Source organism: Halomonas sp. TP35 (genome assembly GCF_052375975.1).
Classification (GTDB): domain Bacteria; phylum Pseudomonadota; class Gammaproteobacteria; order Pseudomonadales; family Halomonadaceae; genus Vreelandella; species Vreelandella citrativorans.
Map to the genome: position 1 here is coordinate 113,587 of NZ_JBQSUZ010000005.1, position 57,671 is coordinate 171,257.

General features: G+C 54.6%; 50 protein-coding genes and 1 pseudogene (1 of these 51 running past the window's edge). 19 read left to right on the forward strand and 32 right to left on the reverse strand.

What is annotated here, in order from left to right; translation table 11 throughout:
- The 4 genes in view from cobW to ACT3RU_RS08390 are tightly spaced (each overlapping or abutting the next) and all read right to left on the reverse strand, a layout consistent with a single transcriptional unit that may run on beyond the window.
- Positions 1–458, reverse strand: partial view of a cobalamin biosynthesis protein CobW gene (gene cobW / locus ACT3RU_RS08375; protein ID WP_483392656.1) — the 5' portion only. 643 nt of this gene lie to the left of the window's left edge; the window shows 458 of its 1,101 coding nt (coding positions 1–458); it begins with the start codon at positions 456–458; its stop codon lies off the left edge, out of view.
- Entirely contained in the window at positions 445–1,833 is a 1,389-nt protein-coding gene (locus ACT3RU_RS08380; RefSeq protein WP_192527664.1) for a cobyrinic acid a,c-diamide synthase CobB, read from the reverse strand. The genes cobW and ACT3RU_RS08380 overlap by 14 nt, the downstream gene beginning before the upstream one ends.
- Positions 1,833–2,426, reverse strand: coding sequence for a cob(I)yrinic acid a,c-diamide adenosyltransferase (gene cobO / locus ACT3RU_RS08385; RefSeq protein WP_192527665.1), 594 nt, complete (start codon positions 2,424–2,426; stop codon positions 1,833–1,835). The genes ACT3RU_RS08380 and cobO overlap by 1 nt, the downstream gene beginning before the upstream one ends.
- The gene (locus ACT3RU_RS08390; protein WP_225733830.1) at positions 2,423–4,135 is read right to left on the reverse strand and encodes an AAA family ATPase; all 1,713 of its coding nucleotides are present in this window, start codon (positions 4,133–4,135) and stop codon (positions 2,423–2,425) included. The genes cobO and ACT3RU_RS08390 overlap by 4 nt, the downstream gene beginning before the upstream one ends.
- A 391-nt stretch (positions 4,136–4,526) precedes the next feature.
- On the opposite strand from ACT3RU_RS08390, the gene ACT3RU_RS08395 reads away from it, so the two are divergent.
- A complete protein-coding gene (locus ACT3RU_RS08395; RefSeq protein WP_192527667.1) occupies positions 4,527–5,597 on the forward strand; it encodes a FecCD family ABC transporter permease in 1,071 nt (356 codons plus the stop codon).
- Entirely contained in the window at positions 5,594–6,358 is a 765-nt protein-coding gene (locus ACT3RU_RS08400; protein WP_192527668.1) for an ABC transporter ATP-binding protein, read from the forward strand. The genes ACT3RU_RS08395 and ACT3RU_RS08400 overlap by 4 nt, the downstream gene beginning before the upstream one ends.
- A 75-nt stretch (positions 6,359–6,433) precedes the next feature.
- On the opposite strand, the gene ACT3RU_RS08405 is transcribed toward ACT3RU_RS08400, so the two are convergent.
- Entirely contained in the window at positions 6,434–7,045 is a 612-nt protein-coding gene (locus ACT3RU_RS08405; RefSeq protein ID WP_192527669.1) for a Yip1 family protein, read from the reverse strand.
- A gap of 279 nt (positions 7,046–7,324) precedes the next feature.
- Here ACT3RU_RS08405 and ACT3RU_RS08410 point away from each other — a divergent pair, with 279 nt between their 5' ends.
- Positions 7,325–8,215 (forward strand): NAD-dependent epimerase/dehydratase family protein, encoded by an 891-nt coding sequence (locus ACT3RU_RS08410; RefSeq protein WP_192527670.1) that lies wholly within the window; start codon positions 7,325–7,327, stop codon positions 8,213–8,215.
- Between the two features lie 178 nt (positions 8,216–8,393).
- On the opposite strand, the pseudogene ACT3RU_RS08415 reads toward ACT3RU_RS08410, so the two are convergent.
- The 13 genes and pseudogenes from ACT3RU_RS08415 to cobT all read right to left on the reverse strand — a co-directional run bounded on the left by ACT3RU_RS08415 (position 8,394) and on the right by cobT (position 20,893).
- Positions 8,394–9,535: pseudogene (locus ACT3RU_RS08415) on the reverse strand (integrase core domain-containing protein).
- A gap of 78 nt (positions 9,536–9,613) precedes the next feature.
- Positions 9,614–11,407 carry a T6SS phospholipase effector Tle1-like catalytic domain-containing protein gene (locus tag ACT3RU_RS08420; RefSeq protein ID WP_192527671.1) on the reverse strand — a complete coding sequence of 598 codons (1,794 nt, stop codon included), beginning with the start codon at positions 11,405–11,407 and terminating at the stop codon, positions 9,614–9,616.
- Complete coding sequence (locus ACT3RU_RS08425) at positions 11,400–11,888, reverse strand: DUF3304 domain-containing protein (protein WP_192527672.1); 489 nt, start codon at positions 11,886–11,888, stop codon at positions 11,400–11,402. The genes ACT3RU_RS08420 and ACT3RU_RS08425 overlap by 8 nt, the downstream gene beginning before the upstream one ends.
- 62 nt (positions 11,889–11,950) lie before the next feature.
- Positions 11,951–12,388 (reverse strand): DUF3304 domain-containing protein, encoded by a 438-nt coding sequence (locus tag ACT3RU_RS08430; RefSeq protein WP_192527673.1) that lies wholly within the window; start codon positions 12,386–12,388, stop codon positions 11,951–11,953.
- Positions 12,385–13,245: a DUF4123 domain-containing protein gene (locus ACT3RU_RS08435; protein WP_192527674.1), complete on the reverse strand. Its 861-nt coding sequence runs from the start codon at positions 13,243–13,245 to the stop codon at positions 12,385–12,387. Before ACT3RU_RS08435 ends, ACT3RU_RS08430 begins: the two co-directional genes overlap by 4 nt.
- Complete coding sequence (locus tag ACT3RU_RS08440) at positions 13,242–15,341, reverse strand: type VI secretion system Vgr family protein (protein ID WP_192527675.1); 2,100 nt, start codon at positions 15,339–15,341, stop codon at positions 13,242–13,244. The genes ACT3RU_RS08435 and ACT3RU_RS08440 overlap by 4 nt, the downstream gene beginning before the upstream one ends.
- Before the next feature lie 162 nt (positions 15,342–15,503).
- Positions 15,504–15,938, reverse strand: coding sequence for a bifunctional adenosylcobinamide kinase/adenosylcobinamide-phosphate guanylyltransferase (locus ACT3RU_RS08445; RefSeq protein ID WP_192527676.1), 435 nt, complete (start codon positions 15,936–15,938; stop codon positions 15,504–15,506).
- Positions 15,890–16,543, reverse strand: coding sequence for a histidine phosphatase family protein (locus tag ACT3RU_RS08450; protein ID WP_192527677.1), 654 nt, complete (start codon positions 16,541–16,543; stop codon positions 15,890–15,892). Before ACT3RU_RS08450 ends, ACT3RU_RS08445 begins: the two co-directional genes overlap by 49 nt.
- Positions 16,480–17,250 (reverse strand): adenosylcobinamide-GDP ribazoletransferase, encoded by a 771-nt coding sequence (gene cobS / locus ACT3RU_RS08455; RefSeq protein ID WP_192527678.1) that lies wholly within the window; start codon positions 17,248–17,250, stop codon positions 16,480–16,482. The genes ACT3RU_RS08450 and cobS overlap by 64 nt, the downstream gene beginning before the upstream one ends.
- Positions 17,247–17,783: a bifunctional adenosylcobinamide kinase/adenosylcobinamide-phosphate guanylyltransferase gene (locus ACT3RU_RS08460; RefSeq protein WP_192527679.1), complete on the reverse strand. Its 537-nt coding sequence runs from the start codon at positions 17,781–17,783 to the stop codon at positions 17,247–17,249. The genes cobS and ACT3RU_RS08460 overlap by 4 nt, the downstream gene beginning before the upstream one ends.
- Positions 17,767–18,888: a threonine-phosphate decarboxylase CobD gene (cobD, locus tag ACT3RU_RS08465; protein WP_318779696.1), complete on the reverse strand. Its 1,122-nt coding sequence runs from the start codon at positions 18,886–18,888 to the stop codon at positions 17,767–17,769. The genes ACT3RU_RS08460 and cobD overlap by 17 nt, the downstream gene beginning before the upstream one ends.
- Entirely contained in the window at positions 18,885–19,850 is a 966-nt protein-coding gene (cbiB, locus tag ACT3RU_RS08470) for an adenosylcobinamide-phosphate synthase CbiB (protein ID WP_192527681.1), read from the reverse strand. The genes cobD and cbiB overlap by 4 nt, the downstream gene beginning before the upstream one ends.
- The gene (gene cobT / locus ACT3RU_RS08475) at positions 19,847–20,893 is read right to left on the reverse strand and encodes a nicotinate-nucleotide--dimethylbenzimidazole phosphoribosyltransferase (RefSeq protein ID WP_192527682.1); all 1,047 of its coding nucleotides are present in this window, start codon (positions 20,891–20,893) and stop codon (positions 19,847–19,849) included. The genes cbiB and cobT overlap by 4 nt, the downstream gene beginning before the upstream one ends.
- Before the next feature lie 417 nt (positions 20,894–21,310).
- Between cobT and edd the strand changes: the two genes are divergently transcribed.
- The 8 genes from edd (at position 21,311) to ACT3RU_RS08515 (ending at position 29,791) form a co-directional block, all read left to right on the forward strand.
- Complete coding sequence (edd, locus tag ACT3RU_RS08480) at positions 21,311–23,203, forward strand: phosphogluconate dehydratase (RefSeq protein ID WP_192527683.1); 1,893 nt, start codon at positions 21,311–21,313, stop codon at positions 23,201–23,203.
- On the forward strand, positions 23,200–24,168 hold the full coding sequence (gene glk, locus ACT3RU_RS08485; RefSeq protein ID WP_192527684.1) for a glucokinase: 969 nt from the start codon (positions 23,200–23,202) through the stop codon (positions 24,166–24,168). Before edd ends, glk begins: the two co-directional genes overlap by 4 nt.
- A gap of 41 nt (positions 24,169–24,209) precedes the next feature.
- Positions 24,210–25,172, forward strand: coding sequence for a carbohydrate kinase family protein (locus tag ACT3RU_RS08490; protein ID WP_192527685.1), 963 nt, complete (start codon positions 24,210–24,212; stop codon positions 25,170–25,172).
- Between the two features lie 153 nt (positions 25,173–25,325).
- Positions 25,326–26,042, forward strand: a complete 717-nt coding sequence (locus ACT3RU_RS08495; RefSeq protein ID WP_192527686.1) for a FadR/GntR family transcriptional regulator — start codon at positions 25,326–25,328, stop codon at positions 26,040–26,042.
- A 69-nt stretch (positions 26,043–26,111) separates the two neighbouring features.
- Positions 26,112–27,260 (forward strand): galactonate dehydratase, encoded by a 1,149-nt coding sequence (gene dgoD / locus ACT3RU_RS08500; RefSeq protein ID WP_192527687.1) that lies wholly within the window; start codon positions 26,112–26,114, stop codon positions 27,258–27,260.
- Positions 27,261–27,309: 49 nt separating this feature from the next.
- The gene (locus ACT3RU_RS08505; protein WP_192527688.1) at positions 27,310–28,302 is read left to right on the forward strand and encodes a 2-dehydro-3-deoxygalactonokinase; all 993 of its coding nucleotides are present in this window, start codon (positions 27,310–27,312) and stop codon (positions 28,300–28,302) included.
- On the forward strand, positions 28,299–28,907 hold the full coding sequence (locus ACT3RU_RS08510) for a 2-dehydro-3-deoxy-6-phosphogalactonate aldolase (RefSeq protein WP_192527689.1): 609 nt from the start codon (positions 28,299–28,301) through the stop codon (positions 28,905–28,907). The genes ACT3RU_RS08505 and ACT3RU_RS08510 overlap by 4 nt, the downstream gene beginning before the upstream one ends.
- Entirely contained in the window at positions 28,907–29,791 is an 885-nt protein-coding gene (locus tag ACT3RU_RS08515; protein ID WP_192527690.1) for an SMP-30/gluconolactonase/LRE family protein, read from the forward strand. The genes ACT3RU_RS08510 and ACT3RU_RS08515 overlap by 1 nt, the downstream gene beginning before the upstream one ends.
- 124 nt (positions 29,792–29,915) lie before the next feature.
- Here the strand turns inward: ACT3RU_RS08515 and ACT3RU_RS08520 are convergent, their stop codons facing one another.
- The 5 genes from ACT3RU_RS08520 to gap all read right to left on the reverse strand — a co-directional run bounded on the left by ACT3RU_RS08520 (position 29,916) and on the right by gap (position 36,197).
- On the reverse strand, positions 29,916–31,511 hold the full coding sequence (locus tag ACT3RU_RS08520) for a solute:sodium symporter family transporter (RefSeq protein ID WP_192527691.1): 1,596 nt from the start codon (positions 31,509–31,511) through the stop codon (positions 29,916–29,918).
- 281 nt (positions 31,512–31,792) lie between these two features.
- Entirely contained in the window at positions 31,793–32,455 is a 663-nt protein-coding gene (locus ACT3RU_RS08525) for a bifunctional 4-hydroxy-2-oxoglutarate aldolase/2-dehydro-3-deoxy-phosphogluconate aldolase (RefSeq protein WP_172118281.1), read from the reverse strand.
- A gap of 34 nt (positions 32,456–32,489) precedes the next feature.
- Positions 32,490–33,155 carry a 6-phosphogluconolactonase gene (pgl, locus tag ACT3RU_RS08530; RefSeq protein WP_087106158.1) on the reverse strand — a complete coding sequence of 222 codons (666 nt, stop codon included), beginning with the start codon at positions 33,153–33,155 and terminating at the stop codon, positions 32,490–32,492.
- 1 nt (position 33,156) lies between these two features.
- Entirely contained in the window at positions 33,157–34,662 is a 1,506-nt protein-coding gene (zwf, locus tag ACT3RU_RS08535) for a glucose-6-phosphate dehydrogenase (RefSeq protein WP_087106160.1), read from the reverse strand.
- Between the two features lie 530 nt (positions 34,663–35,192).
- Positions 35,193–36,197 carry a type I glyceraldehyde-3-phosphate dehydrogenase gene (gene gap / locus ACT3RU_RS08540; protein WP_192527692.1) on the reverse strand — a complete coding sequence of 335 codons (1,005 nt, stop codon included), beginning with the start codon at positions 36,195–36,197 and terminating at the stop codon, positions 35,193–35,195.
- Between the two features lie 258 nt (positions 36,198–36,455).
- On the opposite strand from gap, the gene pyk reads away from it, so the two are divergent.
- Together pyk and ACT3RU_RS08550 are read left to right on the forward strand one after the other, a co-directional pair.
- Entirely contained in the window at positions 36,456–37,934 is a 1,479-nt protein-coding gene (gene pyk, locus ACT3RU_RS08545) for a pyruvate kinase (protein WP_192527693.1), read from the forward strand.
- Between the two features lie 3 nt (positions 37,935–37,937).
- A complete protein-coding gene (locus ACT3RU_RS08550) occupies positions 37,938–38,411 on the forward strand; it encodes a methylglyoxal synthase (protein WP_192527694.1) in 474 nt (157 codons plus the stop codon).
- 18 nt (positions 38,412–38,429) lie between these two features.
- Here the strand turns inward: ACT3RU_RS08550 and cra are convergent, their stop codons facing one another.
- Entirely contained in the window at positions 38,430–39,410 is a 981-nt protein-coding gene (cra, locus tag ACT3RU_RS08555; protein WP_192527695.1) for a catabolite repressor/activator, read from the reverse strand.
- A 208-nt stretch (positions 39,411–39,618) separates the two neighbouring features.
- On the opposite strand from cra, the gene ptsP reads away from it, so the two are divergent.
- The 4 genes from ptsP to pgi all read left to right on the forward strand — a co-directional run bounded on the left by ptsP (position 39,619) and on the right by pgi (position 47,096).
- On the forward strand, positions 39,619–42,513 hold the full coding sequence (gene ptsP / locus ACT3RU_RS08560) for a phosphoenolpyruvate--protein phosphotransferase (RefSeq protein ID WP_483392657.1): 2,895 nt from the start codon (positions 39,619–39,621) through the stop codon (positions 42,511–42,513).
- Entirely contained in the window at positions 42,513–43,481 is a 969-nt protein-coding gene (pfkB, locus tag ACT3RU_RS08565) for a 1-phosphofructokinase (RefSeq protein WP_192527697.1), read from the forward strand. Before ptsP ends, pfkB begins: the two co-directional genes overlap by 1 nt.
- Complete coding sequence (locus ACT3RU_RS08570) at positions 43,478–45,217, forward strand: PTS fructose-like transporter subunit IIB (protein ID WP_192527698.1); 1,740 nt, start codon at positions 43,478–43,480, stop codon at positions 45,215–45,217. Before pfkB ends, ACT3RU_RS08570 begins: the two co-directional genes overlap by 4 nt.
- Before the next feature lie 214 nt (positions 45,218–45,431).
- Complete coding sequence (gene pgi / locus ACT3RU_RS08575; RefSeq protein ID WP_192527699.1) at positions 45,432–47,096, forward strand: glucose-6-phosphate isomerase; 1,665 nt, start codon at positions 45,432–45,434, stop codon at positions 47,094–47,096.
- A 104-nt stretch (positions 47,097–47,200) separates the two neighbouring features.
- Here the strand turns inward: pgi and ACT3RU_RS08580 are convergent, their stop codons facing one another.
- Together ACT3RU_RS08580 and ACT3RU_RS08585 are read right to left on the reverse strand one after the other, a co-directional pair.
- Positions 47,201–47,689 carry a GNAT family N-acetyltransferase gene (locus tag ACT3RU_RS08580; protein WP_192527700.1) on the reverse strand — a complete coding sequence of 163 codons (489 nt, stop codon included), beginning with the start codon at positions 47,687–47,689 and terminating at the stop codon, positions 47,201–47,203.
- 50 nt (positions 47,690–47,739) lie between these two features.
- A complete protein-coding gene (locus tag ACT3RU_RS08585) occupies positions 47,740–48,309 on the reverse strand; it encodes a putative glycolipid-binding domain-containing protein (RefSeq protein WP_192527701.1) in 570 nt (189 codons plus the stop codon).
- Positions 48,310–48,431: 122 nt separating this feature from the next.
- Between ACT3RU_RS08585 and ACT3RU_RS08590 the strand changes: the two genes are divergently transcribed.
- Entirely contained in the window at positions 48,432–49,349 is a 918-nt protein-coding gene (locus ACT3RU_RS08590) for a hypothetical protein (RefSeq protein ID WP_192527702.1), read from the forward strand.
- A gap of 144 nt (positions 49,350–49,493) precedes the next feature.
- Here the strand turns inward: ACT3RU_RS08590 and ACT3RU_RS08595 are convergent, their stop codons facing one another.
- From ACT3RU_RS08595 to ACT3RU_RS08610, 4 genes are all read right to left on the reverse strand, one after another.
- Positions 49,494–50,057 (reverse strand): cysteine hydrolase family protein, encoded by a 564-nt coding sequence (locus ACT3RU_RS08595; RefSeq protein ID WP_225733825.1) that lies wholly within the window; start codon positions 50,055–50,057, stop codon positions 49,494–49,496.
- A gap of 91 nt (positions 50,058–50,148) precedes the next feature.
- A complete protein-coding gene (locus ACT3RU_RS08600) occupies positions 50,149–50,595 on the reverse strand; it encodes a hypothetical protein (RefSeq protein ID WP_087111559.1) in 447 nt (148 codons plus the stop codon).
- Positions 50,596–50,744: 149 nt separating this feature from the next.
- Positions 50,745–51,206: a hypothetical protein gene (locus ACT3RU_RS08605; RefSeq protein WP_087111561.1), complete on the reverse strand. Its 462-nt coding sequence runs from the start codon at positions 51,204–51,206 to the stop codon at positions 50,745–50,747.
- A 120-nt stretch (positions 51,207–51,326) separates the two neighbouring features.
- Complete coding sequence (locus ACT3RU_RS08610; RefSeq protein ID WP_192527703.1) at positions 51,327–52,766, reverse strand: alkaline phosphatase; 1,440 nt, start codon at positions 52,764–52,766, stop codon at positions 51,327–51,329.
- A 235-nt stretch (positions 52,767–53,001) separates the two neighbouring features.
- Here ACT3RU_RS08610 and ACT3RU_RS08615 point away from each other — a divergent pair, with 235 nt between their 5' ends.
- Positions 53,002–54,087, forward strand: coding sequence for a PA0069 family radical SAM protein (locus ACT3RU_RS08615; RefSeq protein WP_192527704.1), 1,086 nt, complete (start codon positions 53,002–53,004; stop codon positions 54,085–54,087).
- Positions 54,088–54,240: 153 nt separating this feature from the next.
- Here the strand turns inward: ACT3RU_RS08615 and gadC are convergent, their stop codons facing one another.
- Both gadC and ACT3RU_RS08625 read right to left on the reverse strand, forming a co-directional pair.
- Positions 54,241–55,779 carry a glutamate/gamma-aminobutyrate antiporter gene (gene gadC / locus ACT3RU_RS08620; RefSeq protein ID WP_192527705.1) on the reverse strand — a complete coding sequence of 513 codons (1,539 nt, stop codon included), beginning with the start codon at positions 55,777–55,779 and terminating at the stop codon, positions 54,241–54,243.
- 97 nt (positions 55,780–55,876) lie between these two features.
- The gene (locus ACT3RU_RS08625) at positions 55,877–57,274 is read right to left on the reverse strand and encodes a glutamate decarboxylase (RefSeq protein WP_192527706.1); all 1,398 of its coding nucleotides are present in this window, start codon (positions 57,272–57,274) and stop codon (positions 55,877–55,879) included.
- Between the last annotated feature and the right edge of the window lie 397 nt (positions 57,275–57,671).

The following is a 57,671-nucleotide window of genomic DNA, read 5'->3' on the forward strand; positions in this document are numbered from 1 at the left end:
TTGGCAAACCGGCCAGCGGCTACGGCAGGCCCGTCGATCACGGTGATAATGGCATCTACGGTGCAGTGCTGGCGGACTTCCGGCCAGTTAAACGCCTGTACCAGCGGCTTGGGCAAGGCCAGACCGCTGGTTTCGATCAGGATATGGTCGATATCATCACGCCGCGCCATCAGCTTTTTCATCACCGGCAAAAACTCTTCTTCTACCGTGCAGCAGATACAGCCATTAGCCAGCTCATAAATACTGCCGTCTTCACCAGAGTCAACTTGCTCGCCTTCCTCACAATCCAACGCACAGCTACGCAGCAGACTTGAGTCGATATCCTGCTCGCCAAACTCATTAACGATCACGGCAATCCGCTTACCGGTAATCTGACGCAAAATATTGGCAAGCAACGTGGTCTTGCCGCTACCTAGAAAGCCAGTTACAACCGTGGCGGGAATTTTATTTAACTGCATGCGAGGATTCCTTAATGTGGGGGCTTGCGGCCGTGGCCTGCACTGTATCGTTGCCAGGACCGTGGCTAAAAAGATGCGCTACCGCCGCAGGATTATTCGGGAAAAACAGGTGTAAGTAGGTGGCGGTTAGGCGCCCGGCACGATAGATCGGCTCGCCCGGCGCCGGGTGGCGCTGGCGGCGCCCGTAAGCCATTGGCTCAGGCGTTTGCTCGGCCATCGAGCGGTGATGCGCATGGCCGCGAACCGGCCCTTCAGGCAGTTCAGCGGTCTGCATGCCCTGACAGCCGCGACGCCCGCGCATGGCACCGTGCCCCGGCAGTAAACCGAGCATGGCGTGAGTGTTCTCAGCATAGTCAGTTAGCGTTTCCAGGCTATACAGCATGCCACCACACTCGGCGAGAATGGGTTTGCCCGCGCTGAAGAAACCTTTAATGGCATCGCGCATGGCGGTGTTCGCCGCAAGCGACTGCGCATGAAGCTCCGGGTAGCCGCCGGGTAACCAAAGGGCATCGCACTCGGGCAGTTCAGTATCGCTCAGCGGCGAGAAAAAGCGCACCTGCGCGCCCATCTGCGCCAGCAGGTCCAGGTTGGCCTGATAGATAAAGCTGAACGCCGCATCGCGGGCTACGCCTACCGTCTGCCCAGCCAGTGCTTGCGGCACAGCAGGAAGCGCCTCAGTAGAAGCACTAAAGCTGACCGGCGAAAGCGTGGCGAGCGCGTCCAGCAGCCCTGCGGCTTCCAACGCCTGCGCGGCGGCTTCAAAGCGAATTTCCAGATCGTCGCGGATCTCTTCTGCCTGCACCAGGCCCAGATGACGCTCGGGAAGTGCCAATTCAGGGTCACGTGGTACAGCAGCCAGAAACGGTATGGCTTCCGGCAGCGCGTCTTCAATCAGCTCACGGTGGCGCTGTGAGCCGCAGTTATTGGCAATCAGCCCGGCAAAATGGATATCGTCACGAAAGCCAGCCAGCCCTGTTACCAATGCAGCGGCAGTTTGGGCCATGCCTTTAACATCCATCACGATGGCCATGGGAATGCCAAACAGCGCGGCTAAATCGGCGCTGGAAGGATCGCCGTCAAACAGGCCCATGGCGCCTTCCACCAGAATCAAATCGGCTTCAACAGCGGCTTCATAAAAGCGTTGGCGGCAGTAGGCTTCACCTGCCATCCATAAATCGAGCTGGTCCACCGGCTGGCCGGAGGCCTGGGCAAGAATTTGCGGGTCCAGGTAGTCCGGGCCGGTTTTAAATACTCGGACGACTTTTCCTTGGTTGCGCAGCAGCCGCGCAAGCCCCGCGGTTACCGTGGTTTTACCTTGGCCTGAGGCGGGTGCCGAGATAAACAGCGCGGGGCAGCTGGCAGAAGATGTACTCATCAGTACTCGATCCCCGCCTGAGCTTTGACGCCGCCGCGAAACGCGTGGCGCTCATCCTGCACGGTGCTGATGGTGTCGGCAATTTCCTGAAGTGGCTGGGCCATGGTGCGCCCGGTAATAATCACATTCTGATGCGCTGGGCGGCGTTTGAGTGCCTCTACCACCGGCACCGGGTCCAGATAGCCGTACTTGAACATGTAGCTCATTTCGTCCAGCACGATGATGTTGTAGGCCGGGTCTTCCAACAGGCCCTTGGCGATTTCCCAGGCAGCTTCAGCGGCTTGGATATCGCGCTCGCGGTCTTGGGTTTCCCAGGTAAAGCCCTGGCCCATGATGTGCCAGTCAAGCCTTGGGTGGTCACGAAAGAACAGGTATTCGCCGGTTTCACGCCGCCCTTTAATGAACTGAATGACCGCGCCTTTCTGACCGTGCCCCAGCGAGCGCGCCAATGTACCGAGCGCCGAGCTGCTTTTACCCTTGCCGTTGCCTTTGAGCAGGATTAGCACCCCGCGTTCATCAATAGCGCGGCTGATGCGCTCATCGACCACCTCTTTTTTGCGCTGCATTCGGTTTTGGTGGTTGCTATCGCTCATGCTAACTCCTGGGTGGGCATGGCCCAATAGTGGGCGCCCAGCTGCTGGGCAAGGCGCGCGGCCTGGCCACGTTTTACAAATGAGTATTCGGTATCCATCACCACGCAGTCTCCCAGTTTTGGCAGGTCTGCAACGGATTCACGGGTGCGTCCGTCGGTGATCAAGTAAGTGCGTATATGCAGGCCAGGCTCACGGCGCTGCCACTGGCGAATCAACGTTCCTGCCTCCTCTACCACTTTACGCAGCGGCGTACCGCCCCCGCCATCGGCACTGTTCAGCGTCGCTTCCAGGCTTTTGGGGGCGCGTTGGCGGGTGAATAACGCTGTCACCGCATCGTTGCCAAAGCCCAATACGGCCATCTGCTCGCGAGCGTTGTACGCCTGGCGAGTCAGGCTATCGACCCAGCCCTTGGCTTGGCCCAACAAGCGCTTACCCAACGTTGAGCCGGAGGTGTCCAGCAGTACCAAATGCAGCACCGGCTGCCCGGTGCGCGCTTTTTGATAACGCAACTGCCGCCAGGGCCATTGGCCGCGATTGGCGATCAGCGTAGCAAACCAGTCTGGCCGCGAGGTCAGCGCAGCCCTGGTTCGCCCTTGGCCCGCTTCATCGCCCTTGCGCCTACCGCCCAGAGATAGCGGCTGCTTAGCCACAGGCCGGTGGGAAGAAGGAGCCAAGCGTAGCGCAGGGAGATCAAGCGGCTGGCTATCCCGCATATTCTGCGCCACGGGCGGCATGGCGCCCCACTGCCCTTGCTCGCCTGAGCCATTAGCAGACGACTGACCGCCAGAAGGCTTTTCATTTGGCGTGGACGAAGGCGGTGGAGAAGACGGCGGCGTTGGTGCTTCACGCGTACGCCGATGGGCCAGTACCCAAGGCTCAACGGTATCGACATCGTCCTGGGTGATCGTATCGCTTCCCCGCCAGGCGGCATGGGCCTGGGCGGCGCGGTGCCAGGTAACATCGGCACGCAGGCCTTCAACGCCTGCCTCTTCACAGCGCTTGGCGATGTGCGCGTAAACCCAGTCAGGTGCGGTAACGGCAGCAAGCGTGCGGCGCGCCTGCTCGATACGTTCACGCAGGGCTGACTGCTCATCAGCGTAGTCGGCGATAAAGCGCTCGGGGTCACGGTCAAAAGCATCGCGCTGCTGCACGATGGCGATGCGTTCTTCGATACGGATGGAGGCTGGCTGTTCCAGGCAGAGTCCAAAGCGGTCGAGCAACTGCGGGCGCAGCTCGCCTTCATCCGGATTCATGGTGCCAATCAGGCTAAAACGTGCCGCGTGGGAGTGACTGATACCGTCGCGCTCAACGATATTAACCCCACTTGCGGCCACATCCAGCAGCAGGTCAACCAACGTGTCGGCGAGCAGATTGACTTCATCGACGTACAAAACGCCGCCATGGGCTTTGGCCAACAGCCCTTCGTGAAAGGTGGCTTCGCGCTCGCTCAATACCTTTTGCAGGTCCAGGCTGCCGGTCAGGCGGTCTTCACTGGCACCCAGCGGCAGCGTGACAAACGGCGACTTGCCGCCCTTTTCAGACTCGGGTAGCAGCGCGGCCAGCGCGCGGGCGAGGGTCGACTTTGCGCTGCCGCGCGGGCCGCTAATCAGCACCCCGCCAATGCGCGGGTTGATCACGTTCAGAAGCAACGCTTTTTTAAGCGATGCCTGGCCGACGACGGCGGTAAAGGGAAACTCAACCACAGGCATCACCATGGGCAGAAGGAGCATTAACTTGATTTAACAAGAAGATATTGAGCGATTAAGCGCCAGAAATGCGCTTAAAGCGCCTACTTTTCAAGCGGGTAAAATTAATACATTAAGCGACGCATGGACACTGCAACACACGTGAAAGTTATTCATCACTGACAAGAGAATAACGATAGAGCCAAACGCCGATAAAATGACTACAATAACCGCGCATTATAGAGGATGGCACCAGGGTGTAGCCACCTCCCCGCTTAAGCAAGTCATCAATCGCAAAGGTTTTTCGTGCTTTATCGTCACGTCTTCGGCAGTCTGTCGAGTTTTATATCCATCGGCACCCGGAACACCATCCCATGAAGCCCTTCCCTGCCCTACCTGCTACCTCCTTTACGCTATGAAAGCGGTTGCCATACAAAGTACCCAAGCACCGCGCGCTCAGGCGCACTGGTTTTGGCTTGCCCCCCTGGTATTGCTGGTAGCACTGCTCGCCGGTACGGCAATTGGTGAAACCTCGATTCCTGTGGATACGATTCTCAAGGTATTGGCCAATCATCTTCTGGGCGCTAACTACGCCGTTGATCGTATTGATGCGGGTATTATCTGGAACTATCGCTTAAGCCGCGCCATTGTGGCTGCGTGTTGCGGCGCCGCGCTGGCACTGGCCGGGGTGGTGCTCCAGGCGTTGCTGCGTAACCCCTTGGCGGACCCGTACTTGATGGGTATTTCTGCCGGCGCCTCAACCGGTGCCGTAGCCGTTACCGTAGCGGGGCTTGGTGCGGGTGCTTTCACTTTATCTGCTGGGGCGTTTGCTGGAGCAGTACTTGCCTTTGGGCTGGTGGTACTGCTTGCCCATGCAGCCAGCAGCGGGACTGGCGGTGGGCGCAGCACCCAAGCCGCCGGGGCCATTATTCTGGCGGGCATTGCAGGCTCTCAACTGTTTAACGCGCTGACCGCCTTCATCATTACCAAGTCGGCCAGCGCCGAGCAGGCCCGCGGCATCCTGTTCTGGCTACTGGGCAATCTTTCCGGTGTGCGCTGGGGTGATGTCGTTATCGCTTTCCCTGCAGCCCTGGGCGGCTTGCTGATTTGCCTTTGGCACCGCCGCGCACTGGATGCCTTTACCTTCGGCGCCGACAGCGCGGCGTCCATGGGCATCGCCGTTCGCCCAACCCGAGGGCTTTTAATTATTGCGGTAGCGCTAGTGACAGCCATTATGGTGTCGATGGTGGGCGCTATTGGTTTTGTCGGTTTGGTCATTCCCCATGCCATGCGTTTTATCGTGGGCACCCAACACACGCGACTGGTGCCCGCTTCAGCACTTGCTGGCGCCGTGTTTTTGATTGGCTCGGATATTCTTTCGCGCATCCTGGTGCCCGGCCAGGTACTGCCCATTGGGGTTATTACCTCGCTGATCGGCGCGCCGGCCTTTGCGATGATTCTTGTTCGCGGCACGAGGAACCGATGAAACTAACCGCTGAACAGCTAGGCTGGAGCGTGCATGGTCGCACGCTTTTAAAGGACGTTTGCCTGGACGTTGCGCCCGGCCAAACCTTTGGCTTGATTGGCCCCAACGGCTCCGGCAAGACCACGCTGCTTCGCCTGCTGGCAGGTTTAAACAAACCCAAAACAGGTCATGTACACATGGGCGGTCAGCCGATCGCCAAAATGCGTCAACGCCATATCGCGCAGTCTATCGCGATGGTTGAACAGCAGGCGGAAACCACCGATAGAATTCATGTGCGTCAGGTGGTTGCACTGGGACGTACGCCGTTTCTCACTGCGCTTCGCCCTTGGTCCGCCGAGGATGATGCGATTGTCGGCCAGGCACTGGATGACGTGGATATGGCGCACATGGCGGACCGCCTCTGGCATACCCTTTCTGGCGGTGAGCGCCAGCGCGTTCATATTGCCCGGGCACTGGCCCAGCAACCCAAAATTCTCCTGCTGGACGAGCCCACCAACCATTTGGATATCCGCCATCAGCTCTCCATTCTTGAGCTGGTCAGGCAATTGCCGATTACCGTTGTGACCACCCTGCACGACCTTAACCAAGCCATGGAGTGCGACCGCATTGGCGTGATGGACGGCGGTCGGCTGATCGCCAGCGGCCAGCCACATGACGTGCTAACCGCCCAGTGCTTACAAGAGACGTTCGGTGTGTATGCCCACGTGCTGGATGATCCCATTGACGGTAAACGGATCATGCGTTTTAGAAGCGCTATTTAGTAGATTTTCTTACAAGCCATACAGTAAACGCTAAAATCTGGGGCTAAGCCGTCATAACTGCCCCATAGACACTCTCTATCCAAAAAACCACCACACCACACTGTACTCCGATCCCATACTCCACAGCAGAACAATCACCGCAAGCAGCACCTCTAACACTAGCACTCCGATACATAGCGTTGCAGTGGATATAATAAAACCACGCTTATGGCTAATACCCAAGAAACTGGGCGTTCCCTTGTAGAGTAGGTAAGCGCTATAAAGTAGCCCTATCACCAAGCCCAGCATGCAAAACCACAAAGCCGGATAAAGAGCGAAAACACCGCTCAGAAACATCGGTGTGCCAATGTACCCCGCGAAAATAATACAGTTGCGGCGGCTAGGGCGACTCTCCAGCTTACGGGCTAACCAGTGGATCACACTGCCGACCACACCAACGGCCATTAACATCAGCGCATAAAACGCAACGCCTAGCGCCAGGCCATCTGTAATAGAGACTTTATAGGTATCACTACCGCCATAGGTCCAGCCAATCTGGGTCGTGCCTATCAGCGCACAGACCACAGGAATAACCGCCAAAACAAGGACATGATGGACATAGAGATGGCTAACGGACTCATGCTCGCCACTAATCTTATGCCACTCTGCGTCAGGATGATGAAGGAGCCCCCAAACATGGTGGATCATAACGACCTCCCGTTTATGCAAATGCACTGCTGTTGGGATCAAGCATCAGGCTCAGGCGCCGATCAAATACCCAAGCTTAAACTGAGTGTAGATCACAAGGCTTATTTATGGAGCACAATGATTATGCTGTGATAAGGCTATTTGCCATCGATTGCAATTCATCAATTGCTCTGCTTCGTCGCGCATAGTGTGGTGGTAAAACCAACTCGGCGGTGTAACGCTTTCTTTGCTAAGGTGTGGGTCCTTATAACGGACTCTTACAATAAACGGAAAATCCACATGCGCATTTTGTTTACCGGTGGTAGCGGCAAGGCGGGTCGTCATGTAACGGCGTACCTTCGCGACCAGGGCCACAGCGTCACCAATCTGGACTGGGTAGCTTCCGACGTGCCGGGCATCACTACGCTAAAGGTCGATTTGACCGACGCGGGCCAGGTATTTAATGCGTGCCAGGCCTATGCCAATTTCGATGAGCTAGAACCTGGCACCGGCATGCCACGCTACGATGCCATCGTCCACTTTGCCGCCATACCCGCCATTCTCCACCGGCCGGACAACGAAACCTACCGCATTAACACGTTAAGTACCTACCATGTGTTGGATGCAGCGACTCGACTGGGTATTCCCAAAGTCATTTTTGCTTCCAGCGAGACCACTTACGGCATTTGCTTTGCCGACGGAGTGAAGCAACCTGATTACCTGCCGGTAGATGAAGAGCACCCAACAGTACCGCAAGACAGCTACGCGATGAGCAAGGTGGTTAACGAAGTAACCGCACGCTCTTTCCAGGAGCGCTCGGGCATCGATATTTATGCCCTGCGCATTAATAACGTGATCGAGCCTCACGAATATCGCCAGAACTTCCCGGCTTATATGGACAACCCGGCACTGCGTCGCCGCAATATTTTCGCTTACATTGACGCTCGCGACCTGGGGCAGATGGTCGACTGCTGCCTGAAAACAGACGGCCTGGGTTACGAGGTATTTAACGTCGCCAATAATGATCTGTCAGTAGGATTGAGCAACGCTCAAGTGGTGGAACGCTTCTACCCAGGCGTGCCCATCAAGCAGGCAATGGGTGAATTTGAGACTTTTTACAGCAATGCAAAAGCCCGCCGCCTGGTCGGTTTCTCACCGTGCTATTCCTGGAGGGATGAGCAGGGGGAATGAGTTAAAGGAATAAGAAAAGAGTGGAGCTGGCGCAAAAATGGGCACTTTTCTGAAAAGTGCCCAGGTTTAGCCAAACTGGAGCGCCTACCGTTAGGCGACTAAACGCCGCCAGGTATTCGCGTAGGCGAGAACTTCTTTTGTAATCCCCCCATTTTACGAAGCAGGTATTCGTAGAAATTTAAGCTGTCATCAGTAGCTGCCGAGGAGGGACACCGCCGATAGCGGTATGGGGCCGCTCGTTATTGTATTGCCATAGCCACTCAGTCGCGAGCTCCTGGGCATGACTGACCGAGTCGAACGGATGCAACTCCAGCCATTCATGCCGTGCCGTCCAATTGAAGCGTTCGATATAGGCATTTTGAGTCGTCTTGCCTGGCTGAATGTATAAAAGCGTTATCCGGTTGCTGTTAGCCCAGTCGATCATCGATTGAGCGATATATTTAGGACCGTAGCACTTGCTGAATAAGCAGGTTGGAGCCAGCCATCTGTACCAAAATCTCTGATGCCAATCAGTGAATTTAGGAGATGTACACATTATCCAGCCGGATGGCTGCCGGTTTGCCACGCCACTCGATAATGTGCTTCAGAGAGCGGATAACGCGGGCACTCGGCAATGACAGGTCAACTTCGATACCCAGGCCTTCGCGATTGTCATCATCGATGATATTGAAGGTTCGCAGTGTTCGACCATCGACCATACCTGATTGATAGCCGTCGGCACGCTCAAGGCATCCGGCTTATCTCGCTTCAAGCGTCGCCGGGGCTTGATGCGCAGGTTCAGCTCAAGCTCCCGATAAATGCGGTAAACGCGCTTATGATTCCAGGTGTAACCACGCACATTGCGCAAATGCAGGTAGCAAAGCCCAAAATCCCAGCGCTTTTGGCCGTCGTCAAGCGCAGAAGCCAGTCGGCAATCACGTCGTTCTCGGAACGTCGTTTGGGCCGATAGTGGTAGCAGGATTCACTGACGCTCATGCATTCACAGGCAAGGCGAATACTGACACCATGGCGTTTGACAGTGGAAGCTGCCATCTCACGTCGCTGAGATGGCTTTACAACTTTCCCTCAAGCGCTTCCTGACGGATCTCGGCCTTGAGCTTTTCCTCGGCATACATCTTCTTGAGTCGACTGTTTTCATCTTCGAGCTCTTTCATCCGCTTCATCAGCGAGGCGTCCATGCCGCCAAACCTGGCACGCCACTTATAGAAAGTAGTGCTACTCATGCCATGTTCACGGCACAGTTCTAGGACAGGCACGCACCGAGTCGGCCTGCTTGAGGATGGCGAGAATCTGGCTATCGGTAAATCGTGACTTTCTCACGGAAAACTCCTTACGCTCATTTTATCGGAATTTTCTACTTACAGCCGCTTCGGATTTTCGGGGGGATTACACCTAGACCTAAGGCTTATCAATACCCCTCCACGTCATAAACCGATACCCGCCAACGAGCTGTGAGGGTTGCCGGTTTCGATAAGTCATCTCTTCGGGCTGCTTGTCATGCAAACCATAAGCAAACAAAAGCCCTACCGGCTCAGGTAGCTCAGGGGGGGACTCTTCTCTTGTCCACTGATACCAGCTATTGGCTAATTGCGAGTGATGACGAAGCGTTGCACGCGCATGTAAATAGGTATTCCTGTCGGATGAGCGTTCACGGCGGCGTATATCTGCGGCCTCATCATCCACATCTTCGAGCCAACCCCAGGCTTGCTTTAATGTAGATAATGCTGCATCCACTTCAGCGCGTTCTGCCGTTTGAATCGACCACTCTTCCTGGGAGCCGGAAACAGAGGCTACGAGCGAACCAATGGTGCGATGGTAATAACGGTTGGGCAAGGTATCCTCGCGCGCTTCCAGCGCAGCCAGGGTATCCTGATAGTCAAGGTAACGTTGTGCCAGCCAGGCCAGATAAACCAGGGTATGAGAGCGGAAGTTCTCATCCGTAGGGCCTGGTCGAGAAGTAGTAAACCGTTGATAGTGGCGCGCCAAAGCGGGTAACGAATAGCCCTCGATTTCATCGTTCAGCTCGAACATTTTGGCAAAACGACGACCTTTAGCAACCAAGCTATCCAACGGCGGAAAGGGCACGCCAGCAATAGTGGCGCGGCGATACATACGATGCAGGGCAGCACGTGAAAGCTCTGCGCTGGTTTTCTGTTCGTCGGCGACCAGACCACCGCCAATGTCTTCGCTAATGCCGGGGCACAGCTCTTCATGCCACTGCGCATTTTCCCCTCCCAGCGGACGGCAACGTCGATAGAAGCGCCGCTCATGGGCAGCCACTAGATGCAGCACTCGTTGGCAAGCCGGGTGTAGCTCTCCGCCATCATCAAGCACCGGGCTTAACGGGTGAAACCAATCAAGCAGCCCCATCTCGGCGTGGGTACGATCCACACAGTCCAACAAGCCTACAAATACCACTTCCACATCACTGTCCTGATAAACAAAGCGTTCGCCGTCCTGATCGCACACTTCATCCAGTAGCCGTCGTACAAAGGCTTTTGCCATGGCGGCCCCAAAATCGAAGCCAAAGACAGAGACACGTATGCGGGCCAGCGGTAGCTCACTGCTTTGCTTGACGTCAGCCACGCTGTTGTGGAAATCGCGAACAGCGGAGGAAAGGCGGGTGTGGCTTCCGCTCATCAACAGACTGGCAGCAATGGAGGTGTCACGGATAGGTGGGGCGGCTTCAATGCCTGTGCGAATAGCAGCATCTCGGGCCGCTTTTACCCAGTTCCAGGGTTGAGTGATGGATACTTTAAATGTACGCCCAAAAACCTCATACCAGCGCCCCGATCCACCACCAGAGAGTACTTCTTTTGCGGCATCCGTGGCACTGGAACGCAGCTGTCCTTCACCCGTACCGACTGCTTCACCAGGAACGCGGTTCGCAGCACCTACTACATCGTCAGAAAGGCTTGATTCGAAAGATGTCCCAAGGCCGGAGTAGTAGTGCCTAATAAATTTATGAGCAAGGGTACTTTGAGCCCTTTCTGGATAAGCACTATATAAACGGCCAATATTACTGACTTTTCCGTTTTGTATATCTTCCTCAAGATTTCTGCTTATTCCATCAAAATAGAAACCAATATCCAACACTTGGCTACAGCTAACGCCCAAGTATTGTTCACCTTCTCCGCTAAGACTGGATGCATTAAATGCCTGAATGCATTCTAATGCGCTTTGGTCAATCATTTTTCATCTCCTCTTGTAGCTTTTCAGACAATGGAGATTGTAGATCTGGGCTCCAAGCAAGCTCGACTTGATTTTCTGGTAAGAAATGAACGTGCAAGTACTGGTCTTGGCGGTCATAGGCTGGCATAGATACTGTAAGACTATGTCTTTCTTCCTCCAGGCCAGCCTCAATATCTTCAGGAGTAACATCTAGAATCCACACTACTTCAACAGAGCTAGTTTGAAAGCCCCAGCAGCAGGTAGTTCCGCCTCCCGTATATAAGCCTCCGGTGTAAGCGGATAAATTTCCACCCCAATTCCCATCCACCCAAAAACTATAAATCGGCCGATCTATATGGCTGTGCCCCATCAAAGAACCACTCTTTGATGTATTAAAAAGCATGCTCCAAGCCAGCCATAAAACCACCAAGGCGGCCAACAACACCTGAAGCCAAATAGGTATCAAGCGCATATAACGACTTATTGCCCAGCGTACTAACATAGCAAACCACTCCCTCTTTCAATAAATTCTTCACACAACTCATTGCACTGACAGTCAAGCTTTCATCTTAATTTTTCGGAGAGTGGAGATTGCATATCTGGACTCCAAGCAAGTGCAACTTGATTTTCTGGGAGAAAATGTACGTGTAGATACTGATCTTCTTGAGCATATTCTGGCATCGGGAGAGTTGCGTTATGCTTTTCTTCTTCCAATCCCGCATCGATATCCTTAGGAGTGACATCAAAAATCCACACGACCTCAACGCTATCTCCTTTGAAAGACCAACAACAAGTGGTCCCACCATTTCCACCATAATTACCATCTACAAAATATCGAAAAAGAGGTCGGTCAGTATGATTGTGACCAACCAAGCTTCCATTCTTTGATGCATTAAAAATCATGGCCCAGGCAAGCCATGTAATTACCAAGACAACCAACAGCACCTGAAGCCATACAGGTATTAAACGCATATAACGGCTTATTGCCCAGCGAGCTATCATGGCTCGTCCTGCTGATAGGTGGTTGCTAATATCTCAGCCAGCGTGGTTTCATCACTCGCCGCACGTTGCAAGAGGCGTTGCATTTCCTCCGATGCCCAAGCGTCACTTCCCTGGCTTAGTTGCACATAGACAAAGGTTCGCTTGTCGGCAGTCGCGGTCAAACCATGATGGTCGGCTTGCACAAGCGCTTTTGCTACATGACGGGGACGCTCACAATGGCATATTCCCTCAAATAATGACGGTGAAAAATCGACCAGTTCGGCAGTCAATTGCATAACTTCCGGTTCACCGTGCAGGGATTGCCAACGAGCTTCGTCGACGACCAACTGCCATTGAGAGACGCACCCTGGTGAAGCTTGCCCTTCAAGGGCTACCCAACCCATTGTTGTATCCTGATACCACCACCGGGTAACGCCCGAAAAGAGTACGTTCGCTGAATTCTCGAGCGCATCCTCATGTAACTGAGTAATGACATCAGGAAGATAGAATCGAAGGAGAGCGCGCTGCTTTTGTGGGTTTTCAACTATCATGGCCGGGGCCAGATGGCTAGCTAGCTCGGCCCCGGCCAGTGGGGTCTCTATCCAACCGAGCAAGGCGCATGCCATGCCGTCTAGCTGGTTCAATTGATCAAGCTGATCATGAGGAATGCTCAACAACCAGGGGCCTTCGCGCTGTAAATGGGGCTGGCGTTCATCCTTGATGAGCGACCAGTAGTGGTCCGCGTCAACTATCTCGTTGAACAGGGTCGTTCGGGTGGTTACCGCTAGCTGCGCCATCTCTATCAACGCATAGCGCTTGATGGCCGGTACTTGTAATGTTGAAAGGGGTTCCCAAGCAGGAAGGTTTCCGGTACTCATGCTTGCTCTCCGGGTATGGCACTCTGCCCTTCCGCCAGTGCTTTTTTCCAGCACTCTTCACATACCTCGGGGAGTTTGAAATTGACCTTGAGTAATGCCTCCTGCGAGAGCTGATCGACTCGCTCATGCACCTCCGCCAATGCCCGCCCCGGCAGCAGTGGCCCTTCAGCCGCCTGGCTGGTGCCATTGCCGGGGCTACCGCCGGCGTTCACTTTGACGTTGGGGCCTGAAATGGTAATGCCGCCATCATCCAGCTTGAGAAAGCTTCCCCCTGCGTTGAGGGTCAATTCGCTGCCCGCTTCCAGCACCACCTTATGGCCGGCCTTGATGTGCAGCTCGCGGCCGCTTTCACTCAGCCAGGCCTGACCGGCGTTGATATGCAGCGTGCCTTGTACCGTCAGATGCTGCTGGCCTTCGGCGTGCTCGAAGCGGTTGCCGTGTACCGTGTGGTGGTCGTCGTTGTCGATCTCGCTGATGCGGTCATTGTGCACCTTGAGAAAGCTGTCGTTGTGAATTTCTTCTGTGCGGTCGTTGAGCGTTAACAGCTCCAGGTCTTTCTGGGCGTGCAGCCAGATCTGTTCTTCACCCGCCTCGTCTTCAAAGCGCAGTTCGTTGAAACCTTCAGCCTTATGGCTTTGGGTGCGAATGACCGTGCGCGTCTTGTGTTCGGGCAACGGGTACGGCGCGGTGTTTACGGCGTGATAGGTGCGCCCGGTGACCAGCGGCTGGTCCGGGTCGCCTTCCAGGAAGGAAACGATCACTTCGTGACCGATGCGCGGAATGGCAATACTGCCGTAGCCGCCGCCTGCCCAGCCCTGAGCCACACGCACCCAGCAGCTGGCGGTTTCGTTGGGCTCGGCATAGCGGTCCCAGGGGAACTGTACTTTTACGCGGCCGTGTTCGTCGCAGTAAATTTCCTCGCCTTCCGGGCCGACCACAAACGCCACCTGGGGGCCATCCACGCGGGGTTTGGGGTTGGGCGTGGCACGCCAGGGGGCATCGCCGGGCATGAGGGTGACCTGGTTGAAATAGCGTGTCATGCCGCTGGCATCGCTGTGTGACTCTTTGCTAAGAACCATGCCATCCTCTTCCAGCGCCTGGGGTTGCTCGCCTGTATGGTGTACGGCCACCACCTGCCAGTCGCGGTTAAGGCTTTCCGTGTCGTGGTCGGTCAGGCTAAAGCGCACGCCGGGGGCAAGTTCGGGCAGGTCGCTTTCGGCGCTGGCGGTGATGGCGTCGCGGCGAAGCTCTTCCAGGCGGATGCGGGTAAACGGCTGGCCGGAGGCGTCCTGCTTGTAGCGTCCAGGGTAATCGAAGTGTTCGTAATCCGTCTGCTGGCCGTGGGCTTCCACGTCGCGGCCCAGGTGTTCGTGCAGTTGGGCGTAGGCCGGGTTCTTGAAGCTGTAATCTTTTAATGTAGCGGTGGCCGCCGCCACGCGGGCAGTGTGGCTAAGCTTGCGCACATGGCGCGTGGGCGCGGTGCCGCCGGCGCGGCTGTGGTAGGTGCGCTCGCCTAAATTCGCCAGTACTTGGGGGTCATCGGCGAATACCAGCCGATGGGCGCTCTCTTCGCCTTTTTCATCAAACAGATGGAAATAAAACAGCCCCTCTTCGGCGGCCAAGCGTTCGATAAATGCCAGGTCAGTCTCGCGGTACTGCACGCAGTATTCGCGCTCGGGCAGTTCACGGGTGACGGCGAAGGCCACGTCGGTAATGCCACGTTCGTCGCACAGGGTATTGATGATGGTCAGCGGATCGACTTTCTGGAAGATACGCGAGTTGTGACGCAGCGAAAGCCGCCAGAGTGCGGGACGCAGCACCAGGGAGTAGAAGGTACGCCGGTGGCCGCGGTCGCCGCGACCAAACTCGCTGACGACACCGTGCACGTGACGCAACGCTTTACCATCCTGCCAAACGGTCAGGGTGGCTTCGCGGTCCAGCAGCTCGGCGGCGTCCAGGCGGCCGTCGCGGCTGGCCAGGTTGAGCACCAGTTCAAAAGGCTGGGAGAGCGCTTCGCGGTGGGTAAAGTCGATCACCGCGATATCATCAACGCCGGGCAGCGTCAGGGTGAATTGTAGGCCCTTACCGTTAGCCATCGTGCCACTCCCTGGAACGTAATAAAAAGACAAACGTCCAGAGTAGCGGTAACTCACTGAAGAACAACCCTTTAAGCGCGCAAAGCGACAATATCCTACAAAAAAGTAAGAGATCTCTTACAAAAGCAGGATAAAACTGACGTACTAAAGAAAAACGTGCTGCTACTTATTAGGTAATCCCTGCACCAACCCATGGCGCACATACCAAACGTGCTCGGCACGTTCCGCTACGTCTTGGCTAAACCAACCGTTTAAATCACGCAGGCGGCGTTGATGGCGCTCGATGGGCACAATGCCTCGGCCGATATCGCTGGCGATAATAACCAGCGCTGTTTGCTGCGCCTTGGCAGACTGCAGAAGCTCGTTTAAATCATCGCACCATTGTGACCGCCAGCCATCGCTTCCTGCATCGGAGTCCATGGAGGCTGAGAGCCACTCCAGTACGCCATGCAGTATTAATGGTGTGCTGGGCAGCATTACCCCGGCGCACTCACGTAAGCGCTGCCCAGGCGCTAACCGCCACCAGACAGCACTTGGAAAACGTGTTTTTACAAGGCTTCGCTTACCGGCACAGGCACCGCCGATGAACAGTTGCATAGCCACTCTCCTTTTCCACAATCGCCGGGGTGATACGTCAATTGCCAGCGTCTTCCTTGGGCCTGAGTCACCACGCCACCCCAAAACTCAATCGTTTCAAAGCGGCGGCGAAGCTCGCGGATAACGCCGCCATGCGTTACGACCAGAATCTTTTGATACCCATGCGCCAAGGCATCTTTCGCTACATCGGCAAGCCAAAGCGCCAAGCGCTCACGTAGCTGAGCCGCTGACTCACCGCCTGGGATCTGTAGCTCGCCGACGCTATCCACCCAGGCACGATAATGCGGCAAGTCTTTAAGTTCATCGTAAACCTTGCCTTCATAATCACCAAAATTGAGTTCTTGTAGGCGAGGCTCCAAACGTAGCGGCACACCCGGCTTGGCCGCTTGAATCCACTCAAGCGTTTGTTGACAGCGGTGAAGGTCACTTGAATAGATCGCGTCAAAACGCTCGCTTGCTAGCGCTTCGCGAAGTGCTAAAAGCCCCTCTTCAGCATCAGGAAATAACAGCGGAATATCGCGCTGCCCCTGATAGCGGCGCTCTACATTCCAGGCGGTAATGCCATGGCGTACCACCACCAGCTCAACATTAACCCCATCAGCCACAACTCACCTCCTTCTATCGTCGCGCCCACCATATCACCATTAATACCCTGGAACAGTGTCATCAGCGCCCATCGGCTGGCGACTACAAATAAGCCCGTCGCAAGGCACATTGCCATAATGCCCGGCCAAAAAAGCGCGAGCAGCAGCAAAGGTACCAGCGCCAGCAGTACATCACGCAGGCCAAGCGACTGCTTCCAAGCCCAGGCCAGCCCTGTTTGTTGAGCACATGGCGTGAATACCAGTAGCATCGCGCCCCCCCATCGCCCCAACGAGGGGAGTACCACCAACCACCAGAGCGGAGCGCCGTATTGCAGTAATGCCCAAAGCAGGGCGCCTTTCCAGGCAAGCAAAAAAAGCAGCGCCAAGATGCCGAAACTGCCAATTTGGGGGTCTTTCATGATTTCCCAGCGGCGCGCCAGCGGTTGATTGCTGCCCAGCGCATCGGCTAAATCCATTACCCCATCCAGGTGCAAGCCACCGCTCAAGCCCACCCATAGGCTGAGCAGCGCAAGTGCGGCAATTGGCGTGGGCGCGTTTTGAAGCAACAGCGCCAGCAGCGCTAACAAACCACCCAACAATAGCCCCACCAGGGGATAGGCACGGATAGCCCAACGGCGGGTTTTAGGTGTCCAGGGGCAGGCAATAGGTACCGGTAAGCGGGTTAAAAACTGCAGGGCAAGCGCACCACCATAAAAAGCATTTTTCATGAAGGGTCACTCTTGGGTTTCCACTCAATGGCATGCCCGGCCACCACTTCAAGCACCGAGTTTGCCTCACCCGCCAGCCAGCAATGCAGTGACTGTAAAAATGCCAGGAAACTCCCGAGTTCTTTATCAGGTGAAGGCAGGTCCTCATTGAGGTCGTTGGACACCAGCACCAGGTGAATGCCTCGCGAACGCGCATCTTGTACGCTCTTTGCTAACAGCGCCTTGCCTTGGGAGTCAGTTAAACCACCCGAGTAACGCACCTGACTGGCCCAGAGTGTCAGACAGTCCAACAATACAGCGGCGCCATCGGGCACTTGTGCGATCGCTTGGTCAATGGCAATGGGTGCCTCAATCGTGATCCAACGCATATCCCGCGCGCTTTGATGGCGTGCCACTCGCGCCGCCATCTCCGCGTCATAAACCTCCGCAGTAGCAATGTAGTAGCAACTACTCCCATTGGCGGCTTTTATTACCTGCTGCTCGGCCACTGCGCTTTTCCCCGAGCGAGCGCCGCCACTAACAAAGACAATCATTCAGTACCTTTAATAGTCGCTGGTTCGCTGTTGCGCCACGCAGGGCAATGCGCACCCAATCGCCGTCCAGACCTGCAAAGTTATGCGTATGACGAACCAATATGCCGTTTCGCAACAGGCGCTCAAAAAGTACGTTACTGGTAAGCCCCCTTTCACGCAAAGTGTTATTAGGCCTTGCCAGAAAAAAATTAGTCGTGCTGGTGACGACATCAAGCCCTTTTGTAAGCAGAGATGCCGCCATCAGCGGGTGTTGCTGGTTTAGCCAGCTGCGAGTTTGCTCAGCAAACGCCGCATCCCGAAGGAGCGGCGCCACCAACGCAGCCGCCATCTGATTTACGCTCCAGGGAGGTTGGTGCACAGCCAACGTTTGAATGGCCACCGAAGGCGCCAGCACGTAGCCTACGCGTAACCCCGGCAACGTATAAAACTTGGTCATCGAGCGTAGCAGCAGTAGATGCGGATGGTCGGCCAACAGGGGCGTTAACGACGCTCTTTCCCCCTCCTCCACGGTCATATCGACAAACGCTTCATCAACCACCACATCGCAACCTATCGCTGCCGTGCGGGCCAATAACGCCTGCATGGTACTCAGTGGAATCAACGTAGCGGTAGGGTTATTGGGGCGGCATAAAAACAGTACGCTGATGTCTTTTAGTGATGCCATTAACGCGTCGAGATCAAGCTCAAACGTTGGAGCGGATAACGCAATATAAGTAATTGGCAAACGGTGTGCGCGGCAGGCGCGCGCATACTCTCCAAAGCCAGGCGTCACGATGGCGGCGCGCTTGCCCGCATACCGGGCTGCCACTAAAAAAATCGCCTCGGCTCCCCCATTGGTCAGCAGTACCTGCTCGGGCGTAACGCCGTGGTAGGCGGCTATCGCTTCCCGAGCCTCGCGATAATCAGGTGCCGGGTAATGGGCTAGCGACGCAATCGACGCAGTGAGCGCGTTTGCCACCCACTCAGGCGGACCAAGCGGATTAAGGTTGGCGCTAAAGTCTTCTATTGGGTGCGCATCGGGTAGCCCAAAGCGCTTTAAAAGTGCGGCTGGCTGGCCACCATGGCTTGGCCAGTGAGAGACGCACTGCTCTGCTTTATAGCTCACCTTACCCCCACCCATAGCAACCCCATCAGCCCCATAAACAGCAGCCACCCTACATGCATTAGTTGAATGGTCCCCCCGATGTGCGTCACGTTTAGTGGCGCCAGAGGCTCGCCAAGCGTTGCGCGCCGAGAAATAGCGCCTTGATAGGTATTAAGCCCACCCAGCTGCACACCCAATAGCCTGGCAACCATGGCCTCTGGCCAACCGGCATTGGGGCTTGGGTGACGCGGGGCCTCTTGGCAAGTGGCACGTAGCGCGCCTCGCCAGCGTAGCGGCTTATTGGCCACCAAGGCCAATAAAATACCGCCTAACCAAAGGCAGCACGCGGTGATTCGGGCTGGCAACCAGTTGGCTATATCGTCCAGTTTGGCCGAGGCAAAGCCAAACTTTTCAAAGCGCTCGTTACGGTACCCTACCATGGAGTCCAGCGTATTAATCGCCTTATACGCCAGAGCTAACGGCGCCCCACCTATCACGGCAAAAAACAGCGGTGCGGTAATACCATCCACGGTATTTTCAGCCACGGTTTCCACCGTCGCCCGAGTGATTTCAGCCTCATCGAGCGCTGCCGTATCGCGCCCTACAATCATGGAAAGCGCTTGGCGTGCGCCCGGCAAATCGCCGTTAGCCAGCGGTACCGCGACGGCTCGGCCTGCATCCGCCAACCCTTTAATGGCAAGCGTTGTAGCCAGCAGCCAGAGCTCCGCAACTAACCCAAGCCAAACGTTAATCGCCGTTAACAGCGCAAGCACTGACCAGCTAACACCCCATACGCCAATGACGACGGTTGCGGTGAGTAGAAATCCCCGGCGCTTTCGCTGTGAATCAGTGCCTCGATTCCAGCTCTTTTCCAAAAAGCTGATCATGCGGCCAATGAAAACGACCGGGTGCGGCAATGAGCGAGGGTCGCCTATTAGTAAATCCAACCCGATAGCGAATGTAATAAGCAGTAGCAGGGTCACGCTGTTTTGTCCGCGATACCGGCGGAGGTAAACGTCGCCATTTCAGCCATCATGGCGGTAGCCGCCTGGAGCAAAGGGAAAGCCAGCGCGGCACCGCTGCCTTCCCCCAAGCGCATGCCCAGCGCGAGTAACGGTGTTGCCTCCAGCGCTTCCAGCGCTGCCCCGTGGCCTGGCTCTTCAGAGCGATGACCGAATACAAGATAGCCGCTTACAGCGGGGCAAATTCGGCAGGCAGTCAGTGCGGCCACGCTAGCAATAAAACCATCGACAATGACGGGCAGGCGATAAGCGGCCGCAGCCAAATAGGCGCCGGTCATCGCGGCTATTTCAAGCCCACCCAAGGCGGTCAGCACGCTTAACGGTTGACTCGCCTCAAAATGCCGCGCCGCAAGCGCTCGCTCAATAACATTCACTTTATGTATTTGCTGCTGGCTGTTAAGCCCTGTGCCTGCGCCCACTACCTGAGCAACCGGCGTACCGGTCAAGGCCGCTAGCATGGCGCTACTTGCGGTGGTGTTGGCAATGCCCATCTCGCCTACTATTACACTACGGCAACCCGCCTGGTGAGCGCGCCTCACGGCATTAATGCCTGCCCCAATTGCCGCTTGGGCTTGCTCAGGGAGCATGGCATTTTCGATAGCAATATTTCCCGAGGCGCGACGTATCTTATTGACGACCACGCCCGGCATATCAACATCGCTTACGACACCCACATCGACGATCTCAAGCCTGGCGTTCACCTGCCGGGCAAACACGTTGATTGCCGCACCTCCGTTGGCGAAGTTGGCGACCATCTGTGCCGTAACCGCTTGGGGAAAGGCAGAAACGCCTTCGGCGGCAACGCCATGGTCCGCGGCAAACACCACGACCCCAGGCGGCGTAATGGTAGGCGCACGTTCACCGCTAATTTCGCTAAGCTGAATCGCCAACTGCTCTAGCATTCCAAGGCTTCCAGGCGGCTTGGTAAGCGTGTCCAGATACGCCCTTGCCCTATCACCAGCAGCGCAATCAACAGGTTGTATCTGGGCAATTAGGGAATGCATAGCGAGCTCCGGTAGCGTAAAAGAAAACAGACAGTTAAGCCTCAAATAGTAACAAACGTTGGGGCTTTAACGTTGCTCTTTCATCGCCGCGCACCTGGCTTTTTAGCCGCTAACAGTAGCGATGAACAGCCAGTCATCCAGGAAGGGTTGTGCGCCAGCTCAATAATGATGGAGCCGCACATCAAGCATGGCAGGCGGAACTCGATAGAGGCCATTGGATTATACTAGACTTGCTTAAGCGAGCCGCCAAGAGACTGTGCCACTGCCTGAATCTAAAGAGATAATGAGCCGCAAGGTCTTGGATATAGTAATAAAACCAAACGAATAACCTGTTTTATTTTTTATTTACTTAAAACAGCATAAAAATATGTAAAATAACTACACAAATCGTGCCGTTTCTATCATGCAGAGGTCATTATGCCGAGCCCAACACCTGCTACGTTAAATCCTACCGTTGCCAAGGTTACTCAACGTATTCGTGAACGTTCTCGGCAGCGGCGCGCGCTCTACGAAGCGCATATGGCGGACCAACATAAGCAAGGCGTCCATCGTGGTGAGCTTTCCTGCGGGAACCTGGCGCACGGCTTTGCCGGCTGCGATGTTCCTGTCGATAAGGGCCGACTCAAGTTAACCAATAGCGCCAACGTGGGCATCGTATCGTCCTATAACGATATGCTTTCCGCTCACCGGCCTTTTGAAGACTACCCTGCGGTTATTAAAGAAGCCGCGCGGGGCATGGGTTCAACCGCCCAGTTTGCAGGTGGCGTACCCGCCATGTGCGACGGCGTGACCCAAGGGCAGCCCGGCATGGAGCTGTCGCTGTTTTCCCGCGACGTGATCGCCATGGCGACGGCGGTCGCACTTTCTCACAACATGTTTGATGCAACGCTGTACTTGGGGATCTGCGATAAAATTGTGCCTGGGCTATTTATTGGCGCTGCACGCTTTGGCCATCTACCGGCCATGTTTGTGCCTGGTGGCCCCATGACCACTGGCCTTCCCAATGATGAAAAAGCCCGCGTTCGTCAGCTTTATGCTGAAGGCAAGGTTGGCCGAGACGAGCTGCTGGAAGCCGAATCCCAGTCCTATCATAGCCCCGGCACCTGCACGTTTTACGGCACCGCCAATTCCAACCAGCTAATGATGGAAATGATGGGCCTCCACCTGCCCGGCGCCTCGTTTGTTAACCCAGGCACCCCGCTGCGTGAAGCGCTCACCCGCTATGCCACTGAACAGGCCATTCGCAATACCGAACAAAGCGGCAACTACCGCCCGTTCTATAAGCAAATTGATGAGCGAGCGATTGTTAACGCAATTGTCGGCCTGCTAGCCTCGGGCGGCTCAACCAACCACACGCTACACCTGGTAGCCATGGCAGCCGCGGCGGGCATTACCATTAACTGGGACGATTTCACCGAGCTTTCAGCAGTGGTGCCCAGCATGACCCGCATTTACCCCAACGGCCAGGCGGATGTTAATCACTTCCAGGCGGCGGGCGGTATGAGCCTGCTGATTCGCGAACTTCTCCAAGCGGGTCTTATGCATGGCGACATTCCTACCGTCTTTGGTACGGACATGACCGCCTACACGCAAGAGCCTTTCCTTGAAGATGGCAAGCTCACTTGGCGCGAAGGCCCTGAATCCAGCCTCGACTCAGAGGTACTCCGCCCGGTCAGCAATCCCTTCTCGCCAACTGGCGGGCTTACCGTACTCGACGGCAATCTGGGCCGCGGCGTGATTAAAATTTCCGCAGTGAAGCAGGCACACCGCATCGTTGAGGCGCCTGTTCAGCTATTTGATGATCAAAACCAGGTAAAAGCGGCGTTTGAATCGGGTCAGTTGGATCGCGATGTCATCGTGGTGGTGCGCTTCCAGGGCCCTAAAGCCAATGGCATGCCCGAACTGCACAAGCTCACGCCGTTTTTAGGCGTGCTACAAGACCGTGGCTTTAAAGTGGCTCTGGTGACCGATGGCCGTATGTCGGGCGCTTCAGGCAAAGTGCTTGCCGCTATCCATGTCACGCCTGAAGCCGTTGACCGCGGCCCTCTATCCAAGTTGCAGGATGGTGACATTGTGCGCCTGGATGCCGAAACCGGCGAACTTAACGTGCTGATGGATGCTGCTACGTTTGATGCTAGACCGTGCGCGCAGGCCAATCTTGAGCAGAACCACTTTGGCATGGGTCGCGAGCTATTTGGCGGCTTCCGCCACTTGGCTACCAAAGCGGAAGAAGGCGCAGGCGTGTTTGGCGGCTTTGAAGCTGACGCTCTTTCCCGAGAACTGGAAAAAATCGAGCAGGAGGACCAATGAGCCGACCTGCTCTCATTGGTGACATCGGGGGAACCAACGCCCGCTTTGCGTTGGTCACCCCAGGGGAGAAAACGCCCCAGCACATTCTCAACCTGCCCTGCGCCGACTACCCGGGGGTAGTGGAAGCAGCCCAAGACTATTTGAGCCAAGTGGGCGCGACCGGCGGTAACGCGCCTACTGAGGCCTGCCTAGCGTTTGCCTGCCCGGTGCATGCCGAGCAGGTCAAAATGACCAACAACCACTGGCAGTTTTTAAAAAGCGAGGTTCAGCAGACGCTGAACCTTTCGCTGTTTAAAGTTATTAATGATTTCACCGCTCAGGCATTGGGCATCCCCCACGTGCCAGATCACGACCTGGTGGAAGTGAAGCCCGGCACGCCTCAAGCACATGCAGCGCGCCTGGTAATTGGCCCGGGCACGGGGCTGGGCGTGGCGGGCGTTTTCCCTGGCCTGCACGCATGGATTCCGCTGCCCACCGAAGGCGGCCATGTTACGTTTGCCCCCACCGATATTCGAGAGCGTGAACTGCTGGATGAGCTACACAAGCACTACCCGCGCGTCAGCGTAGAGCGCCTATTGTGTGGCCAGGGCATTGTTGACCTGTATACGGCTGACTGCGCCCTTGAAGGCATAGCGCCAGCGTTTACCACTGCTGCCGAGGTGACTCAGGCTGCCCAGCAGGGTGATGAAATAGCCAGCCGCACGCTGCTGCGGTTTCTAAAAATCCTGGGGGATGTGTGTGGCGACGCAACACTGACGATGGGCGCTCGCGGGGGCGTGTATCTATGTGGCGGCATTGTTCCACGCCTGCTGGACTGGCTGCCCAACAGCGAGCTACATACGGCCTTTATCAATAAAGGGCGTATGCACACCTATAATGCGGATATTCCTATCTGGGTCGTCACTCACCCATGGACAGGCCTGCTAGGCGCTGCCGAAGCGCTACATAACGAAGAAGTGTTTTAACGCGCAGGGCGGCAGCAACCTCAAAACAACAAGGACAACCCATGATTTCTGTTATTGCGTTTGGTGAAGCGCTGGTGGATATGCTTTCAAGCCGCTTAGGCGATGCTAACGACCGCCAGGAAACCTTTACTCCTTATGCTGGCGGTGCGCCCGCTAATGTTGCCGTCGCTTGTGCTCGGCTTGGGGTGCCTAGTCACTTTTTAGGTATGGTCGGCGATGACACATTTGGCCATTTTTTGATTCGGGAACTCAACAGCCATGGGGTTAATACCGATGGCGTTATGCGAACTAAAATGGCCCGTACGGCACTCGCGTTTGTCTCCCGAGACTCCCTCGGCGAACGCACCTTTGACTTCTACCGCCCACCGGCCGCTGACCTGCTCTATCGCATTCATCATTTGCCCCAAGGAGTATTTGAAACGCCAGCCATCGTGCACCTGTGCAGCAATAGCCTAACCGACCCTGACATTGCCGAAACCACCCTCGCCTTGGCAAACATGGCCAAGCAGTCTGGCTGTCTGGTGAGCGTTGACGCCAACCTGCGACATAATTTATGGGCAGATGCCGCCGCCGATATTGGCCTGGTGATGCAGCTTTTAGACACTGCCGAGCTGCTCAAGATATCGCTTGAGGAGCTGGATTACCTGCGCGGCGAGCAGTCTCAGGACACCTGGCTTAACCAGCGCTTGGCCGCAGGCGTCAACGTCATTCTTATTACTGACGGCCCTAACGATGTGGTGCTTAAAAGTGCTGCCATGGCACAGCACATTGCGCCGCCCAGTGTACAAGCAGTGGATACGACAGCGGGTGGCGATGCGTTTATTGGTGGCCTGCTGGCAGAGCTTTCTCGCCACGGCATTGCCCCAGGTTGGCACGAGGATAACGCCTTCTTAAGCGCTGCCGTGGAGACTGCCTGCCGCTGTGGGGCTCATACCGTTACCCGGCCTGGCGCGTACGCCGCGCTACCCACTCAGGATGATATTGCCGCACTTCGGGCGCGTTAAAAGCGATTTCTTTTAAGACCCGTCCTTTTAAAAACTGTACTTTAAATACAGTCCTTTTAAAAAAGGCCCACCTAAAACCAACTTTCGTCTGGTTGTTAAAATGTCTGACATTTAATAAGCTCACGCTATTACCGTCATTCATAGAGACATCCCATGACGCTGGATACCCTGCCCGCCCACCACGGTGGCGCTGAACACTTGGCACGCTTACTGGCCAGGGCGCTATTAACCGGCCACTGGCAGCCCGGTGACGTCTTTCCCAAGGAGCTGGATATAGGCAAGCACTTTGCCGTCAGCCGCAATCAGGTACGCAATGCATTGGCAAGCCTAACGGCTGCCGGGCTTATAGAGCGCACGGCGGGCCGGGGCACGCTGGTTCGTGAGATGAGTGAATGGCACCTGCTTGACCCATTAATGAGCGAATGGATGACGGGGCTCGTCAACCTGGACCCTCAGCTTGTGCGCGCAATTTACGCTTTTCGATTCTCAGCAGAGCCCACGGTTGCGAGATTGGCAGCCCAGGCGGCCACCGGTGATGACATTACACAACTGGAAGCAGCGTTTGAAGGCATGCGCTGTTCGGCAGGCAATCCTGACGCGCGCGCCCAGCACATTGAGTTCGATGTTGCCTTTCACGATGTGATCTACCAAGCGACGCATAACCTGGTGTGGCGGCAAATGGGCCATTTATTACGCCCTTCAATCATGGCGCTGGTATATCGCTCGCAACACGATATTAAAACGCTCGACGACAGCTTGACCCGGCACCGCCACGTATTGGATGCGATTAAAGCCGGCGACGTTAACGCGGCCGACAATGCTGCGCGCGAGGTATTGCGACGAACCGCTATCGACCTGGGCATCGTCTAGCTGGGCTGAAACCAACTTCTGCAATAACGTTTGCCGTACCCACTCGGCTAACCGTGAGGATTACATCGTATGAAAATTACGCGTCTTAAAACATGGCAAGTCCCTCCCCGCTGGCTGTTTCTTAAAATCGAAACCGATGAAGGCTGTTATGGCTGGGGCGAGCCGGTTATCGAAGGCCGTGCCGCAACGGTGGAAGCGGCTGTTCACGAACTTTCCGACTACCTGATTGGTCAGGACCCTCATCGGATCGAACACCTTTGGAACACGCTCTATCGTGCCGGGTTTTATCGCGGCGGCCCCATTTTGATGAGCGCCATTGCGGGTATTGACCAGGCACTGTGGGACCTTAAAGGGCGTGATTTGGGTGTTCCCGTTCACCAACTCTTGGGGGGAGCGGTGCGCGATAAAATGCGCATGTATGCCTGGACTGGGGGCGACCGCCCAAGCGATGTGGGCGCCGGTGCCAAGGCGCTGGTCGAAAAAGGCTTTACCGCGTTCAAGATGAATGGCACGCCCGAAATGCAAATCGTCGACTCTCATCGCAAGGTCGATGAAGCCGTGGCCCGAGTGCGTGAGGCGCGCGAGGCCGTTGGGCCGGATGTGGGTATCGGTATCGACTTTCATGGCCGCGTCCATCGTCCCATGGCCAAAGCATTACTGCGTGAGCTTGAGCCTTACCATCCCATGTTTGTTGAAGAGCCCGTTGCACCGGAACACTTGCCTTGCTTGAAAGATATTGCGGGCGGGTTGAGCTACCCCTTGGCGACCGGCGAACGCTTACATACCCGCTTTCAGTTCCGCGACCTGCTGGCCGATGGCATGATCGACATTATCCAGCCCGATATTTCCCACTGTGGCGGCATTAGCGAAGGGCTGAAAATCGCCACCCTCGCCTCTGCCTACGATGTGGCGCTGGCGCCCCACTGCCCGCTTGGGCCGTTAACCCTGGCCGCCTCACTTCAGCTGGATGCTGTCTGCCATAACGCCTTCATTCAAGAACAAAGCATGGGGATTCACTATAACCAGGGCAATGACGTGCTGGACTACCTGGTAGACAAAACAGCCCTCAGTATCACCGACGGTTTTTGCGCTATCCCCCAAGGCCCCGGCCTGGGCGTAGAAATTGATGAAGCCTATGTTGAAGAGCGCGCAAAAATAGGCCACCGCTGGCGCAACCCGGTATGGACGCACGACGACGGTTCTATCGCTGAGTGGTAAGCCCTGCTTTCTGAATCGTGGAGAACCTTATTCGTGGAGATATCGTCACATGCGTACCGATTCTGATGCGTTACCGCAAACGCTAGCCTGGATCGCGGTGGACTGGGGCTCCAGCAATCTGCGTGCTTGGGGGCTCGATAAGCAACACCAGGTGATCGCCAACGCCAGCAGCGATAAGGGCATGCTTTCGCTCACGCCTGATGAATACGAGGCTGAACTGCTGCGTCTGGTGGGCGATTGGCTACCTGCAAATAGCCAAATAGCGGTAATGGTGTGCGGCATGGCAGGCGCTCGACAAGGCTGGCTGGAAGCCGCTTACCTGCCAGTGCCTATCTCGCTTGACCAGCTTAGCCATGGCGCGGTGATGCCTCGGCTGGTAGGTGGCCAGCTGCGGGTGCATCTACTACCCGGCCTGAGCCAAACCCACAGCGCAGCTCAGCATTTTGATGTCATGCGCGGAGAAGAGACTCAGCTTGCTGGCCTGGCGGCCGAAGCGCCCGATTTTTCAGGCCGGGTCTGCCTGCCGGGCACCCACTCCAAATGGGCGAGCATTGAGTCAGGCGCGGTAACACAATTCACCACCTATCTAACAGGCGAGCTTTATCAACTGCTGGCGACTCAGTCGGTTCTAAAGCACTCCATTGGCAGCGATGCGCTAAGCGAGCCCGCCTGCCGCGATGCGTTCATCGCCTCCGTCAGCGAGATAAGCGCAGCCCCAGAGACGTTTAGCAGCCGCCTGTTCGGCCTGCGGGCGCAGGATTTACTGGATAGCCGCCTCCCCATGGGTAAAACCCGGGCGAGCGTGCTCTCGGCACGGCTTTCTGGCCTTGCGATTGGCCTTGAGCTAGCGGGCGCCTGCCAATCATTATCCACCGATGAAACGGTTACCTTGATTGGTAATCCAGCGCTTTGTCATCGTTACCATTTGGCCCTTAATGCGCTCGGCTTTCAGACCCATCACGTTGAGGGCGACACCGCCGTCCTGGCAGGTCTTCGACTCGCCCACCAGGCGCTAACAAATAATGCAGAGAGAGCTCTATGACGTTACCCCTGATCGGAATTTTGCGAGGCATAACGCCCGATGATGTTATCGACGTTGCTGATGCGGTGCTTAACGCAGGCATCACCCAGATTGAAGTGCCACTTAACTCGCCGGAGCCACTAGAGAGCATTCGCCGCTTAGTTAACGCCTTTGGCGAGCAGGCGGTCATTGGCGCGGGCACCGTGCTTACCCCCGCACAAGTGCGAGACGTTCATGCTGCTGGTGGGCGTTTAATTGTCTCGCCTAATTGTCGTCCCAGCGTGATTGAAGAAACGCACCGTCTTGAGATGGCGAGCTGGCCAGGCATTGTTACCCCTTCTGAAGCATTCGATGCACTTGACGCTGGCGCGACAGGGCTTAAGCTTTTTCCTGCCGTTCAGGTCGGGCTGGAAGGTATGAAAGCCGTGCACGCCGTACTGCCTGAAGGCACTCGTTTGTACGCCGTAGGCGGTGTTGGCATCGATAATTTCGCCGTTTGGCGAGCAGCCGGTGTAGATGGTGCTGGCCTGGGCAGCGCACTTTATAAACCCGGGCAAAGCGCCAAGGCGGTTGCCCAACAGGCGATTGCGTTAGTTAACGCCTGGAAAAAAGCCGGAGAAGAATAATGTCATTACCCACATGGCAGGCAACTGTCGCAGTAGATAGTGGTTGCCTGCTTGGAGAAGGCCCGCAGTGGCAAGCCAGCAGCGGACGGCTTTACTGGTGCGATATTATTGGCAAGCGCTTGCACTGGCTCTCTCACACCAGCCAGCAGCATGATCATGTAGCGCTAGACGATATGGTTTCTCTGGCCGCGCCGCTTGAGGATGGCCGCCTGCTACTAGTGGGTGAGCGCTCATTGAGCCATTTCGACCCTGAAAGCGGCAACATTACCCACTTTGCCGATGTTGAAGCCGATAACCCTGTTACGCGCAGCAATGACGCACGTGTGGACAGGCATGGCAGCCTGTGGTTTTCAAGCATGGGAAAACAGGCTGAGCACCAGGCGGGCAGCCTCTACCGACTGCATCGCGGCACGCTTAGCCAACTGCGCACTGGGCTTAGCATTCCTAATGCGCTGTGCTTTTCACCCGATGGCACCACCGCTTACTTTACGGATACACCAACCGGCGTAGTGATGCGCTGGGCGCTGGATGACCAAGGCTGGCCGCTCGGAGAACCCGAGCCTTTTGCAGATTTTTCCGGTCATATTGGCAACCCCGACGGCGCCGTGATGGATAGCCAAGGCTGCCTATGGCTAGCGCTTTGGGGCGCTGGTGAGGTTGTGCGCTTAAACGCTGACGGCGAGATTATTGGCCGAGTGCACCTATCAGCCAGCCAGCCCTCTTGCCCGGTGTTTGCAGGCCCAGAGCTTAAAACGCTGTATATCACGACGGCTCAAGAGGGTTTCACTTCAGAGCAGCTTGCTAAAGAGCCGAGCGCTGGCGCGCTATTTTCCGTGCAAATCGACATAGCCGGGCTCGCCGAACCGCCGCTACGGCTTGCATAGATCCAACAACAGCCGCTAAAACGACAAGGCCCCGCTAGTTGATACTAACGGGGTCTTTCTGTTACTGGGCTATTGATGACAGCGCTATTGCTAACAGGGCTATCTTTCAGCGCCCTATCGGCAATTATCCAGCAAAGCTTATATAAATAATGATCACTAAAATGATCAGCGCGACACCTGAGGGTAGTGCACCTTTCCAGGGCGTTAAATCAACACCGCCGACATGTTCCTGTACCCAGTCCGTTTCGCGCGGACGTAGCTTACCAACAATCAGCATCATCACCACTAACAAGGCAAACACCAATGCGACGAAGTGGAACTCATTCATAATCTCAGGCAAGAGATTAAATGGCGGCACAAAGTAACCAGCCGCGATCAATAAACAGCCGCCCACCAGCGCTATTTTGGCGGCCATGGGAGGTACCCGTTTGGTCAGTAGCCCCACCAGCACAACAGCCAGAATAGGAATAAAGTAAATGGCGTTCATCTTCTGCAGGTAGCCGAATAGACTATCCTGCCCGGCCAGAAGTGGCGCGATAATCATGGTAATAATCGCCATGATCCAGCCAAAGACCTTGCCCGACTTCACAATCTCCTGCTCAGTAGCGTCTTTATTCAGCACGCCTTTATAAATACCCAAGCTGAAAATGGTGGTGGTACTGTTAAGCGCGGAGTTAAACGAGGACAGGATCGCCCCGACCATAACTGCCGCAAAGAAACCCGTTAAATAAGGCGGTAGAACGTTAAACACCAAGTGCCCATAGGCTTCATCAGCCTGCACCCCCTGATCAGCATACAGGTTATAGGCAATAATACCTGGCAGCACGAGATACAGCGGGCCAAGCAGTTTAAAAAGCCCTGTCAGCAGTACACCCTTTTGGCCTTCGGCCAGATTTTTGGCGGCAAGCGTTCGCTGGATAATCTGCTGATTCGTGCTCCAATAAAACAAGTTAATCAGAAAGACCCCGGTAAACAGCGTGAAGAACGGCACCTGCTGCTCTGAGCCACCAATCGAGTTAAGCTTATCCGGGTCGCTCTGCTTAAGAATGCTCCAGCCTTCCATGATGCCCGTACCGCCACTCACCGCTTGAAGGCCAAAATAGACGACCACAAAACCGCCCACTAACAGCCCAATACCGTTCAGCGTGTCGGAAACGGCAACCGTACGTAGCCCGCCAAAAAGGGCATAGATCGCACCGATAATGCCCACGATCCATACGGTTAGCCAAAGCAGTGTGCTTGATGACTGAATGCCGGTTAGTCCTTGCAGGTCCAGCATCCCCTGCAAGCCAATCGCACCAGAATAGAGAATGATCGGCAGCAAAATAACGGCATAGGCAATAAGGAAAATGACGTTGGTGATCAGCTGGGTGCCTTTATCAAAGCGGATTTCCAGCAATTGCGGCAGTGTAGTAATACCGCTTTTTAAAAAGCGCGGCAGGAAAAACAGCGCCAGCGCGACCAATGCGATAACTGCAACGACTTCCCATGCCATAACGCTTAGCCCATCGGCAAACGCAGCCCCGTTTAGGCCTACCATCTGCTCAGTGGAGAGGTTGGTCATTAGCAACGAACCCGCAATCAGCGGGAAGGTCAGCGAGCGCCCTGCCAGGAAATAACCAGTAGTACTGGAGTGATCATCCCCGCGTGTGATACGCCACGTAATAAAAGCGACCAGCCCTGTAAAAAACAGGAAAGACGCCAGGGTCAGCATATGCATGTTGGCTTGCTCCATTATTTAGTCATCGTGTTGTACATGCGCAGTGCGAATAAATGTCTGACATATCTCCGAGGAGATTCTAACGGAGCGGTGGATTAACGTTTATCCCCCTTTGGTCTTACCTAACGTGTTATTTTGCATAAAAAAACCGGGCAACATGACGTTGCCCGGTGATAAGACAGGAAGACCTTCAGAAATCGCCTAAACCTGTGGATAGCCCTTGAAATAGCCTTTGGAATAGTCCTTAAAATAGCTTTGGGCGTACAAATCCAGGCGCTCCATTAATGATGAAAACGTTCGGCGGCTTCCTGAGCCAATTTGCGAATGCCTTCCCAATCTTCGGCTTCAACCAACCTGGCGGGCGTGAGCCAAGAGCCACCTACGCACATGACGTTGGGCAGTGACAGGTAGGATGCCGCATTCTCGACCGTGATGCCGCCCGTGGGGCAAAATTTCGCGCCAGGGATCGGAGCACCAAAGGCCTTGAGTGCTTTAACGCCACCGCTGGACTCCGCCGGGAAGAACTTGAAGCGGCGATAACCGAACTGCCAGCCGGTCATCAGCTCTGATATGGTCGAAACACCCGGCAACATGGGTACCGAGCTTTCGATACCGTAACGGTAAAGTGCCTCGGTCGTGCCCGGCGTTACGACAAAATCAGCACCTACTTCTTCGGCCTGGCGATATTGAGCAGGGGTGAGTACGGTACCCACACCAATGCTTGCTCCGGGTAACGCTTCACGCATGCGCTTAATGGCTTCCAGCGCACAGTCGGTACGCAGGGTGACTTCGAGAACCGTTAAACCGCCCTCTACCAGGGCCTTTCCAAGCGGCACGGCATCTTCAAGGCGATCAATGGTGATCACCGGAATCACTTCCGCTTTAAGGCAAATACTGTCAAGTTCGGCGGTACGCGTTGAAGGTAACTGTTTATCTATAGACATCGTAAGTCTCCGGAGATCTATTATTAATTGATTGTTAAGGTGCCCAGTAAATAGCCAAGGGGCATGACAAAAAGGCACGTATTGGCAATTGCCGCACATCATCGCCGTTCAAGGCATTGGCCAGTACGGCACGCTTATCGTCACCGGTAATATGTAAAATATGCCGGTGTGCCTGGTGTAGCCGGGAAGCTGAAAAGGTGATTCGCGGCTGTGGCTGACTAGGGGTTCGCACCGCTACCAGCGGCTCGTCAGTAGAAAGCGCTAACCCCAGTTCCTGGCTATCCGGGAACAGCGAGGCTGTATGGCCATCCCCACCCATACCAAGTATCACCACGCTGGCTGGCCAGCTAAGCGATGCGGTCTGTTCGGCTACCGCCGCGACGCCCTCTTCAGGCGTCGATGCTTCTGCGGTTAGCGGCACGAAACGCGCCGCTGCGGCATCGCCTTGCAGCAGGTTTTCACGCACCAGCTTGGCGTTGCTGTCGCTGCTTTGTTCATCTACCCAGCGCTCGTCCGCCAGAGTGATATCGATACGCGACCAGGCTAGCGGCTTGGCGGCCAAGGCTTTAAAAAAAGGCACCGGGGTCGAGCCACCGGACACGACCAGAAGCACGCGCTCCTGGCGGTCTAGATCTTCACTCAAGGCCTGCGCGACCGCTTCGGCTAGCTGTTCCGCCAGCTTTTGACGTTGTTGGCTCATGTTAATAATCCTCGTACCAGCTGCGGCCATCCTGGGTAATCATCGCAATGGAGGCAACCGGCCCCCAAGAGCCCGCCGGATAACGCCGCGGTGGCGTTTCACGACTCTGCCAACCGGCAATTAACTGATCGCACCAGCGCCAAGCGTGCTCCACCTCATCACGGCGTACAAACAGATACTGTTGGCCTTTCATGACTTCAAGCAAGAGGCGCTCATAAGCATCGGGAATACGTGATTTAGGGAAGGCACTATTAAAATCAAGATGTAAGGGCCCTGGGCGCAAACGCATGCCTTTATCCAGGCCACTGTCTTTGGTAAGTACTTGTAGGGCAATCCCCTCTTCCGGCTGAAGGCGAATAATTAACTTGTTGGAAGCAATATCGCGCTGGTCCGGATCAAAGATATAGTGCGGCTGCTGGCGGAAATGGATCACAATTTGCGAAAGCTTTTCGGGCATCCGCTTACCGGTGCGAAGATAAAAAGGCACGCCCGCCCAACGCCAGTTAGACACCTCGGTTTTCATCGCAACAAAGGTTTCCGTCTGACTCTGGGTATTAGCGCCCTCTTCCTCCAGGTAACCAGGCACCGCTTGGCCATCGCTGGTGCCGGCAATATATTGCCCACGTACTACATCGCGCCCTAACGCCTCCCCTTTAAAAGGTTTCAGCGCTTTCAACACTTTTACCTTTTCATCCCGAATGGCATCCGCGTCCAGGTTGGAGGGTGGGTCCATGGCGATCAGACATAACAGCTGCAGCAGGTGGTTCTGCACCATGTCACGCAGCTGGCCTGCATCATCAAAATAGCCCCAACGCCCCTCAATACCGACCTTTTCGGCCACGGTAATCTCAACGTGGGAAATATGGTTCTGGTTCCACTGAGTACCGAAGAGCGGATTGGCAAAGCGCAGTGCAATCAGGTTCTGAACCGTTTCTTTACCCAGATAGTGGTCAATTCGGTATACACGCGACTCAGGAAATACGGCGCCAATAGCATCGTTGATCTGTTCAGACGATGTCAGATCGTAGCCAATTGGTTTTTCAACGACGACCCGGGAGTCCTCATCCAGGCTTCCACTGGCTTGAAGATGGTGACAAATATCGCCATAAATACGCGCGGCAACAGAAAGGTACACCACCATCGGTTGTTTTGAGCCTTCTCGCCATTCGCGAATGGCTTCAAAGCCCTCTTCTGTGGAAAAGTCGAGCTGACGATAATCCAGACGGTTTAGAAAGCGCTCAAAACTTGAGTCCTCTAGCTCGCTGCTTTTGAGCCGTTTACGCAATGCGCCGCCAACCTGTTGCCTGAATGACGCCACATCGTGCTCCTGACGCGCCAGCCCCATAATGCGTGTGCTTTCCGGCATCAGGCCTTCACGGTCAAGATGATATAAAGCAGGAAACAGCTTGCGCATGGCGAGGTCGCCCAACGCCCCGAACAGCGCTAGATCAATGGCATGGTCACGTTCACCTAATGGGGCGCCTGGGGAGGCATATGACTGGCTCATCTCTGCTCCTATTTATTATCCACGACCATCTACGTGGTTAGATTACCTAAAATCTATCTAAAAAAAGGCATCATGCGCAATATTTAATGTAATTTTACTACAATAAAATATTTTTGGAGCGGTTCGACGCGCTTTTATTTCGCTATAACCACACTCTACGTGCTTGATAGCACCTGCCGCTACCACTTGCTAACACCACTGATGCCGCCACCATAGGAAGAATGACCTCCATAGTCGGGGGCACTTATGCGCTGGCCCGTTTGCTAGCCATAGGCCTCTTAGTGCGGCATGACTGAAGGATGCGATCAGCGCTGCGCCTAGTGCGGTACGCGTGAAATGATGAGTGGTCATTTTCAGTCTCCTTGAGGATTATTATCAACCGCCGTAAATGGTGGCTGTATAGGGGATACACGCGAGGAGACGTTTTGGATGCAGTCCTATTAAAAAAAGATTCTTTTTATTAAAAAATAAAGGCCGAAAATAAATTTTCGGCCTTTAAATCAAACATTAACAGCGCACTTCAAAAATAACTATTTTGCGGTTGCCTGCATCGCAATGGCGGTATCCAGCATACGGTTAGAGAAACCCCACTCGTTGTCGTACCACGCCATTACTTTCACCAAACGACCATTCACACGGGTGTGATTGGCATCAAACGTTGATGAATGCGCATCATGGTTAAAGTCGATGGATACCAGCGGTTGAGCATTGACAGCCAGTACGCTCGAATTGGCAGCGGCCTTTTCGAGAATCTGGTTGATCTCCTCCTTGGTGGTATCGCGCCCTGCGTTAAAGGTTAGATCCACCAGCGACACGTTAATCACCGGTACGCGCACGGCCAGCCCATCCAGCTTACCTTCCAGCTCAGGCAGCACCAAACCCACCGCAGCTGCGGCTCCGGTTTTGGTCGGGATCATGGAGTGAGTGGCGCTGCGTGCGCGGTACGGGTCGGTATGATAAACATCCGAAAGATTCTGGTCATTGGTATAGGCGTGAACGGTCGTCATCAGGCCGTTTTCGATACCTACGGTGTCGTTCAGCGCTTTGGCGACAGGTGCCAGGCAGTTAGTCGTGCAAGAGGCATTGGAGACGACCTTATGCTCAGCAGTCAGCACGTCATCATTAACACCGAAAACAATTGTTGCATCCGCATCCGGGCTGGGTGCCGAAATCAGTACTCGTTTAGCGCCCGCTTCCAAATGCTTGGCAGCGGCTTCACGCTTGGTAAATAGCCCCGTGCACTCCATGACCAAATCGATATTCATGGACGCCCAAGGGAGGTTAGCAGGGTCGCGCTCGGAAGAGATCGCAATACGGTCACCGTCAACGCTGATACTTTCCGCATCATGCTCTACAGTGAAGGGGAAATGCCCATGCACCGTATCGTGGCGCAGTAAATGCGAATTTAACGACGGATCGCCTAGGTCATTAATCGCCACTACCTGAATTTTTTCACGGTAATCGTTTTCATACAGGGCGCGTAGTACGTTACGGCCGATCCGGCCAAACCCGTTAATAGCAACTCTGATCGTCATGCTGACACCTCATGCTCGGTGGTGGATGGCTTCATTCCAGTAAAAAAATTACCAAAAAGACACACAAAAGCGTTTTAAAAAGAACAAAATCGCTCTTAATGCGGCTTCTACTGGCTATCAAACAACCTATTTGTAGTAAAATTACTATATTATCACTATGGTCGTCTACACCTTAACGCGGACAATTAAGCGGTCACTTGCATTCAGACAGTGCTGGTTTTGTTGCTATTTTTTTCAATATTTAAGGAGAGCCTGCTCATGAGCCTATCGAATTCACCTTTGCCGCTTCGTCGTACCAAAATTGTTGCCACATTAGGCCCTGCCAGCGACCGGCCAGGTATTCTTGAGGCGATGATCAAGGCAGGCGTCGATGTCGTTCGACTTAACTTCTCCCACGGTTCTGCCGATGATCATCGCCGACGCCTACAGGATGTTCGCGATATCGCCCGGCGCTTAGGTAAATGTGTTGCCGCACTAGGCGATTTACAAGGTCCTAAAATTCGCATCGCTCGTTTTGCTGAAGGTCCTATTCATTTATCAGTAGGCGAAGCGTTTATTCTGGACATGGCGCTGGATACCAATGCTGGCAACAGTGAACGCGTTGGTTGTGACTACCCTTCACTTATTGATGATGTAGCCCCCGGCGACCGGCTGCTGCTGGATGACGGCCGCGTTGTCCTGGATGTGGCCTCCATTGCGGGCCAGGAAATACACACGAATGTTCATGTGGGTGGCAAGCTCTCCAACAACAAGGGCATCAACAAACAGGGCGGTGGCCTTTCTGCTCCCGCCTTAACCGACAAAGACAAGGCCGATTTAAAAACGGCAGTGGAAATCGGCGTGGATTACCTGGCGGTCTCCTTTCCGCGCTCAGCAGAAGATATGCAGGAAGCACGCGCACTGCTGGGCGAAGCAGGCAAAGAGATTGGCCTGGTCGCCAAGCTGGAACGTGCCGAGGCAGTAGCGGATGATGAAACGCTGGACGGCATCATTATTGCCTCTGAAGCCGTTATGGTGGCGCGTGGCGACCTAGGCGTGGAAATTGGTGATGAAGCACTCATTGGCACCCAAAAGCGCATCATCAAACATGCGCGCTCGCTTAACCGCGCAGTGATTACCGCCACGCAAATGATGGAGTCGATGATCGAATCCCCGCTGCCCACACGCGCCGAGGTGTTCGACGTGGCCAATGCGGTGCTGGATGCGACCGACGCCGTTATGCTGTCAGCAGAAACGGCAGCCGGTGAATTTCCGGTAGAAACCGTTGAAGCCATGGACCGCGTTTGCTTAGGGGCCGAGCGCGAGCGGCTGGCGCAGTCGTCTGGCCACCGCATGCATGAAGGCTTTGAGCGCATGGATGAAACCATCGCCCTTTCGGCCATGTACGCCGCGAACCATTTAACTGGCGTTAGCGCGATTGCCTGCATGACCTCCACCGGTTACACACCGCTGATTGCCTCACGCATTCGTTCTGGCCTGCCAATTGTTGGCCTGGCGCATAGTCCCGTTGCCCAGCGCCGCATGGCACTTTACCGCGGCGTGGTATCGCTACCCTTCGACACCACCCAAATGGAGCCCACTGAAGTAAACCAGCAGGCCCTGAAATTGCTTAAAGCCTATGGCCTGGCGCGCCCAGGCGGGCATATTATTCTGACTCGCGGCGACCATATGAACGCTCATGGCGGCACCAACACCATGAAGATTATCGCTATTGAGCAGGAAAAATCAGGAGAATAAACAATGAATGATGCCCGACCGCCTCGCCAAGCGCTACGTACCTTACCCGCTCAAAAGCGTATTGCGCTTATCGCCCACGATGGCAAAAAGAGTGAACTACTGGAGTGGGCGGAACGCTGGCAGGAGACGCTGCGCCAGCATCACTTAATGGGTACGGGCACCACCGCAGGCCGGTTAACTCAGCAACTGGGCTTGACCGTTGAAGGGTTAATGAGCGGGCCGCTAGGCGGCGACCAGCAGATAGGCGCACGCATCGCCGAGCAAAAGCTCGATATATTGGTGTTCTTCTGGGACCCGTTTGCTCCACAGCCGCACGACCCCGATGTCAAAGCACTGCTACGTCTTGCCACGCTGTGGAATGTACCTGTCGCCAACAACGCGGCCAGTGCGGACTTCCTGCTCTCATCGCCCTATCTAAGTGAGCGCTACGATATGTCGATACCCGATGCTAACGCCTGGGCCAGCGCCAGGGTCTAGCTTAAGGATTTAGCGCCCTTACCCGCGCTGAAAAAGATGCCGCTTAACGACCTGCTGCCCGACGCCACCCTGGCCTCGGGCAGCTTTCAGCGCACTGCTAAGCGTCAATTCCGCTATCCGATCATAATCCTGGTGCACCGAATTAATCGGCTGAGGCAAAAAATCCAGCAAGCGGTGATCACCAAAAGTGGCAAGCCGGATATGCCTGGAAAGCCCTCCACGTTCTAAAAACGCATCTAAAACGCCCTCCATCAAGGTATACGATGCGGTAACCAGTGCATCCAGCCCCTTGGGCTCGCTAAGCAGCTGTTGGGCAAGTCCCATCGCCTCACTACGCTCGTAGCGCTCAGCGCTCAAATACACTTCCTCGATATCGCGATCTTTTAACGCGGCCTCAAAACCGGCCCGGCGCTCACGGCTGATAGACAGCTCAGGCATGGCATCAAGCCAGGCAACTCGCCGCGTCTTTTGGTTAAGTACCGAGAGCGTTAAACGCTCAGCGGCATCGTGATCATCACTAACGACACTGGAAAAGTAGTGGCTATCCAGCCCTCGATCCATGCCCACCACGGCCCAGCCGTCGTTAACCAACTCCCTGTAAAACGGGTCAATATCGGCCAGGCAGCTGGCAGTAATCAGTACTTCACAGCGCTGAGCACGCAGGGCAATCGCCAAGGCGCGCTCACTTTCGGCACAGTCATCCGAGCTTACAATCAGCAGCCGATACCCTTGCTCGCGCGCACCACGCTCCAAGCGCTTCGCCAAGCGTGCATAGCTGATGTTTTCAAGGTCAGGCACGATTAAACCAATCAGCCGGCTGGCACCTCGGCGCAGCGCCGCCGCCTGTGGATCAATTTGATATTGATGCTCACGAACAACGGTCATGACCTTCTCAATCGTGGCGACACTAATACGACGCTGTTCAGCCTGCCCATTAATGACATAACTGGCCGTGGTGCGTGAAACACCTGCAAGCCGCGCAATATCGGCTAATGTCATGTTTTTTCTCCTTATAAGCCTGCAAAGTGTAACAGCGCCTTGACGAGCCCCCCACCAAAGTCTAAAAACACACCCCTTGCGCCTTTAGCTGAATCGTTTCAGCATTATCATCATAGACGGTAGGCATCGATCAATACCGTTACTCGGCATTTGTGTCCTTTACGTCGCCGTCGAGCCGTTACCGGACTCGTCCTTACAGGAGAATTGCATGCTCACACTCGGTCCTAATGACATCTTGCTTGACCGCCACGCCAACAATTGGCAAGCGGCGCTGGATGAGGCCGCCCGGGTACTGGCTGACGCGGGGCTGGTTGATCCTGCCTATCGCGAGGGCCTGCATGCCCGTGAGGCGCAGTCATCTACCTATCTGGGTAATGCTATCGCCATTCCCCACGGCACGCCCGAAAGCCGCCAACATGTTAAGCGGACTGGCGTTCGAGTACTGCAATTTCCAGAGGGAATCGAGTGGCACGATGGCAACCGCGTCTATGTACTGGTTACGATTGCCGCACAAAATGATGAACATTTGGATATTTTGCGCGCCCTAACGCACGTACTGGACTGTGACGGCGTTGCTGAAGCGCTTGCCGCAGCCCGCTCCCCCGAGGAGGTCGCTCGCCTGCTGTCTAAAGCTGCCCCCGCGCCCAAGCTGGATAGCGACACGCTTTGCCTACAGTTTCCCGCACAAAGTGTTCAGGAACTGGCCCTGGCAGCGGCCGCCCGCTTACGCCAAAGTGGCTGCGTAGATAACCACTTTATTGCCGATATTGCGGCGAAACCGCCGGTTTGGCTGGGCGACGGTTTTTGGCTTGCCAGCAGCGCCAGCGGCGTCCAACAGCCTGCGCTGGGCGTGGCGACACCGGTCGAAGCAGGCATGGAAGAGAACGGCCATGCTGTTCACGGCCTGTTTTGCCTGGCAACACAGGGAAGCGCGCATACCTCCCTGTTGGAGCAACTTCAGAAGGTGCTCGAAAACATCCCAAGCCACGCGTTACTAAAGGCCGATGCCGCCCAGGTGCTGGCTCAGCTTGCAGGTGAAACAGCCAATACGCATACCCAGCGCGTGCGTGTATTAAACCCCCACGGCCTGCACGCCCGTCCGGCTAAACAGTTGGTGCAGGTAGCTCGAGCACAGGCCGTTGCGATTAACGTTCGCTTGGAAGAAGGCAGCCCCGCCAGCGTTTCCGCAGCGAGCCTGACCAAAGTCATCGGTTTGGGTGCACGCCGTGGCCAGTGGCTGGTGCTTTCTGGCGAAGGCAGCGAAGCACCACAGGCACTGGCCAACGTCGCGAATGCAATTGAAGGCGGTTTGGGTGAAAAGGTAGCGCCTTTTGACAGTGGCCGAGAGCAGCTGGCGACCCACCCTGCTCACGAGGAAACCGTTACGCCTTTGACAGCCGATACACCGCATACGGCGATTGCGGCCTCCCCCGGGCTTGCGATTGCGCCGGTGTTTGTTATTCGCCCTCAGCACTTTGATTACCCGGAACAGGCTGACAATCCCGGCCGCGAACTGACCCGGCTGCACAATGCCATCCAGGAGGGCATTGCCCAGCTGGAAGCCCTGGTGCGCAATGCGCCGGGTGGCGAAGTGGCTGATATCCTCTCCATGCATGAAGAGATGCTGGATGACCCCGAGCTGCACCGCGCCGCCGAAGATGCCATTCGTGAAGGCCGTTCAGCAGAGGCGGCCTGGTGGGAAGCGATTGAAACCGCCGCCCACGCACAGGAAATGCTTGCCGACCGCCTGCTTGCTGAGCGTGCCGCCGACCTGCGTGATGTGGGTCGCCGCGTACTGAGCGTTTTGTGCGACACCCAACTTCCCGAGCCACCCAACCACCCCTACATTCTGGTGATGGACGATATCGGTCCTTCCGACGTAGCGCGCCTGGATACCTCCCGCGTGCGCGGTCTTTTGACCGAGCGTGGCGGCGCCACTGCCCACAGCGCTATTCTGGCCCGTGCGCTGGGCATACCCGCGGTGGTGGGCGCGGGCAAAGCGGTAATGGCCTTAGCCAATGCCAGCATGATGATTCTGGACGGTGAACGAGGCCGCGTCATTCCTTCGCCTTCTGAGCAGCGCTTACGCCGCGCCGAGCAACAGTTGCTTGATTTACAGGCCCGCGAAGCCGATGCCTGGGAACGCCGTTATGAACGCGCCCAAACCCGCGATGGCCACTACGTGGAGGTGGCTGCTAACCTGGGCAACACCGCTCATGCAGAAGATGCGGTTGAGCGTGGTGCCGAGGGCGTTGGCCTGCTGCGCACCGAGTTCCTGTTTATGGCCCACTCAAGCGCCCCCGACCTTGCCACGCAAACCGCCGAGTATCGGCAGGCCATCGACGCCCTGAACGGCCGCCCGTTAGTGGCGCGCACCCTGGATGTGGGTGGCGACAAGCCCCTGCCCTACTGGCCAGTCCCCCAGGAAGACAACCCGTTTTTGGGTCTGCGTGGCATTCGCTTGGCGTTAACCGAGCCCGGCGTACTCGAAACCCAACTGCGCGCGCTACTAATGGCAGCCGCCCCGGTAGCGGGTTCAGAAGAGACGCCTAGGCCGCTGCGGATTATGCTGCCAATGGTCAAGGACGTGGCTGAATTTCGCGCCGCCAAAGCCATTTTTGACCGTTTGCTTGCGGAAATTCCCGCAGATGAGCGAGCAAACGACGTGCAGCTAGGCGTGATGATTGAGATTCCCTCCAGCGCATTGCTGGCACCAACGCTTGCCGCCGAGGTGGACTTCTTCTCGGTTGGCACCAACGATCTAACCCAGTACACGCTGGCGATTGACCGCGGTCATCCAGAGCTCTCTGCCCAAGCAGATGGCCTGCACCCGGCGGTTCTGCGTTTGATCCAGATGACCGTTGACGCCGCTCATGCCCAAGGTAAATGGGTCGGCGTTTACGGTGAGCTTGCCTCGGATACGGCGGCTATTCCCGTGTTAGTGGGGTTAGGCGTTGATGAGCTTTCAGTTAGCGCCCGGCAAATTCCGCTGGTGAAAGCTCGCCTGCGCGAGTTCGATTTGGCCGATGCCCAGGCCAGTGCGCAACTAGCCCTAAGCCAGGCAACCAGCGCCGCTGTGCGCGACGCGCTGGAGGCACACTAATGGCCCGGGTTATTACCGTTACGCTTAACCCGGCGCTGGATTTGGCGTTTGATCTTGAAGAGTTAACGCTGGGCACGGTTAACCGCCCCAGGAACGCGCAGCTGGAAGCCGCGGGCAAAGGCGTTAACGTTGCACGAGTGCTGGCCTCGCTGGGCCATCACGTGGTGGTGAGCGGATTTCTCGGGTGCGATAACGATGGCCCCTTCCAACGGGCGTTTACGCAGCTAGGCGTTACGGATGCCTTTGTCCGCGTGCCAGGGGAAACCCGTATTAATGCCAAGCTGGCGGAAAAAAGCGGCCGGGTGACCGACATTAACGGCCCCGGTATCGGCGTAGATGCCACGCAAGTCGCCGCGCTTCTGAACAGCATTAAACAGCAGCTAAACAACGAGCCGGCCGATGCCATTCTTGTGGCAGGTAGCCTACCCCCTGGCTTAAGCCTGACAAGCTTTGCCACGTTGCTGACTGAACTAAAAGCCACCGGGGTGCCGTTATGGGTGGATACCAGTGGCGAAGCCCTGCTGTGCGCTATTGAAGCAGCCCCCGAAGCCGTTAAACCCAATGAATTGGAACTTGCCAACTGGGCCGGTGAGGCACTGGATAATCACGCCAAGCGAGTAAGCGCCACCCGCCGCCTTTATCAGGCAGGTATCGGCCAAGCGCTACTTTCTGCCGGGGCCGACGGCGTTATTTGGGTGAACGCCAAGGGCACCTGGCAGTCAACGCCGCCCCGTGTTCAGACAGCCAATACCGTGGGTGCGGGCGATACCTTTGTGGCTGGCATGCTCCACGGCGTGCTCAGCCAGCAAAGTGACGAAGAAACACTGCGTTTTGCCACGGCACTTTCCGCCGAATCTGTTCGCCATGTTGGCGTGGGTAATGCCCTCGCGGACGACTTTGCCGTACTCCTACAACATACTCAGGTCCAGCGCCTGTACGCCAGCCGCACCGAGGGAACGTCACAATGAATATTATTCTTATTACTGCCTGCCCCAGCGGCATGGCGACGACTTTTTTGGCCGCCCGACGCCTTGAACAAGCCGCTCAGCGCTTGGGTTGGAAAGTGCATGTAGAAATGCACGGAGAACTGGCACCGGTCGAGGCCGCCAATGCCGAACAAATTGCCCATGCCGATTTAATTGTCGTAGCTGCCGAGCATGTGCCCGCACCGGAGCGTTTTGAGGGCAAACGCCTTTACCAGGCGCCGATTGCTCAAGCGTTGCCTGATCCGGACGCATTTTTAGCCACCGCTAAACGCGAAGCACCTCTGTATAGCGCCCCAGCCATTACCTCTCAAACAAAAGCGCCAGCCACTGCCGGCGGCCAAACCATTGTGGCCGTTACCGCCTGCCCCACCGGTGTTGCTCATACCTTTATGGCCGCAGAAGCGCTGGCTGAGGCGGGCAACGCCATGGGCCACTCAATGCGTGTGGAAACCCAAGGCTCAGTAGGCGCCCAGGACAAGCTAACGGAAGACGAAATCGCCGCCGCCGACGTTGTTATTCTGGCCTGCGATATTGAAGTTGATGCTACGCGCTTTTCCGGTAAGCGGGTGTACCGCACCTCGACCGGTACGGCGCTTAAAAAATCTCAGGCAACGATTGAAAACGCCTTGGCCCAAGCCAGCGTGGAAAGTGCAGACACGGATAATACGGCTTCAAACGATGGCAAAAGCCTGAAAGAGAAAGGCGTGTATAAGCACCTGCTCACCGGCGTGTCGTTTATGTTGCCCATGGTGGTGGCGGGCGGGCTGCTGATCGCCCTGTCGTTTATGTTCGGCATTGAGGCGTTCGAGCAGGAAGGCACCCTGGCCGCTGCGTTGATGCAGATTGGCGGCGGCACCGCGTTTGCGTTGATGATTCCGGTATTAGCAGGCTATATCGCTTACTCAATTGCCGACCGCCCAGGTATTGCGCCGGGTATGATTGGCGGCATGCTGGCGGCGAACATCGGCTCCGGATTTATTGGCGGTATCCTGGCGGGCTTTCTAGCCGGTTACGTAGCCCTTGCTGTCACTCGCCATGTGAAGCTGCCTTCGAGCATCGAGTCACTTAAGCCCATCTTGATTATTCCGCTGATCGCGAGCCTTGTGACAGGCCTGGTCATGATTTACATCGTGGGCGAACCGGTTGCCGCGCTGCTTAACGCGTTAACCAACTTCCTCGCGTCGATGGACTCCACCAATGCTGTATTGCTGGGTATTTTGCTGGGCTCCATGATGTGCTTTGATTTGGGCGGCCCGGTTAACAAAGCGGCCTACACCTTTGGCGTGGGCCTCTTGGCCTCAGGCACCTACGGCCCCATGGCCGCGATTATGGGGGCAGGCATGGTGCCGGCCATTGGCATGGGTATCGCAAGCTTCGTGGCACGCAACAAGTTCTCCGAGCCGGAGCGTGAAGCCGGCAAGGCTTCGTTCGTACTGGGGTTGTGCTTTATTAGTGAAGGCGCGATTCCGTTCGCGGCCAAAGATCCGCTCCGGGTTATTCCCGCTTGTATCGCTGGGGGCGCCGTTACGGGTGCGCTTTCGATGCTGGTGGGTGCCCAATTAATGGCCCCGCACGGTGGCATTTTCGTCCTGCTGATTCCTAATGCAATCACCCCGCCGCTGCTCTACCTGGGCGCCATTGTGGCAGGCTCGCTCATCACTGGCCTGAGCTACGCCTTTATTAAACGCGGCGCCGCTCAAGTGGCCGTCGCCAGCTAAGTGTTATCTCAACACGAGCAGGCGCAATGCCTGCTCGTGGTTAGCCCTGTATAAAAAGCTGCTGACGTCATTGCTGTTTTATTACCTGTTTTATCGCCACGCTCAATGGATAGTTGCCCTTATCACTTTTTTATGTAGTATTTTTACATAATCGATATCACCGCCATTTACCCCAGTTAACATTTGCCACTCAACAACAACGGACACGCGCTCTATGTTTCAACTCACCCGTAGCGTTACGTGGCAGGCGCTTGAACGCCTGCGCGACAACACCCATAACGACCGCATCCGAGACTACTTCACTAACGACCCGAAACGCTTTGAGAAGATGAACCTCAAGGTCGGCGGTCTGTTTCTGGACTATTCAAAGCACCATGTTTCCGACGAAGTGCTCACCAAACTGATAGAGCTTGCTGACCACTCCGCGCTGGTGCAGCGCCGGGCACAAATGTTTTCTGGCGATATTATCAACGTTACCGAAAACCGTCCGGTACTGCATACCGCACTGCGTAACCTGAGTGACGAACCGGTGTATGTCGACGGCGAAGACGTCATGCCGGAAATTACCCGCACCCGCGAACAGATCAAACAATTTTCTGAAACGGTACGCAGCGGAGAATGGAAAGGCTACAGCGGCCAGTCGATCAAGGATGTCGTTAATATCGGGATTGGCGGCTCGGACCTTGGCCCCAATATGGCGGTGCGCGCACTGCTTAAATATCGCCACCCGGAGATGCACTTTCACTTTGTATCCAACGTGGACGGCACGCATATCCAGAAGGTGCTTTCGCGCCTGGACCCGGCCACCACGCTGTTTATCGTCTCGACCAAAACGTTCTCCACCCAGGAAACGCTGCTCAATGCAAAAACAGCGCGGCGCTGGTTCCTGGAGAACGCCGGAAGCGACGCGGATGTAGGTGCCCACTTTGTCGCCGCTTCTACCAACCGCAAAGCGGCCATGGAATTCGGCATCCGTGAAGAGAATGTGTTCGAGTTCTGGGCGTGGGTGGGTGGGCGCTACTCCATGTGGTCTTCAATCGGCTTACCGATTGCGTTATCTATCGGTTTTGAAGGGTTTATTGAGCTGCTGGAAGGTGCTCATGAGATGGACCGCCACTTTATTGAGGCGCCTTTCTCCGAGAACATGCCGGTACTCATGGCGCTTATCGGCATCTGGTATATCAATTTTATTGGCGCAGAAACCCAAGCCATCGTGCCTTACGACCAGGCGCTTAACCAGTTGCCCTCCTTCCTGCAACAGCTGGATATGGAGTCCAACGGCAAATCGGTGGATATTTTCGGCCACCCGGTCAACTATAAAACCGGCCCGATTGTATGGGGGCAAACCGGCTCCAATGGTCAACATGCCTTCTTCCAGCTGCTGCACCAGGGCACGCGCTACGTACCTATCGACTTTATCGCCTCGCTCAAGCCGGAGCCTGGCATGGAAGATCACCACTTTGCGCTATTAACCAACATGCTCGCCCAGGCCAACGCTTTTATGGAAGGCAGCCAAGGCGACGGTAAAGAGTTAAGCCAGCACGACCCCTACAGCTGTCCCGGCAACCGCCCTTCCAGTACGTTACTGTTGGATGAACTCACTCCCCGCAATCTCGGCGCGCTAATCGCACTCTACGAGCACAAGGTCTTTGTTCAAGGCGTGATCTGGAACATCAACTCGTTCGATCAATGGGGTGTTCAGCTAGGCAAACGTATCGCCGGTGAAATCAGCGAACGCATCGACACTAACGCAGCCGACTTTGATGCCTCAACGCAAGGATTGTTGAAATTGGTACGCGCGCATTTTCCAAGTGGCGGTGACGGCGCCAACAGCCAACACGCTGAAAACGCCAAAAAAGCGACGAGGAAAAAGAGTTAGCGGGTTTAAGAAACAGAGAAAAGCGTTTATTCAAAGTCCTGGCGTAATAGCCGGGACTTTTTATAAGTAATCTGTATTGATGCTGTATCGACGAAAACAGCGTGTTAGTTCACTTCCATCCAGTACTGCGTTGATGTCTCACCGCATATTGTAAAACCCAACCGCTCGTATAGGGCGATGGCCTGGCTCTGCTTTAAAACACGAAGCCGTAAAGGCACGCCCAGCACTCTGGCCTTTTCAAGCTCCTGGCGCACAATGTGTGCACCAACTCCCCGCCCTTGATATTCCGCTAAAAGAAACAGATCCCGAAGCCGAAGAAATTCCCCTTCATTTGTAACCCATACAGCACCTACAGACTTACCGTTTAACGCCAAGACCTCAAAACCACCCTGGCGCCATTTTTCATCAAAAGCTGGCATTTGAAGCTCGGCCTCCCACGTGCCGAATTGACGCTCGACAACATTCTGGTAGGCGCTTTCATAAGCACGCCAAATAAAATCACGATCACTCTGTGCCGCTTTCAACCTGGCAATGTGCATTGCTTTATACCGCCCAAACCGATTTATGGAAGCTGAATATAAGCTTGCTGCCACAATACCGAAGGCTCATTGTCCAGGCCCGGCCATCATTGAAGCTACGATGGTTATTCGCCATGCTCTTCTCGCCACAACAGCGGGTAGTTAGATACAAAACCTGATGACCTTACCGTTAACTCCGTTTCGAAATCACCGCCGCTCGATACGTAGTTAAATATTGACTCTGATTGCCGGGTGTAACGTTGAGGTAGCTTTTCTAACGTCAGTTCTGGAAATGTTAACCAAGCAGCGACTGCCTGCTCGGAGTCTCCTATAGCCATATCGCATCGCCTGATAGGCAGCAAATTCGTCGCTGGTGAAAAGGCGAGATCAACGTCAATACACCCTTCAACCTGAGGTTGCTCAACCCCGTTCAACGTCCACACATTGCCAGGCTCGACCATAAGTACCACGTCAATCGGCTCATCATTAATGTTACCGGCCACATGCACTTCTTGCGTTTTCCAAGCCGCATCGCACACGACTCTGTAGGAGAGCAAGCACTTGTTGCCCTCGGCTACGAAGATGGAAGTTCCTGTCAGCAGGTGGCCTCTTTCGCCGCTGCTCACGTTGCATAACTCGTGTCCTGGCAGGTCCAACCGCTGCCAGACAATCGTATCTTTGGTTGGCATCGTCATAAATTCCGAACCTTACTCCTATCAATCACCCTATGCGGCGGATCACTCAAGCCAGTTCAACCTTACTAAAGTTAGCTTATAAATGGCCGATAACGTCTATTAATAACAACGAAGGATCGACCATGAAGATCGGATTTTCCAATTTTATGTTGATAGGTACCCGTCACGAATCGTCTCCCGCTTTGAAGGTGTCTCGGGTCGCAAGCCAAAAGAGCCCGATGGTGGCAGCACCGGATGCTGACGATGCACTGACTAAACGCCTTAAAAAGCAGAAAGAGGCGTTTGAGCAACTGGCGGCCCTGCCCAGCCCGAAAGAGTCAGCGATGCAAAATGCTTCGCAGAAAGTCGGCTTTTTAAAGCAGCGGCTAGAAACACTTAAAGCGATGATGCGCTTTGCATCACCAGAACAGCTCAAATCCATGGCTAAAGAGCTTAAAAGCATTGCCCGCGAGCTAGGTGTGGCAGCGCGGCAATTAAATGATAGCGGCGGTGGTAGTGCTGGCCCTTCTGTCACGCCTACAGTAACGAGCGCCCAGCCAACAAGCAGTGTCACCCCTACCGCTTCTTCTGACAGTGCTGAAAACAGCAGCGCCGATACACAAGCTGACGCTCAAGCCGCCAACGCGACGCTCGCCAGTGCGGAGGCGACCATGGCGAACCAGGATGATGAGCAGAGCGAGCAAGCGCAGGGTGCAGCCACCACGACCAATGACGCGCCAAAGGCCGTAATCACCTCTTTGCAACCGCAAGATGATCGCCGTTCTCAAGGAATTAGCGCCAGCGAACACGCTCTGCGCAGTATTTTGATCGATACAAAAAAAGAGCTTCAGGAAGCGATGAACGAGCTAAAGATTCGCCTACGTCAAGAGGATAAAGAAGCCCGCCGAGAGCTTAAAAAGGCGGAAGAAGATATGAGCAAGCTTGACCGTATACTGGCCCAGTCAACCTCCAATGCACTCTACTCTTCGCTAGGCCAAATGCTACCTACTACCGTGAACAGTGCCAGCGTAGTCATGGGTAGCATTAGTGTGGAAGTGTGAGCATTCGCTCGTTGCCCTACGGTCATTCGTTCACAGTACAGTTGCTGAAAAGGCACGCAGTGCAATGTTACTTTGACTATGTACTAGCATGAGTACAGGTTATGGGCGCTGTTGTAGTGTACAAAGTCATGAACTTTATTTGAGTTAACTAACTATTAACAGCACTTCATCAGCGCGTGTAATTACCGCATACTCCCCTTCCAGATTCGCCAGTGACATAGCATGCACTTCATCCGCCGTACGGTAAGCGCCTGCGTAGTCCTGCTTGGCAAAGGTAAACGTGGCATCGGCGACGACGTGGGTATCAAAGCCAAGATTACCGGCTGTGCGAGCGGTGGCTTCAACCGAATTGCTGGTACTTACACCGACGATAACCAGCCGCTTGATCTCGCGAGCGTGAAGCCAGCGCTCTAAGCCTGAGTGGGTAAACGCACAGGGTATGTTCTTTTCCACTACGTGCTCTTTAGGTTCCGGGACTAGTGCGGGCTGGAACTCTGCGCCGGGCTGTCCCGGCCAGAACGGCGAGCCGGGGGTCCGAGAGATATGCCGTACATGCACCACCGGCCAGCATGTACTACGCCACTTTGTAAGCAGGCGCTGGATATTTTCTTCCGCATTAGGGTTATTGCGCTCGCCAGCGGCAGGGTCGCTCATACCCCGCTGCATATCGATGATCATCAGAGCGACAGGTTGATTACTCGTTACCAATTCAACATCCTCTTTTATAGGCTTCTTGGATCAGGCGTAAATCCAAGTACTTACGTGAAAACTGTGCGTTACTAGCCGCCCCTTCTCAAAATTACTCGAAATACTTCAACCACCTATACAGCTTGCCTAAAAAGCGGGTACCGAGTATTAATCCGATGCTGAGTACAACCACTGCTAGCGAGCCGTAGGCCACTATGCCTCCCCACGCCCATTGGCCAATCGCTGTGCTCAAATGCTGAACGAAAAGATACACACCGATCAAGAAGCTGCCTGCGCGTACCAAGCCCTCCTCGGCAATCGTTAAAGCAGGCTCAGCACGCTCTTCTCCAAGAAATTTATTGGCCAGCGTTACCGCAGAAAACCACAGTACGATACCCGCGATGAAAGGAAGAACAGCAGTGGCTGCGAGCCATGGCAGCCACTGGGCTAGCTCCGCATCGTAGCCTGGACTAAACAGCAGCGGAGATGCGCGTAGCAAAGGCGTAATGGCGAGGTAAATAGCGAGTAATCGAATCAAAAGAATGGAGAAAGGTTTCACGGGCTTACCTTACATTTAAACCTCCAGCATAAGCCAAATTTGGCCCAAAAACCTGGCACCCGATACAACATTGCCTTGGTAATTTCTTACCAAGGCAATGAAGCAGTACGGCTACACTCTGTATAACGGACGAATGTAGAACCGGTTGTTTAACGATCCCGAATGACAATCGGACCAATGGGCGCAACGTTAGGCATGAATAGCATGACTTCGTTAACGTCGTGCATGGGGGCGACAAAATCGGCTTTCCAGGTACCTACGCGTGGGTTCTTGTCTGGTTCGTAGTTAAAGCTCAGCCGCAAGTTGTCTGGCGCGACCACACCTCCATCTTCACGCAGCAGCGAGAACGACTGGTCGCCGAACTCGGCGTAGATCTGCCCGTCAATTCGATCTAGCGGGATATCTTCATAAATGATCTCGCCAGAGTAACCAGGGTAGTCCGTCACGAAACGTACTTCAATATGTAAAACGCCCTCTTTGCGAACAGCTTTATAAGGCTCAGCGTAGGCGTGACCACTGGCGGTGGGCGCGCGTTCAGCATTAAGTGCAAATGCTGGCGTGCTGGCTAGTGTTGTCAATAACAGCAGTGAAAGAGTGTTACGAAGCTTCATATCTGACTCTTTTCGGGGTAGTGAGTGGATTGATAGTTGGCGAAGTGATATCAGGCAGTGGTTACCAACGGAACAGAGCCACCCGAAGGCGGCTCTGTTGTACTTGCAATACGTGGGTATTTACTCAGCTTCGATACCGAAAGCGTTCAGGCCCGCGCGGAATACGTCGGTGTTGTCGATCCAGTAGTGGCTGTCTTCGTCTACTTCATAGCGGGAAAGACCGCCTTCTGCCTGAGCGATGTCGAAGAAGAACTCAGCGCCCGCGCCGTGGGCATACAACGGTACCAGCTCACGCGTGTGGGTATCGGAATGCCAACGTACCAAGGGTAGCGCGCCAGCACCCTGATTAACGATCGGGCTATAGGCATTCACATCAGAGTCAGGACCTTGAAGCAAACCGTTACCGTGATCAGTCGTTACAATGATCAAGGTATCGTCCCAGGAACTGTTGTTTTCTACCCACTCAACGGCCGCCTCCACAGCTTCGTTGAAGTCGATTTGCTCTTCGATAATACGCGGCAGGTTGTTAGCGTGAGCAGCCCAATCCACAGCGCCACCTTCAACCATCAGGAAAAAGCCATTTTCGTTGCCGTTTTCACTGGCGCTGAGCACGTTCAAAGCGCCGCCCGTCAGTGTGGCAAGGCTTGGTGACGTATCCAGTAGATTACCGCCGGTTACGCCGGGGCGGCTGTATTGCAGCGTCTGAATGTTCTGCACCAGGCCCAGTACTTTGTCCTTGGGAAGATCCAACTCACCAGCAGCCAGAGCTTCAAAATCGTCCTTGCTTTCGATAAAGGCGTAATCCGTTTCGCCGCCTACCAAGCGCTGGTAGGTCTCTTCGCCACCGATAAAGCGGAAATCGCTCTCACCGGGGTTATCGACATGCTCGCCGGCTGCATCGTAATAGGGGTGTCCGGTACCGATGGCGACAGTGGCAAGGCCAGAATCGACAATTTCGCGGCCAATGGCTCTATAGTCATTGCGGCTTACGTTATGGGCCATGAAACCGGCAGGCGTCGCGTGGGAAACCTGCACCGATGAGACAACGCCCAGAGCGCGGCCGCTATCAACAGTGTATTCGCCAATATGCTTAAGCGGTTCATCATCGTTGGACCAGTTGATGGCGCTGTTATAGGACTTATGGCCTGAAGCCAGCGCCGTTGCCGCTGCAGCGCTGTCGGTGTAATCAGCCCGAGCGTAGTCGTAACCGGCAAAGTAGCCCTTGTAGTTACCCAGGCTACCTTCGTAAACGGTGTCTACCACCTCGTCGTTCCAGAGCTCGGCTGGTTCAAACGTAACCGTACCGTCATCACTCTTGGTGGGTGTGGTAGAGGTGTTTAACGGATGCGTTGCCATGAAAAGCTGTGTGTCAAACTCATCATAAACTTCATGGCCCAGCGCGCCGTGACGGAAGTAACTTGCCGCACGGAACGTCTCGATACCGGTGCCGTCGGTGATCATCAAAATAACGTTCTTAGCTGTGTTTTCCTGCGCTAATACCGGCGTAACCATGACCGATGCCAGTGCCAACGTGAGTGCATTGCGCGTAAAGTTTTTCATTTTCATCCCTAAAATAAATTTAGCTAATTCGATATCCAACAAATCGTAGCGCTTAAAAATGTCATTTTCATGAATGCTAATAAAGGTAAGTCAATTATTTCTAATAACCATGAATCGCAATCAGCAGCCGATCCGTAAAACTGTTCATTGTGGGTTTCGCCTGAGTAACGCTTGCACGCTTGGTCACAACACATATACTGTATATATATACACCAATATAGAAAGAGGCAGACGTATGGCGTCTCTCGGCAAATCACCAATACGGACCACCGTGCACAAAGGCCGCGGGGCAACCTATGACCCGCACAACCGCTTTGCCCCAACCCATAGCGTGGCAGAAGACGACGGATGGTGGCGCGAAGAGACTTCCCCCACACGGGCAACTGAAGTACGCGAAGAAACCAGTAAGAGTGCGCTTTCCTGGAACCGGTCGCCAGACTTACCTTTTGATCGCTCATTGAACCCTTACCGAGGTTGTGAACATGGCTGTGTTTACTGCTATGCCCGCCCTTCTCATGCCTATTGGGATCTGTCGCCGGGGCTTGATTTTGAAACCAGGCTGATTGCAAGAAATGGCCTGGTTGAGCGATTAAGTGAGGAGTTTTGCAAGCCTGGATACGTCTGCCGACCAATCAATCTCTCTGGTAATACCGATTGTTACCAGCCACTAGAAGCCAAGCGCCAATTAACGCGCCAGTTGCTTGAGCTATTATTGGCTTGCCGCCATCCAGTCACTATTGTGACCAAAAGCACGTTAGTGTTACGGGATATGGATATGCTGGCTGAGATGGCCGAACACCGCCTGGTGCGCGTATTTATTAGCCTGACCAGCCTGGACGCCAATATGAAACGCACGCTGGAACCTCGTGCGGCCTCTCCTCAAGCGCGTTTAAAAGTTATCCGTGAGCTTAATACTGCAGGCATTCCCGTCGGGACGCTTGTGTCTCCGGTCATCCCCGGATTAACAGATCATGAAATAGAGCGGATTCTTGAGGCCGCCAGCCGTGCTGGCGCACGAACGGCGTCCTGGATGCTGCTGCGCTTGCCCCATGAAGTCGCTCCACTCTTTGAAGCCTGGCTGGAAGCCCATTACCCAGAGCGTGCGGCCAAAGTAATGAGCCTAATTCGCCAATGCCGGGGCGGCAAGGCCTACGACGCTCAGTTCGGTAAGCGCTTTCGCGGCGAAGGTATTTTTGCCGATATGATTGCACAACGCTTTAATCGCGCCAGCCGCCAGTGGAACTTTCAATCTCGTTCCGAGCAAGGGCTGAATACCCGAGACTTTCGCCCGCCCAACGCTCAGGGCGATCTTTTTTATTAAAGCCCATGAAAAAGGCATTTGCCTGACATACTCCCAGCTTACTGAAAGTGCCAAACAAATGCCTGAGTGATTAATACTGTTGTTTTTCGCTATTCGTCATAGCTCTGCTTAAAATCTAATGGACCACATTTCTAAACATCCTTTCATGGTTCATCAATGCAGTTTTTCTCCATCAACAACGATGTGATGCGTACTGCGGGCTTTGGGATGAATAAAGTAGTGACCTTCGGGCGCTGTATGGGGCTTGATGTGGTGTAGTTTAAGGTTTTTTGGCGCAGCGCTTTTATTATGCACTCCATAAATAATAAACGGAATCGCTAGCACTACAAGGAAACAGCCGATCAGCAAACCGGTATAAACTTCGTTAGACTCTTTTCCTGGCAACCCCGTGGGAGGAAAGAAGGAGACGACAAAAGCAACTAAAGAAGTAAGTAACCCCACCACTGCAACAGCAATTTTTATTTTGTTACCGCCTGGGATATTGAAGGTACGTTGATTTTCAGGCTGTTTTCGAACAAGGGTAATGTAAGCCAGGAATAGCATAAAGTAGCTGCACAGATAGATAACGACTGTTAGCGCTAGCGCAATCAGGAAGGACATATTATTTCCTCCCCCCGTATTCGTCAAAACAATCAATGCGATAGTTGTAATGATTAACTGAGAAATAACCAACGCCACCGGCACGCCGTTCTTGTTTACTTTAGCAAAACGCGCCGGCAAGATACCCTGCTGCGCGGTTACCAACATACCGCGTGATGGTCCAACAATCCATGCGGCTATTTCAGCCAGCACACCCAGCAACAGCAGCGCAGCAATAATCCGAATAGCCCATTCAAAATGGCTGCCAAAGTGGTTAATCAACACACTGAACGTTTGCATCACGCCCGCAGATAAGTTGATTTGCTCGTGAGGAATAACAGACGCAATTGTCAACCCACCGAGTGAACTTAAGAGAATGGCAGAAACCATAAGAAACAACATGGCGAGAGGATAATCACGACCGGGGTTTTTCATCTCATTGACATGGGTAGCCGACGCTTCAACCCCCATATAACTCAGTATAAAAGCGACAAACACCACCAAGGTGCTCATACTACCGAAGGTGGGGAAAAACGTCTGTGCACTCATTTCAATAGCGACCGGCGCACCTGAATGAAGATACAAAACTGCAAGCCCAATTAAGATAAAAGCGGGCAGTAGAATACCTGCAAAAAAGCCTAGCTTTGCAATCCGCGCCGTATTCTTGGTACCGCCAAACTGAGTTAACGCTAACCCCCACAATATAATCAACGCCGCAATCGTCTTGACTATCGGGTCGCTATTCAGTGCAGGCCAATTAAGAATGTAAGAGAGTGCGCCTAGCACAAAATAAAGCATAGGAATAAAGCCAACAGCAATTTGCAAATATCCAAAGGAGATTGCCGCAAATCCCCATCGTTCACCTAGCGTTTTGGATACCCAAGTGAAAACCCCACCCTCTTCCCAGCCTTTAACTGTCGCCATTTCTGCTGCGCAAAGTCCTACCGGAATAAACCACAGAACCCCACCAAGAATAAGAAAGAAGACCAGCGAGAAACCCGATGTTGCGAAGGTAGGATATTCATATACCGCCATTACCATTGAAGCCGTTATCGCGAAGAAACCCAATAACGAAAGCTGCTTTGGCGCGGCTGTCGATTGTGTATTATCCATATTTATTCCCCGAAGAAACGAATTATTAGTCCGTCATTCTTTTATTCGCTAATTAGAGCGGCGATGTCTAGCCGCTCTAACAACCAAAAGTTTCAAATCAGGAATGATTAAAGCCGCTGGCCTCACCTTCTGACAATGGATTAACCACGGGATGATCTTCAAAATGCTGAAGTGCTCGCTTCATATCTTCAATTAACAAGCAGCCTAGATCGTAGCTCACCCCATGACGAACAAGGATACGCTGGATAACCAAGTCTTCACGGTGAGCTGGCATAGAATAAGCGGGGACTTGCCAGCCGCGCGAGCGTAATTTGTCGGCCAGGTCATAGAGCGTATAACCGCCAATATTTGCGCCTTCTTTCAGCTTCCATGCCAACGCAGGAATACCTTCATTGCTGTTCCCATCAAAGAGGATTTCGAAGGGACCTAGCTTACCAATCTCATCCGCAATATGTTGCGCGGTAGCGTAACAGGCATTATGGATTTTGGCGTAACCTTCACGCCCAAGTCGCAGGAAGTTGTAGTACTGCGCAATGATTTGCCCACCGGGGCGCGAAAAATTGAGCGCGAATGTCGGCATATCACCGCCGAGATAGTTAACGTTAAAAATGAGCTCTTCGGGCAAGTCTATTGCTTCACGCCAGACCACCCAGCCAGCTCCCAAAGGTGCAAGCCCAAATTTGTGGCCAGACGTGTTAATGGACTTCACTCTCGGGAGTTGGAAGTCCCACACTAGATCTGGCGCGCAGAACGGAGCCAAAAAGCCCCCGCTGGCACCGTCAACGTGTATAGGAATATCCAAGCCGGTTTTTTGTTGTAATTGATCCAGTGCATCGCTTACGGCTTTTACTGGCTCGTATTGGCAGGTAAAGGTAACGCCCAGCGTTGGTACGACACCAATCGTATTCTCATCAACGCGTTTGATAACTTCCTCTGGGCTCATAATCAAGCGATCGCCTTCCAGCGGAATTTCACGCAGTTCAACATCAAAATAACGGGCAAATTTGTGCCAGCAAATTTGTACCGGCCCACAAATCATATTTGGTTTATCCGTGGGCAGCCCTTTTGCCGCACGTTTTTTCCGCCATTGCCACTTAAGCGCTAGCCCACCAAGCATTGCGGCTTCTGAAGAGCCAATCGTCGAGCATCCCATGGTTGTTTCTGGCGAGGGTGAGTTCCAGAGATCTGCTAACATCCTAACGCAGCGTGCTTCGATTTCCGCAGTTTGTGGATATTCATCTTTATCGATCATGTTTTTATCGATTGAAAGATCCATCAAATTACGAATTTCATCATCTACCCATGTTTGGCAAAATGTTGCCAGGTTCTGGCGGGAATTTCCATCAAGCATTAATTCGTCACGAATGGCGCTAAATACATTGTGAGGATTACGTTCTTCATCGGGAAACCCGGATTTCGGCAACGATGTCGCCAAGTCAATTGATGCATATACATCGTCATTATCATTACGTGCATTTAACCCTTTGACATCCATCGTACTACCCCCAGTTTTTATATGGATCACGTTTACTGCTCAAAGATCAGCTAAGACCACCCTATCAAACCATCAAAATTTACTATATCTACATGGGTGGTGCTTTTAGTCTATGACAAAATCTTAAAAATGAAACATCGTAAGTATAATTTAAAAAATTATTTCGCCAAAAAACGCCTATCCACTTGAAACTGCTAAAAATATTACCAACCAAGGCGTGTCATTTCTTTCTCGTAGCACCCAACGGGTAGAAAAGTGATTTAACAACCAATGTAAAAAGAAATATCCAACAAGCAACCATTCGTGCCAATGAATAAACAACAACGCTTTGATGGAAACAAGTTAAGACAAGAGATTTACAGCATGGCATGGCCTAAAAGATTTGAAAAAAGCATTT

Excerpts from the sequence above, each read along its gene's own strand:
- ACT3RU_RS08380 (WP_192527664.1), bottom strand. The coding sequence starts at position 1,833 with ATGAGTACATCTTCTGCCAGCTGCCCCGCGCTGTTTATCTCGGCACCC.
- cobO (WP_192527665.1), bottom strand. The coding sequence starts at position 2,426 with ATGAGCGATAGCAACCACCAAAACCGAATGCAGCGCAAAAAAGAGGTG.
- ACT3RU_RS08390 (WP_225733830.1), bottom strand. The coding sequence starts at position 4,135 with ATGCCTGTGGTTGAGTTTCCCTTTACCGCCGTCGTCGGCCAGGCATCG.
- ACT3RU_RS08395 (WP_192527667.1), top strand. The coding sequence starts at position 4,527 with ATGAAAGCGGTTGCCATACAAAGTACCCAAGCACCGCGCGCTCAGGCG.
- ACT3RU_RS08400 (WP_192527668.1), top strand. The coding sequence starts at position 5,594 with ATGAAACTAACCGCTGAACAGCTAGGCTGGAGCGTGCATGGTCGCACG.
- ACT3RU_RS08405 (WP_192527669.1), bottom strand. The coding sequence starts at position 7,045 with ATGATCCACCATGTTTGGGGGCTCCTTCATCATCCTGACGCAGAGTGG.
- ACT3RU_RS08410 (WP_192527670.1), top strand. The coding sequence starts at position 7,325 with ATGCGCATTTTGTTTACCGGTGGTAGCGGCAAGGCGGGTCGTCATGTA.
- ACT3RU_RS08420 (WP_192527671.1), bottom strand. The coding sequence starts at position 11,407 with ATGATTGACCAAAGCGCATTAGAATGCATTCAGGCATTTAATGCATCC.
- ACT3RU_RS08425 (WP_192527672.1), bottom strand. The coding sequence starts at position 11,888 with ATGTTAGTACGCTGGGCAATAAGTCGTTATATGCGCTTGATACCTATT.
- ACT3RU_RS08430 (WP_192527673.1), bottom strand. The coding sequence starts at position 12,388 with ATGATAGCTCGCTGGGCAATAAGCCGTTATATGCGTTTAATACCTGTA.
- ACT3RU_RS08435 (WP_192527674.1), bottom strand. The coding sequence starts at position 13,245 with ATGAGTACCGGAAACCTTCCTGCTTGGGAACCCCTTTCAACATTACAA.
- ACT3RU_RS08440 (WP_192527675.1), bottom strand. The coding sequence starts at position 15,341 with ATGGCTAACGGTAAGGGCCTACAATTCACCCTGACGCTGCCCGGCGTT.
- ACT3RU_RS08445 (WP_192527676.1), bottom strand. The coding sequence starts at position 15,938 with ATGCAACTGTTCATCGGCGGTGCCTGTGCCGGTAAGCGAAGCCTTGTA.
- cobS (WP_192527678.1), bottom strand. The coding sequence starts at position 17,250 with ATGAAAAATGCTTTTTATGGTGGTGCGCTTGCCCTGCAGTTTTTAACC.
- ACT3RU_RS08460 (WP_192527679.1), bottom strand. The coding sequence starts at position 17,783 with ATGATTGTCTTTGTTAGTGGCGGCGCTCGCTCGGGGAAAAGCGCAGTG.
- cobT (WP_192527682.1), bottom strand. The coding sequence starts at position 20,893 with ATGCATTCCCTAATTGCCCAGATACAACCTGTTGATTGCGCTGCTGGT.
- edd (WP_192527683.1), top strand. The coding sequence starts at position 21,311 with ATGCCGAGCCCAACACCTGCTACGTTAAATCCTACCGTTGCCAAGGTT.
- glk (WP_192527684.1), top strand. The coding sequence starts at position 23,200 with ATGAGCCGACCTGCTCTCATTGGTGACATCGGGGGAACCAACGCCCGC.
- ACT3RU_RS08490 (WP_192527685.1), top strand. The coding sequence starts at position 24,210 with ATGATTTCTGTTATTGCGTTTGGTGAAGCGCTGGTGGATATGCTTTCA.
- ACT3RU_RS08495 (WP_192527686.1), top strand. The coding sequence starts at position 25,326 with ATGACGCTGGATACCCTGCCCGCCCACCACGGTGGCGCTGAACACTTG.
- dgoD (WP_192527687.1), top strand. The coding sequence starts at position 26,112 with ATGAAAATTACGCGTCTTAAAACATGGCAAGTCCCTCCCCGCTGGCTG.
- ACT3RU_RS08505 (WP_192527688.1), top strand. The coding sequence starts at position 27,310 with ATGCGTACCGATTCTGATGCGTTACCGCAAACGCTAGCCTGGATCGCG.
- ACT3RU_RS08510 (WP_192527689.1), top strand. The coding sequence starts at position 28,299 with ATGACGTTACCCCTGATCGGAATTTTGCGAGGCATAACGCCCGATGAT.
- ACT3RU_RS08515 (WP_192527690.1), top strand. The coding sequence starts at position 28,907 with ATGTCATTACCCACATGGCAGGCAACTGTCGCAGTAGATAGTGGTTGC.
- ACT3RU_RS08520 (WP_192527691.1), bottom strand. The coding sequence starts at position 31,511 with ATGCATATGCTGACCCTGGCGTCTTTCCTGTTTTTTACAGGGCTGGTC.
- ACT3RU_RS08525 (WP_172118281.1), bottom strand. The coding sequence starts at position 32,455 with ATGTCTATAGATAAACAGTTACCTTCAACGCGTACCGCCGAACTTGAC.
- pgl (WP_087106158.1), bottom strand. The coding sequence starts at position 33,155 with ATGAGCCAACAACGTCAAAAGCTGGCGGAACAGCTAGCCGAAGCGGTC.
- zwf (WP_087106160.1), bottom strand. The coding sequence starts at position 34,662 with ATGAGCCAGTCATATGCCTCCCCAGGCGCCCCATTAGGTGAACGTGAC.
- gap (WP_192527692.1), bottom strand. The coding sequence starts at position 36,197 with ATGACGATCAGAGTTGCTATTAACGGGTTTGGCCGGATCGGCCGTAAC.
- pyk (WP_192527693.1), top strand. The coding sequence starts at position 36,456 with ATGAGCCTATCGAATTCACCTTTGCCGCTTCGTCGTACCAAAATTGTT.
- ACT3RU_RS08550 (WP_192527694.1), top strand. The coding sequence starts at position 37,938 with ATGAATGATGCCCGACCGCCTCGCCAAGCGCTACGTACCTTACCCGCT.
- cra (WP_192527695.1), bottom strand. The coding sequence starts at position 39,410 with ATGACATTAGCCGATATTGCGCGGCTTGCAGGTGTTTCACGCACCACG.
- ptsP (WP_483392657.1), top strand. The coding sequence starts at position 39,619 with ATGCTCACACTCGGTCCTAATGACATCTTGCTTGACCGCCACGCCAAC.
- pfkB (WP_192527697.1), top strand. The coding sequence starts at position 42,513 with ATGGCCCGGGTTATTACCGTTACGCTTAACCCGGCGCTGGATTTGGCG.
- ACT3RU_RS08570 (WP_192527698.1), top strand. The coding sequence starts at position 43,478 with ATGAATATTATTCTTATTACTGCCTGCCCCAGCGGCATGGCGACGACT.
- pgi (WP_192527699.1), top strand. The coding sequence starts at position 45,432 with ATGTTTCAACTCACCCGTAGCGTTACGTGGCAGGCGCTTGAACGCCTG.
- ACT3RU_RS08585 (WP_192527701.1), bottom strand. The coding sequence starts at position 48,309 with ATGACGATGCCAACCAAAGATACGATTGTCTGGCAGCGGTTGGACCTG.
- ACT3RU_RS08590 (WP_192527702.1), top strand. The coding sequence starts at position 48,432 with ATGAAGATCGGATTTTCCAATTTTATGTTGATAGGTACCCGTCACGAA.
- ACT3RU_RS08605 (WP_087111561.1), bottom strand. The coding sequence starts at position 51,206 with ATGAAGCTTCGTAACACTCTTTCACTGCTGTTATTGACAACACTAGCC.
- ACT3RU_RS08610 (WP_192527703.1), bottom strand. The coding sequence starts at position 52,766 with ATGAAAAACTTTACGCGCAATGCACTCACGTTGGCACTGGCATCGGTC.
- ACT3RU_RS08615 (WP_192527704.1), top strand. The coding sequence starts at position 53,002 with ATGGCGTCTCTCGGCAAATCACCAATACGGACCACCGTGCACAAAGGC.
- gadC (WP_192527705.1), bottom strand. The coding sequence starts at position 55,779 with ATGGATAATACACAATCGACAGCCGCGCCAAAGCAGCTTTCGTTATTG.
- ACT3RU_RS08625 (WP_192527706.1), bottom strand. The coding sequence starts at position 57,274 with ATGGATGTCAAAGGGTTAAATGCACGTAATGATAATGACGATGTATAT.